Origin of the sequence: Rathayibacter sp. SW19 (assembly GCF_030866825.1) — a bacterium.
GTDB lineage: Bacteria > Actinomycetota > Actinomycetes > Actinomycetales > Microbacteriaceae > Rathayibacter_A > Rathayibacter_A soli.
In genome coordinates this window covers 4,416,804-4,474,150 of record NZ_CP133020.1, presented here as the reverse complement: position 1 = coordinate 4,474,150, position 57,347 = coordinate 4,416,804, and the positions used below count along the sequence as shown (strand labels likewise).

Below are 57,347 nucleotides of genomic sequence, written 5' to 3'. Positions count from 1 at the left end.
CACCAGTCGCTGTGCTTGACTGACGTTGCGAGAGCGCATCGACGCGAGAATGGCGCGGTGCTCGCTTTGCCACTCGTGGTGCCGACCGACGCTCGTGCGCAATCCACTCGACAATCCGCGCCAGGCATCACGGAGCATCAACTCCACGTCATACAGCCAACTGTTCCCGGTAAGTTCGACAATCGTGATTTCAAAGCCCAATGGCTCCCAGCTGAAATCGGGGTTTTCTGCCAGCTCGCGCTCCTGATCGTCGAGGAACCGTTCCAAGCCGGCAAGGTCCTCATCCGAGGCACGCTGGACGGCGGCGGTCACCGCAGCGAGTTCGATTCCAGTGCGTGTTTCGATCAGATTCCGAAGCGCGTGCTCTTCAGTGGCATCGAAGATCGCCGCCTGCGACGGATGCGCCGCGGCGCTGGCGGCTGCCACATACATGCCGTCGCCGTGGCGTACGTCCACGACCCCGATGGTGGACAGGATGCGCAGGGCCTCGCGCAGCGAAGATCGACTGACGTTCAACTGCTCGATGAAAACCCGTTCTGGCGGGAGCTTGTCGCCGGGCTTCAGTTCGTTCGTTTCAATGTATGACGTCAGTTCGTCTACCACGCGCTCGGTCACCCGGGGAGCTCGGCCGGTGTTCCGACGGCTCGCCGCTTGAAAGTTCGCTGCGGCACGTGTCCGGGCCGGCATGGCGGTGCTGATCACGGCGGCGGTTGGGGTCGGCGTCGCCTGTGGTGTCACGTCCGTTGGATTTGTCATAACGGCATCAGAATAGTTTTAGATGTCTGATGAGTCAACCCTTGACATTGATCAAAATGCGGAGTTATCTGATGTCAGATCGATGTAGTGAGCAAGGAAGCGCATTGTGTTCAGAATCTCCGCAAAGCCGAGCGGCTCCCGCTGGCAGACTCGGCCAATAGGTTTGACTACCCCGTCATTGCAAGCTTTTCGATACCGCATGACGTCGCACGCCCTCCGAATCTCACGGCGCGAAGCTCGCGTTCAGTTATCAGATGACTTGCTGGCGGGCAGCCGAATCGGCGCAGAAAGGGTGCTTCTATGGGTACGACTTCCATGAACACAGAATCTTCCACGAGCACAGCACCGTCCACGAACACAGCACCGTCCACGAACACAGCACCGTCCACGAACACCAAGCTCGGCGTTCAACTGACTCCGTGGAGCAACTCGCGCGAACTGGTGAAGTTCGGCCGCAGACTGAGCGACGTGTTCGACATCATCTGGGTGCAAGACCAGGTACTGGCACGCAATGTGTATGCTCTACTCGGCGCACTGGCACAGGCCGATTGCGGAGTCGGCACGAACGTGACCTATCCGATCGGACGTAATCCGATCGAAATGGCATCTGCGGTCGCCACCGTCGCCGAACTGGTTTCGGATGACAACGAACTCGTGGTCGGAATGGGCACGGGCGGCGCACTGGTCAACAGCCTGTTCAGCAAGAACAAACCGGTCACCGTCGTCCGGGAAGCGATCACGCTGATGCGGCGGTTGTGGGACGGAGACGCGGTCGAGCTCGACGAGTTCCCGGTGCTTGGCGCCGCAATGAGCTATCGGCCCGGAGCAGTTGCGAAACTGACCTACGAGGCGATACGCCACCCCGACATCCTGCTGGCCGGCGTCGGTCCGCTGATCCTCGGTGTTGCGGCGACGCATGCCGACGGTCTGATCTCGGCTAGTAACCTACCCACGCTTTCACGCGCCGCATTCGACACAGGTCGGTACGACGAGATCTCCGGGCTCGACATCGTCAAGAAGAACAGGCCCGCCGGCGCAGCGCCGATGCGCATGGTCTATGGAATCAACGTGTCGATCTCCGCCGACCGCGAGCGAGCCCGTGCGCATGCGCGGCGGCAAGTCACTCTCGTCGCGGGTAATCCGAGACTGTGGCCGGCGTTGCAGGAGGTCGGTCTCGACGTCGGCTCGGCCGAGGAAGTCAAGAAGGCTTTCGACGACGGCCTGGGCATTGAGGGCGCGAGCGCCCGATGCTCCGAGGCGCTCGCCGACGCGTTGATCGTGTCCGGCACGCCCGAGGAATGCATCGGGCCCATGATCGAATTGCGCGATCGGGCGCTGGCACACGGCTACAACGAGTTCTACGTCGGCGCTCCACTCGGTCCGGACCCGCTGGAGGCCGCCGAGCTGCTGATGCGTGTCGTGATCCCCGAAGTGTGGCCGGACCACCGCGGTGGACAGCGATGACACCCGCAGACGGGCCCGCGGGAGGGCCCAAGAGCGTCGGCGACGGGTTGGAGCGCAGCGACCAAAACGGAGTGGTCTGGTTGGAGCTTTCTCGGCCGCAGAGCCGCAACGCCCTGACGACCGCGCTCCTGCTGTCGCTGCGGGAACAGCTGACGCTGATCGGAGACGACCCGGAGGCGCGGGTGCTGGTGATCTCCGGCACGGGCGCTGCGTTCTGCGCTGGAGCCGACATCACCGAATTCGCGCCGGGTTCGCCGCCCCGGCTGAGCCTGGCGCGTGTGCGGCTGGTATCGGAGGTACTCACGCGGATCCGTGCGTTGGAGCAGCCGACGATCGCCGCGGTGACGGGCCCGGCCATCGGCGCCGGCTGGGGCCTCTCTCTGGCGTGCGACCTGTGCTTCTGCGCAGCGGATGCCACGTTCCGCCTACCCGAGATCAGCAACGGCTTCCGGCTGCCCGGCGTGATCGTCCATCGCCTGATCAACGTCGTTGGCCCGGTCAGGGCAGCCGAGATCGCCCTCGGTGGAGAGAAGTTCGATGCACAACAGGCTCTGGCATGGGGGTGGGCCACCCGTGTTTTCGACGACGAGGAAACCCTGCGTGCACGGACAGAGGAGTTGGCCGTCCACCTCGCCGCACGCCCTCGGCGCTCTCTGGCGACCGCAACAGCGCCACTGCGACACGACACAAACCCGGAATTGACGCCGCCATCCGACTATGGATGGCCAGAGGAGTAGTAAATGCCACACACATCGACAGGGACGGCCAAACCGACGGAGACGGACGATACGTTGGATTCAATTCGCGCTGCCGTTCGAGGCTTCGTGCAGAAAGAGTGCGACGAATGGCGTTGCCTGGTCTGGGATCGGGAACGGGTCTACCCCAAGCCGATCTTCGATCGCATCGCGCAGCTGGGTTGGTACGGCATTGGAATACCCGAGCAAGACGGCGGTTCAGGCGGAAGCCAAAGCGACCTGCTGGTCGTCGCTGAAGAACTCGGGCGAGGCAGCACCGACCTGGTCGCCTGTTTCAGCCTGACAGCATCCGGACTGCGCACGATCATCCGCAACGGATCCGCCGAGCAGAAGTCGCAATTGGTTCCCGCGCTGATGAACGGCAGCAGACGGCTCTCCATCGCAGTGACTGAGCCGGAATCCGGTTCCGATGCCGCCGCACTTCTGGCCAACGCAACACGTGATGGCGAGAACTATGTCGTCAACGGGCAGAAGACATTCTGCGAGGCCGCAGGGCTGCCGGACACGCTGATCCAGCTGTACGTCAGAACGGACCCCATGGCGAAGAAGAAGCAACATGGCATCAGCATGCTGCTGCTGGATCCGACGGCCGCGGGAGTCACACTCCGGCGGCTGCCGATGATGGGGCGCAACATCACCGGGGTGTACGAGGTGTTCCTCGACGATGTGAAAGTGCCGGTTGCCGATCGCGTCGGTGTCGAAAACGAGGGCTGGCGGGAGCTCGGCGCGGAGTTGCCGTTGGAGCGGTTGATCATCAGCGCCGGCTTCGTCGGCGCGACAATGCAGGTGCTTGACGACACCCTGCGCTACGTGAAGGAGCGGGAACAGTTCGGCAGGCCGATCGGCACGTTCCAATCCGTAGCCCACCTTCTGGTGGACCTGTTCACGCGCGCCGAGTCGACTCGGCTACTCGTGCGGCACGGCGGCGAACTCGCCGACGCGAACGTGCCGTTCGTGAAAGAGGCGTCGATGGCCAAGACGGCCTCGTCCGAACTGTATGCAGATGCCGCCCGGTATTGCATGCAACTGCACGGCAGCTACGGCTACATAGAGGAGCATCCGCTGAGCATGCACTACACGGACTCTGTGATCGCCACAGTCGCGGGCGGCTCATCACAGGTGCAGCGCAATATCGTGGCCGCGCAACTCGGGCTCCGGGTGTAGGCGGCAGAATGACAGCGCTCGAAGGCATCCATGTGCTAGACGCCGCGTCGATGATGGCAGGCCCGTATTGCGCGACGCTCCTGGGCGACATGGGGGCGGATGTGATCAAGCTCGAACCACCGAACGGTGACGAAACGAGACGAATCGGCCCGCGGAAAGGCACAGAGAGCGGCGTCTTCGTCGGCGTCAACCGCAACAAGCGCAGTGTTGCCCTCGACCTGCGCAGCGACCAGGGCAAAGACGTGCTGGCCGCGCTCGTGCAGTGGGCGGATGTCGTCGTGGACAACCTGCGGCCGGCCGCGCGGGCGAAACTCGGCCTCGACCACGAGACGCTCAGCGCACAGAACCCACGGATCGTCTCTGTGTCGCTCTCGTCGTTCGGTGCAGACGGGCCATACGCCGGTCGGCCCGGCATTGACCCCGTTGCTCAGGCGCTCAGCGGCCTGATGGCTGTCACAGGGTTGCCTGGCGGTGGCCCATTGAAGGCGGGACCACCAGTGGGCGACGCCGTGGCGTCCCTCCTGGCGGCATTCGGTGCGATGTCTGCGCTGTGGGCGCGTGAGCGTACCGGTGCCGGCCAGCAGGTCGATGTCTCTTTGATCGACGGACTCATCCACATCCAGGCTCCATATACGGGTCAATACTTCCTGCTCGGAACGCAACAACCGCGCACAGGCAACAGCATCGGCTGGTACGCACCGTACAACGCGTTCGAATGCTCCGACGGGCGCTGGGTGCATGTCGCGTGCTACAACGACAAGTTCTTCCGCAACCTCTGCGCGGCGCTCGCCCGGCCCGATCTCGTCGCCGATCCACGCTTCGTAACGAATGATGACCGCGTTGCCCATCGTGGCGAGCTGGATGCGATCATCGCCGCATTCCTGATCGCGTTGCCGCGCGACGAGGCGCTGGAGCGGCTGTGGGCGCACGATGTGATCGTCGGCCCGGTGAACGACTACGACGACGTTTTCGCCGACCCCCAGGTGATTCACAATCGGATGGTCGTCGAGGTCGAGCACCATACGGGGCCGCTGAAGGTCACCGGTGTTCCCGTGCACCTTTCGGGCACTCCAGGAGAGGTGCGGCTGCCGCCGCCTGGGCTGGGCGAGCATACCTCTCAAGTGCTCGAAGAGTTGGGTTTCTCCGCCGAGTTCATTGCTCGGCTTCACGAAGGGCAGCGGTCACGATGATCGGGTTGACGGAGTTGGCTCATCCGGAGACGATGTCGTGGGAGCAGGCGCAGAGTGCGTTCGCCTTGCCCGTCGTCACCGACTACAACATCGCAGCAGACTGCCTTCGGGCTGATCCGGCGAAGACGGCGCTGATCACGATCGACGGTGAGAGCCGAAGTGAGTTGAGCTTCGGCGACCTGAACGCACTTTCGGCTCGGTTTGGAGCCGCGTTGCAGGGTCTCGGGGTTAGCGACGGCGACCGGGTCGCGGTCAAGCTCTCGCAAAGTGCTCAGATGGCGATCGCCGTGCTGGCGGTGTTGCGGATCGGGGCCATCGTCGTGCCGATCTCCAATGCACTCGGTGAAGACGCGTTGCGCCATCGCTTGGAAGACAGCACGCCGCGGGTCGTCGTCTGTGCGGGCACCGCAGTCGAGCTCACGATGGTCCAAGCAGCCGGCGCGGTCGCGATCTCGACCCAGATGACCTCGACAGAGGTCATGTCGGCACAGGGAACCGCTGAGATCCCGTCCATGGACGGGCTGATCGCATCCGTGTCGGGCGGAGTGAGCGGCTTCGCGGCGACCGGGCCCGACACGCCGGGCCTCCTCTTGTACACCTCGGGCACGACCGGCAGCTCGAAGGGTGTTCTGCACGGTCACCGCGTTCTGCTCGGCCACCACGCCATCGATCTTGCGCTTGACCATGTGCGTTCGGAAGACGTTGCGTACAGCCCGGTCGACTGGGCATGGGCCGGTGGTCTACTGCTCGGACTCCTGGTGCCCTTAGCCCGCGGGCTCACGGTCGTCGCATTCCGAGACACGCATTTCGACCCGGAGCGACTGATCGGCATTCTCCGCGAGGCCGGAGTGTCTGTCGGACTCTTCCCGCCGACCGCGTTGCGAATGCTGCGCCGCTCAGGGCTGTTGACCAGGCAAGTCGCGACAACGCTTCGACTGCGCAGCCTCGTACTGGGCGCGGAAGCGGTGGAGCCGGAACTGATGGATTGGGCGACGGCGGAACTGGGCATCAGCGTCAACAATGCTTTCGGCCAGACCGAAGCGAACTCCCTGATCGGGCACTCGGCCGTGCTGGGCGCTCTCGAACGCGGATGCCTCGGCCGCGCGTATCCGGGTCACCGGGTTGCGATCCTCGATTCGGACTTGAACGAGTGCCCACCCGGGGTGGCGGGGCAGATCGCAGTGCGCGCCGATGACCCCGTGTGCATGCTGCGTTACTGGAACGCGCCGGAAGCGACGGCGAAGAAGATCCAGCGTGGCTGGCTTCTGACCGGGGACGTGGGCCGCATCGACGAGCGTCAGCAGATCTATTTCGACGGGCGAAGCGATGACCTGATCAAGAGCGGAGGCTATCGGATCGGCCCGGCCGAGGTCGAAGCGGCCGTCCTGTTGAACCCGGCCGTCACCGAGTGCGCGGCGATCGGGGTGCCCGATCCCATCCGCGGCCAGGCCGTCAAGGTCTACGTCACGCTCGCCGCAGGTCAAGACGGCTCGGATGCGCTCACCGCGCAGTTGCAGGGCCAGGTGAGAGCGAAAGTCGGCGCATACGCATACCCTCGCACCGTGTCCTACGTCACCGCACTGCCCAGAACGTCCACCGGCAAGGTCAACCGCAACGCGCTACGCCAGGAGTATGCCCAGGAGTATGCCCAGGAGTATGCGCAGGAACGCGACTCGTGAGCGCGCCAGACGAAGCGGGTACAGACGAAGCGGGTACCCTCGTCGAGGGTACGGTCGTCGTCATCGGCGGCGGCACCATGGGCCAGGGGATCGCAACGGCCACGCTGACAGCCGGCCGGGCGACAACCGTCGTCGACGTCGATGCGGGCGCGCTCGAGCGGGCACGCGCCACCATCGCCCGCCGGATGCAGCGAATCAGTGGCACCGCTGCAGCCATGCCGCGCGGCCTGACGCTGACCTCCGACCTCGAATCCGCCGTTGCCGTCGCCGACGTGGTGATAGAAGCTGTACCGGAGATCGCAGAACTCAAGCTCGACATCTACCGGCGGCTGGCATCCGCGGTGCGATCGAACACCCTGATCCTCAGCAACACGTCGACCATGAGCGTCTCACAGTTGGCGCAGGCCTGCGGCGGGTCCGAGCGTGTGATCGGCATGCACTTCTTCAATCCGGCCCATCGGATGGCGCTTGTCGAGATCGTGGTGGCAGACAGTTCCAGTTCCACGACGCTGAACGACGCGGTCGAGTTCGCCGCGGCGTTAGGCAAAGACCCGGTCGTCGTGCGCGACGTGCCCGGATTCATCACGTCTCGCCTGGGCTTGCTGCTCGGAACGGAGGCAATGCACATGGTCGAAGACGGCGTCGCGTCGGCTGCAGACATCGACAAAGCGATGCGGCTGGGCTATGGGCATCCGATGGGTCCGCTTGAGCTGGCGGATCTGGTTGGGCTGGACGCACGGTTGAACAACCTACGCAGCATGCGCGAACGATCGGACCTGCCGCAGTACGCTGCGCCGAAAATACTCGAAAAACTGGTGGCGGAGGGCCGTCTCGGCAAGAAGACCGGTCACGGCTTCTACGATTACAGTGCGGACGGCGCGATCATCCCCGGGGAGAGCCGGCGATGACCGAGGTGTTGCAGTCGGAACGTTACGGTGGATTCGACGCGCTCGTGCTGGCGTCCGACGCGAATCGGAACGCCCTGTCGCTGCAGCTTCTCTCACAAATTGCGCAGAGTGTCGAAGTCAGTGCTGCAGGGGATTCCCGAGGAATCGTGCTCAGCCACACCGGAACGACGTTCTGCTCAGGCGTCGACCTGCGGGAACGTCGTGCACTCGGCCCCGATGACGATTCGCATTCGCGCCTTCTCGGCGAACTATTCTTGGCGCTCTGGAACTATCCGAAGCCGCTCGTCATCGCGGTCGACGGTGCCGTTCGCGGAGGCGGCATGGGCATGCTGGCGTGCGCCGACGTCGTCATCGCCTCCGCCGACTCGACCTTCGCATACTCGGAGGTGAGGGTCGGGGTGGCGCCCGCCCTGGTCATGGCGGTCACGCTGCCGGTGATAGCGCAACCGGGAATCCTGCCGTTGTTGCTTTCCGGTGACACCTTCGGAACCGACGTCGCGCATCGGCTCGGGCTCGTCACAGCGATCGACGATGCACCGAGGAGCACAGGGATGCGGGAAGCGGTGGCACGGTTGACCGCGGCCGCGCCACGAGCACAGGCGCGCACCAAACAGCTGTTCCGGGCCGCACATGAGATCGACATGGCGGCGGCAATCCGGGCGTCGACGCGGGAATCGGCAGCGTTGTTCACCAGCGCGGAGGCGGTCGAGGGGATGGCGTCGTTCGCGGATCGACGTCCGCCTTCGTGGTCGGTGACAAGCCGGAGCTCGACCGGCAGCACCGCGACGGGTAACGATTGAAAGGCGGGACGAACATGCTCAGATTCGGTTACAAGGCTTCGGCGGAGCAGTTCGGGCCGACCGAACTCCTGAAGTACTCGGTGCTCGCGGAGAAGATCGGCTTCGATTCGGTGTTCACCAGCGACCATCTGCAACCATGGCGGCACGACGGCGGGCATGCACCTGCCGCGCTGCCCTGGCTCGGCGTGCTCGGCGCGTCGACTGAGCACATCGTGATCGGTACCAGCGTGCTGACGCCGACGTTCCGATATCATCCCGCGGTCATCGCGCAGGCATTCGCCACCCTCGGGTGCCTCTTTCCTGGGCGCGTGATTCTCGGCATCGGTTCCGGAGAGTCGATGAACGAGTCGCCGCTGAACATCGCTTGGCCCGAGCCCAAGGAACGATTTGCCCGGCTGAAGGAAGCGATCGAACTGATCAGACAGCTGTGGACTGAGGATCGCGTGGACTTCGACGGAGCCTATTACTCCACTCAGCGGGCTACGATCTACGACCGCCCGGAATCGCCGGTGCCGCTGTACATAGCCGGGTCCGGTCCTTCGGCGACCCGGCTCGCGGGCCGGCGCGGCGATGGCTTCATCACCACCAGTGGCAAGGCCCCCAGCCTGTACTCTGACACGCTGCTGCCCGCGGTGCGCGAAGGCATTGAGAAGGCAGGCCGCGACAGTGCGGACGTCGACATGCTCATGGAGGTCAAGGTCTCCTTCGACCACGACGCTGAGCGTGCGCTTCACGACACGCACTTCTGGGGTGCGTTGGCGCTCACGCCCGAGGAGAAGACCGGCATCGAGGATCCCGTTCAGCTGCAGCGGCTCGCCGACGCGTTACCGATCGAGCGCGCGGCGAGCCGCTTCATCGTCTCCAGCGATCCCGATGAGCACGTCGCCGCCATTTCGCGGTATATCGATCTCGGCTTCACCCACCTCGTTTTCCACGCGCCCGGGCCGGACCAAGAGCGGTTCCTGCGCCTATACGGTGAGGAGATTTTGCCGCGCCTGCGTGGGCTGGCAACCTGACCCTCGACCCAGGTGGGGCATGCTGGCAGAATGTGCGGATGAAAGACGACGTGCAGGTCGAGGTTGTTCGGGTGTTCACGACGGCAGAAGGCCAGCTCGGGAACGAGCTCGGGATCGTGTCGGCGAGCGAGCAGACCGAGGGCCGAGAGCAGAGTGTGGCGGCCGCGCTCGGATTCAGCGAGACGGTCTTCATCGACGACGTGGAACGCGGCGTCGCTCGCATTCGCATCTTCACTCCGGCCACCGAGCTGCCGTTCGCCGGCCACCCGAGCGTCGGCACGGCGTGGTGGCTGCGCGAACAGGGCACACCCGTCAACGTGCTCGCCGAGGCGGCGGGCGAGGTCGCCGTGCAGTACGACGGGGACCTCACCTGGATCTCGGGGCGAGCATCCTGGGCGCCGGAGTTCGAATGGATCGAATGCGCGACAGTGGACGAAGTCAACGCACTCGACCCGGCCCGCTATGTTCAAGGCCATCATTACGCGTACGCGTGGGTCAATGAGGATGCCGGCCACCTTCGATCGCGCATGTTCGCGCCCGGGATGGGCATCGTCGAAGACGAGGCAACGGGCGCAGCTGCGGTGCGCATCACAGAGCGGCTCGGTCGCAACCTCGAGATCACGCAGGGTCGCGGGTCGCGGATCAGCACGCGGCTCGGGCCGGATGGGATCGTGCAGGTCGGCGGCCGCACCGTCTTCGACCGCACCGTTTTCAGTCGCACCGAGTAATACGACTGCTCGACCTTCGGCTCCGCTCAGGGACCGAAAACTCCGCGGTCCCTGAGCTTGCCGAAGGGCGGCGGTCGCGAAGGGCAGGGACCGGGGGTGGGGGTGGGGTCAGCTGTCGATCATCCGCACGAGTTCGTCAATGAATGACGGGAAGTCCACGGAGCGGGTGATCAGCTGCCCAACGGCATCCCGGTCGCTGAACACCTCGACGAACTGTTCGAAGACCGCCTGAAAGCTGTGGCGCTCCTCCGCGTTGAACGCCACGAAAGCGATCACATTCACCCGGGACTCGCCCCAGTCCATGGCGCGCTCGTTGAGCACGATCGCAATCGCCGTCTCGTTAGCCGTCATCGCCATCGCGTGCGGAACGGCCAGGCTGTCCGTGAACGCCGTGGAAGACATCCGCTCGCGTTCGACAGCGCCATCGACGTAGACCGAATCGATCAGCCCGGCGTCGATCATGCGATCACCGAGCGTGCGGATCATCGCGAACTCGTCGCTTGCGTAGAAGTTGCGCAGAAAGCGCGACGCATCGAAGAAGCGCAGAAGTTCACGCTTGATCGCTCCGCGTCGACGCCCGCGACGGATGCGCGCGATCGCGGCTCGCACCCGCTCGACATCGCCATCCGTCAGAAATGGCTGGATGACCAGGATGTTCTCCCGTGGCGCAGCGGGCGGGATGGTCGTGAGAACCAGATCTGTGTCCGACCGGGCCCAGTCGGTGTCCGGGTCGGTGATCACGGTTGTCACCTCGAGATCCTGGCCGAACACGTTCAGGATGCGGTCCCGCAGCAGCCGGTGCATATCGTAATAGCCGGGGCAGACCAGAGTGCACGTTGCGGCATCCGCGCGGCGGGACTGCTGCTCGAGATACGCTCCGACGTGCATGGCAATGTAGGCGATCTCGTCGTCCGTGACGATAATCCCTGCAGCGCGTTGCAAACGTGAAGCGATATACACCGCCAATTCGTAGATCAGCGGATACGACGTCTTGATCGACCGTGTCAGCGGGTTGCGTGAATAGTTGTTCTCTCCCGCGCGGGTGAGCAGGTTCTGCACGTGCAGCGCAAGCCGAACCGTGAAGGCGGTGTCGCGCAGGTCGACCAAATATTCATCGGATGCGTCCGCGACGATCCCGCGAACGGTCGCCATGACCTCGGGGGCAAGGTAGTTCTCGATTGGATCGCCGCCGTCCTCCTTGCCTGGCGTCACGACACGCGTCGCGAGCAGGATGGCGAGGTACTGCAGTTCGGCTTCATCGAGGGTCGCGTCGAAGTGCCGCGGGATCAGCGCATCCAAGGTTGCGACGGTTCGGGCGACAGCGTCGATGACTGGGGCAGTCGGTGCGGCCAGGTGTTGACCTCTGCCGACCCGGTCGAGGGCGATCGCCACGTGCAGCAGAACATCGTTGATGCCGTACTCGTTGACGAAATAGCCGCGGGCATCCAGTGCTGCCAGGAGCTCGGATTTGAACTCGGTCAAGCCGGTGAGCCCGAATTCGTTCTGTACCCGGGTGAGCACAATGAGGCCGCGTTCCGCGTCTTCCCGGTAGAGCTGACTCAGCAGCCGGCGCCGGTCGAGTTCGCTTCCCTCGAGCGAGATCTCGCTCCCACGTCGCACGATCGTCAGGCCAGTGCCGGTCAACCGGGTGCGCGCTCGTGTCAGGTCGGACTCGATCGTCGATTCACTGAGGAACGCTGCGTCTGCTTCCGCGTAGATATCCAGCGGCGTCGGTTCATCCAGAAGCCGACGCAGCAACTGTGACAGGCGTTCCGCGGGCGTCAGGGCGACGCCGTCGCCCACCCGTTCGCGCTCGAGGAACTGCGCGTACGCGTCGGGGTGGAGCCGGTAGCCGCTGCTGGAGGATTCGATGAGATCGAGGGGAGCCGATGCCTCCTTCAACTCACCGACATAGCTGCGGATGCTGCGCGGCGTCACCCCGACCTGGTCCGCCAAGTCGGCGGCGGTGGTCCAGTCGCGGGCGTGCGAAAGCATGTCGAGCATCTTGGCCTGCCTGCCCCGAATCACTTCGCCTCCCTGCAGCCATGACGGGTCACGCCACCGCACGGGCGGGAGCGTGCTTGTAGTCAAGCATCGACGCGGCAAAGCTGCCAGGGGTTCCGGCTGGTCTTCCTGGGGGCCGGAAGAAACCCTGCTGGCGGCACGAAGCGTCGTGGCCGAGTATGGGGTAACGCTCGAGAAAGGCCTCGAACGGGATCCAGTCGGAGGGCAAGACCATGCGAGTGCTCGTTGTGTGCGGTGCTGGCGCATCAAGCTCATTCGTCGCTTTGTGGCTTCGTAAGGCGGCGGCGGCACGCGGAATCACGGCGTCAGCTGCGGCTTCTAGCACAACGGAACTCGACGCCCTGGCAGCCGATGCCGATGTCGTGCTGGTCGGCCCACACCTGGCCACTGAATTCGACGCGCTCGCAGACCGAGTCCGCCGCGCGGGTGCTGCCGCGGTGCTACTCCCCGAACAGGTCATCACCTCGCGCGACGGTGACACGGCACTCGACCTCGCCCTGGCCGCGGCCGGCGCTCCCACCAGCTGACCACATTCGACCGACATTCGACCGACATCCACACGACCGACATCCAGACGCAGAGCCTGACCACCCAGCACCGAGGAGAACACAATGATCGAACGCACCATCCGAATCGGGTCCAGCCACGGGCTGCACGCCCGGCCGGCCAAACTGTTCGTGCAAGCCGTCGCGGCTGCCGGCATCCCTGTCACCATCGCGAAGGGTTCAGGCAAGCCGGTGAGCGCGTCGAGCATTCTCGGCGTCATTTCGCTCGGAATCGATCACGGCGACTACGTCACGCTCACCTCGGATGCAGAGGGAGCGGCATCCGTTCTCGACGATCTCACAGAAGTGCTCGTCACGGATCATGACAATGTCTGACGTGACAACCGAACTGCCCCTCGACACGCACACGCTGATCGGCTCCGGCGTCGGGCAGGGTATCGCTATCGGCCCGGTGTTGCGCGGCGCCGATCCGCTGCCCGAGCCCGTCGACGAACGCTCGACCCGCACCGCCGATGAGGAGCGCGCACGCGTGCTCGCTGCGACCGCGGTCGTCGCCGCAGTGCTGAACGAGCGTGCCGAGCGAGTTTCCGGAGTCGCCGCCGATGTGCTCGAAGCGCAGGCGATGATCGTCGAAGACGAGATGCTCGCGAGCGAGGTCAACACTCGGCTTGACGACGGCAAAACGGCCGAGCGTGCGGTCTTCGAGGCGTTCGCGGCGTTCCGCGAGACACTCACCGGCTTTGGTGGTTACCTGGCCGAACGCGCAGGCGACCTCGACGACCTCTCACAACGCGTGGTGGCTGAACTCACTGGAGTGGCTGCGCCTGGTCTTCCTGCCTCTGAAACACCGTTCATTCTCGTCGCCCGAGATCTCGCTCCGGCCGAAACCGTTCTCCTCGATCTCAGCAAGGTGCTCGCCGTCGTCACCACCGAGGGTGGGCCGACGTCCCACACGGCCATCCTCGCCCGCGAGAAGTCCATCGTCGCGATCGTCGCAGCGATCGGGGCCGACAGCATCCGTACTGGAGATCAACTGATCGTGGATGCCGCATCCGGCACCGTGACGATTGCTCCGGATGCCGCGCAGCTCGCGACCGCGCAGCGTCGCATCGATGAGCGTGCAGCACTGCTCGCCGCGCCCGCCGACCCGGGCGCGCTGGCCGATGGCACGCGGGTTCCTCTGCTCGCCAACCTCGGATCGGCAACGGGCGCCGAGGCAGCGCTCGCCGCTGGGGCCGAGGGCGTAGGCCTCTTCCGCACCGAGTTCCTCTTCCTTGATGCGCGACTCGCGCCGACTGTCGATGAACAGCAAGAGCACTACCGCAGGCTTCTTGCCGCGTTTGGCGGCAAGAAGGTCGTCGTGCGGGTGCTGGATGCCGGGGCGGACAAGCCGCTCGAATTCTTGAACGACACCCACGAGGAGAACCCCGCGCTCGGTGTTCGCGGGTTGCGGGCGTTGCGCGACAGTGAAGACATTCTGCGCGAGCAACTGACTGCGCTCGCGGCAGCCGACGCTGCGACGGACGCAGACCTGTGGGTCATGGCCCCGATGGTTGCGACCGTCGATGAAGCCTCGTACTTCACCGCGCTCGCCCGCGAATATGGAATCAAGACCGCCGGCGTCATGATCGAGGTGCCCTCCGCCGCTTTGATCGCAGATCGCATCCTCGCCCAGACCGATTTTGCATCGATCGGCACGAACGACCTGACCCAGTACACGCTTGCCGCTGACCGATTGCTCGGCTCGGTGGCGCACTATCAGGACCCGTGGCATCCGGCGGTCCTGCGACTGATCCAGGAGGTCGGCGCCGCCGGAGCCGCGAGTGGCAAGCCCGTGGGTGTCTGCGGCGAGGCGGCAGCAGATCCGCTCCTGGCTGTCGTGCTCGTGGGTCTTGGCGTGCAGACGTTGTCGATGTCGCCCGCGGCGTTGGCGGATGTTCGCGCCATCCTGAAGAAGTTCACCATTGCCGACGCCCGCGCGCTGGCGTCGGCGGCCCTCGCCGCGGACGGTGGCGCTGAGGCGAGGGCGGCAGCCCAGACCCTCGCCGATCAACACGCGACGGCGAGCGCAACAACGGCAGCCACTACAACAGCCACCGCAATCACAGCATCTTCATCAATCACAGCAACTACCTCCAACACAGCAACTACCCCTCACACAGCACAGAATGGAGCAGTCTCATGACGACGACGTCTACCGTGAAACAGCAGGGAAGTGCCCGGCTTCGCGTTCAACGCTTCGGCACCTTCCTCAGCGGCATGGTCATGCCCAACATCCCCGCATTCATTGCGTGGGGGTTGATCACGGCGTTCTTCATCGCCACCGGATGGTTGCCCAGCGGCATCCTCGGCGGTTTCGGCGATGTCAGCCAGATCGGCTGGCACGGCGCGGCGACGGTCTTGGCGCAGGACCCGAGCGGTCACACGTTCACCCAGTACGTCGGTCTTGTCGGCCCGATGATCACCTACCTGTTGCCGTTGCTCATCGCCAATACCGGCGGCCGCATGATCTACGGCGTGCGAGGCGGCGTCGTCGCCACGATCGCGACCATGGGTGTGATCGTCGGCAGTGACATCCCGATGTTCATCGGCGCCATGATCCTCGGCCCGCTCAGTGCCTGGCTGATGAAGAAGGTCGACAGCATCTGGGACGGCAAGATCAAGCCCGGATTCGAGATGCTCGTCGACAACTTCTCGGCAGGAATCCTGGGCGGTCTGCTTTCGATCGGCGCGTTCTTCGGAATCGCCCCGCTGGTCGAATGGATCAGCGCAGGCCTCGGCAACGCCGTGAACTGGCTCGTCATCAACCACTTGCTGCCCCTGGCCAGTATTCTGATCGAGCCCGGCAAGGTGCTGTTCCTCAATAACGCCATCAACCACGGCGTCTTGACGCCGCTCGGCGTTGAGCAGGCGCAGCAAACGGGCAAGTCGATCCTGTTCCTGCTCGAAGCGAACCCCGGCCCCGGCCTCGGCATCCTGGTCGCATACTCCCTGTTCGGCATCGGCATCGCCAAGGCGAGCGCACCCGGCGCGATCATCATCGAGTTCCTCGGCGGCATCCACGAAATCTACTTCCCGTTCGTGCTGATGAAGCCGATCATGGTGCTGGCCGCGATCGGCGGCGGCATGACCGGTGTTGCGATCAACGTCGCGTTCGCGACCGGACTGCGGGCACCGGCGTCGCCGGGAAGTATCTTCGCGATTCTGGCCATGACCGCTCCAGGCAGTTACGTCGGGGTGATCCTTTCGGTGCTCGGCGCTGCGACAGTCTCATTCCTCATCGGCTCCGTGATCCTGCGCGCCAGCCGCAGGCGCGACCTGGCCAAGGGCGAGACCGGCGACCTGGCCGCCGCCGTCGCGCAAACCGAGGCGAACAAGGGCAAGGAGAGCTCGGTGCTCGGCGGTCTCGTGCATGAGGGACTCTCCGGCGAAAGCGACGCGCAAGGCGATGGGACCAGGCGACTGGTGCGCAACATCGTGTTCGCCTGCGATGCCGGAATGGGTTCCAGCGCAATGGGCGCATCCGTTCTTCGCAACAAGATCAAGAAGGCAGGCATCGAAGGCGTTACCGTCACGAACAAGGCGATCGCTAATCTGGAGGACAACGTCGACCTGGTCATCACGCAGCGTGAGCTGACCGACCGGGCGCGCGCGAAGACGCCGTCGGCCCAACATGTGTCTGTCGACAACTTCATGAACAGTCCGCGCTACGACGAGGTCGTCGACCTCGTCTCGGCAAAAGAGGAAGAGACAGCAGGGTAACAATGACCGAGATTCTGAGTGAATCGAGCGTGGTGGCGGCGGGGTCCGCCACCACGCGGGACGACGCCATCCGCGAGGCGGGCCAGCTACTCGTCGACGCGGGGGCTGTGCGGCCCGACTACCTCGACGCGATGCTGGCCCGCGAAGCCACGGTGTCGACGTACATGGGCAACTTCCTCGCGATCCCGCACGGCACGAACGACGCAAAGGACTCGATCGTGCGCTCCGCCTTGTCGCTTGTGCGCTACGAGAATCCGATCGATTGGGGCGGGGAAGAGGTGCGCTTCGCGGTCGGCATCGCAGGCCTCAACAACGAGCACCTCGACATCCTGTCGAAGATCGCGATCGTCTTCTCCGACGAGGACGACGTGGCTCGGCTGATCGATGCCCCCGATGCCGCAGCGTTGTACCGGCAGCTCTCGGAGGTCAACGCAGAATGAAGGCCGTTCACTTCGGCGCAGGCAATATCGGCCGGGGGTTCGTCGGCTTGTTGCTGCACGAATCAGGGTACGAAATCGTCTTCGCCGATGTGAACGCCGAACTCATCGACTCGTTGGCGGCGGCTGACAGTTACGTCGTGCGCTCAGTCGGCGAACGAACCAGCGAGCAGGTCGTCACGAATTTTCGGGCGATCAACAGCCAAACGGATGCCGACGCGCTCGTCGCTGAGATCGCGACCGCTGACATCGTGACGACGGCGGTCGGCGTGCGCATCCTGCCATTCGTCGCCCCTGCGATCGCGGCGGCGCTCGTGCGGCGCCCTGCCGACGCCGCGCCGCTGGCCGTGATGGCGTGCGAAAACGCCGTCGGCGCGACCAACACCCTGGCGGCGGCCGTGCGCAGTGCGAGCACACCGGACGAGTGGGCGGCCATCGCCCCCCGCGCCGTGTTCGCGAACACGGCCGTCGACCGGATCGTGCCTGCGCAACCGGCGGGTGGCGGTATCGACGTGATGGTCGAGGAATTCTTTGAATGGGTCGTGGATCGCACGCCGTTTGCCGGGCATCCGCCTGCCATCGAGGGCGTGACCTTCGTGGATGATCTGGTGCCGTACGTCGAGCGCAAGCTCTACACCGTGAACACCGGGCACGCGACGGTGGCGTACACCGGGTTTCTGGCCGGTGCGCCGACGATCGCCGACGCGATGGCGATCGACACCGTGCGAGATGTCGCATCCCGAGTTCTGAAGGAAACCTCACTCGCGCTCGTCACCAAGCACGGACTCGATCCTGCGGAGCTGGCTGCATACCGGGAAAAGATCCTCGCCCGGTTCGAGAACGTGCATCTGCACGACGCCGTCGAACGCGTCGGGCGCGAGCCGTTGCGCAAACTCGGGCGCTATGACCGGTTCATCGGTCCCGCCGCCGAACTCGCGGAGCACGGCTCGACGCCGGTTGCGCTGTTGGAGGCGATCGCGGCCGTGTTGCGCTTCGACGTGCCGGATGACGCGCAGAGCCAGGAACTCGGCACACTGCTACGCACGAAGCAGGCGGCAGACTTCGTGAGCGAAGTCACGGCGCTGGAGGCGGAGCATCCGCTGTTCGCACCGCTCGTCGAGGTCGTGCGCTCGGCTCAGGCCGCGCGCGCGACCATCGCTGGTCGAGTAGCGCAGGAGCGCAGCGAGTACGCGTATCGAGACCCCGACCTACCGGTGGTTGAGTAGGCCGCGACGAAGGAGCTGCCGTATCGAGACCCGTTGGTCGAGTAGCGAGGAACGAGCGTATCGAGACCCCCGCCGCGAGGTCTCGATACACTCGCTGGCGCTCGTTACTCGACCAACGGCGCTCGACCAACAGACCACGCTACACGCTCAGGAGCACCAACTCCGACAGCGGCAGGCGAGTGCGCGGCGCATTCTCACGCTCGCGTAGCGGCTCGGGCAACGCGTCTGCGGACGCGAGCACGCCGATCGCAGCGACCGAGACGGGTTCGAAGCGCTCGTCGATCGCGAAGGCGGCGCGCACGCCTTCCGCGTCGAATCCGCCCATCTGGTGCACGTGCAAGCCGTCGTGATGCGCCTGCACCGACAGGTGGGCGAGAGCCTGGCCCAGGTCGTACTTGGCCCACGGGCGGGGCTTGCCATCGGCATCCGTCACCTCGGCAACGCCGACGATCAAAGCGCCGGCGGAGGTCGTCCACACCTGGTTGAAGCCCATCAGGTTCGCGACGATGGTGTCGAACGCGCTGCTGCCGCGACGCGCGACGATGAATCGAGACGGCTGCGAGTTGCCGGCGGACGGCGCCCAGCGCGCAGCTTCGAGCGCGGCGAGCAGCTTCTTCTCGTCCAGCGGTGCCGACGCATCGTAGGAGCGCGGGCTCCAGCGTTCGGCCAGCACCTCGTCGATCGGGGTGCTGGTCTGTGCGGTCTTGGATGGGGCGGTCAGGGCGGTCTTGGACGGTGCGGTCTTGGACGGCGCGGTCGTGAGCGCCGTGAATGGAGCGGTAGCAAGCGACATTCGCTGCCTCCTTGTTGAATTAGAACTGTTTGGTCGGAACTTTCGGTGGCGGCGCCGTTGCCACTACATGCAAACGCATGCAAGCTGAATCTATTCCGACCTGACGAAATCCTTTCCAGGACTTTCTCGCTCGCGACCGCGCGTACCGCTACGCGGCGAAGTGCGCACGCACGTCCGCCGCCATTGCCTCGGGGGACAGGTCGATCATGGCTTCTGCGTGGAGGCGCTCGAAGTAGGTGACATCGCTGCGATACATGGGTTCTGCGTTTGACCGGCTGACGACGCGTAACAGCAGTGAGTAGCGATCAGACGGGGTGGGTCCGCCGCCGTACATCGCCCAGTTGAACGAGGTGAGGTTCAGCGAGTAGTAGGTCTGGAACACGCTCGACAGCGCGAATCCGAGATCCGCACAGTCGTCCGCGGTGAGGTCGGTGATGTCGTGAGCGCCGTCGACGACGGCCCAAACCTCGTGGAAGCCGATCGGCGCCCACGGTGTCAGGACGGAAACTCTGCCTCGCCGACCGATCCAGCGGTCGCCGCCGTCTTCCTGCGCGAGCAGGGAATCCCAATACGATCCGGAGCCCTGCCAGGCCGCCGAAAGCTGAACCAGGTTGCGCTGGGTGGTCGTGCCGATGTCATCGTGGGCCGACTGGCCGTGCGGGTGGATCAGCGAGCTGCCCGCCGGCGGCAGGTAGTTTGCGTTGACCGACGACCACATCGGCCGCAGCCCGTGCAACCCTGCGGTGTAGACGGTGAAGGCTTCCAGCAAATCGCCGACCCGCCCGGGCGTGAGTTCGGGCAGATCAAGAAAGTGCGACGCGGTGTCGTAGAGGCCGACGGACGAGAACTCTGAGTACGCCATCACGTTGGGCACGACAACGGCTGTGCCTCGCCGAATGCGGCCTTCGTCGGTGATTGATCGGTCGAACGTGCCGGTTGCCGTCTCGATCCTGTCCGCACAGAACGGGCAGAACGCAGGCGCGGCGGTCAGACTCGACAGGTCCGGGCGCGTCTCTGGTGCAAGCTTGGTGCCGGTGATGATCCGGGACGTGTGGCCCGTCAACGGGTCGACGCGCACCGTCAGCGGGACCTCGATGATCGACGTCGGGTTGGTCAATTCCGGCACCCGGGCGACTATGTCATGCTGAACGAACGTAATGGCGGCCATACGCACAGCCTACAAAGCACGCTGCCCTACGCGGCAAGCTCCCGCTGAATCGCGGCGACGAACGCGTCGATGTCGGCTTCCGTGGTGTCCCACGAGCACATCCAGCGCACTTCGTTTCGTGCGGCATCCCAGTCGTAGAAGCGGAAGCTTTCGCGCAGCGTGTCTGCGACGCCATCCGGCAGCATGGCGAACACCCCGTTGGCTTGCGTCGCCTGGCTGAAGCCGAGACCGACGACCGATCCGGATGCGACGGATGCTTCGAGCGCGCCCCTCAGGCGGCTCGCCATTGCGTTCGCATGCTGTGCGCTGCGAAGCCACAGGTCGCCTTCGAGGAGGGCGATCAACTGCGCGGAGACGAAGCGCATCTTCGAGGCCAGCTGCATGTTCAGCTTGCGCAGATAGGGCAAGCCCTCCGCGGCATCCGGGTTGAGAATGAGCACTACTTCGCCGAACAGCAGTCCATTCTTCGTGCCGCCGAAGCTGAGAACATCGACACCGGCATCCGTCGTGAACTCGCGCAGCGGAGCACCAAGCGTCGCGGCTGCGTTGGCGATGCGGGCGCCGTCGACATGCAGTTTCATGCCGAGAGAGTGCGCGTGATCGGCGATCGCCCCGATCTCGGCTGTTGTGTAGCAGGTGCCGAGCTCGGTGGTCTGCGTGATCGAAACGGCCAGCGGCTGCGCGCGGTGCTCATCGCCCCAGCCCCACGCCTGTCGGTCGATCAGTTCGGGCGTGAGCTTGCCGTCCGGAGCATCGACGGTGAGCAGTTTCAGCCCGCCGACCCGCTCGGGCGCAGCGTTCTCATCCGTGTTGATGTGAGCCGTGGACGCGCACACGACGGCTCCCCAGCGCGGCAGCATCGACTGCAGGCCGACCACGTTCGCGCCGGTGCCGTTGAACACCGGGAACGCCTGAATGCCCTCGCCGAAGTGCTCGGCGAACACCCGCTGTAAGTGCTGCGTGTAGACGTCCTCCCCGTACGCGATCTGGTGGCCGCCGTTGGCGGCAGCGATCGCGGCGAGCACCTCAGGGTGCACACCCGCGTAATTGTCAGAAGCGAATCCGCGGTGCTCTTTGTCATGCAGAATCCGCGTGTCATGAAGTGTTTCGGTCACACTCTCTATCTTTGCGCACTGCGTCGCGCACTGTCGCACTGCGTCTTGCGCACTACGCCTTGCGCACTGCGCCTTCGACAACCGCGGGCGGCCGGTGCGCGATGTCCGCAAGAAGAAACCAAGAGGCGACCTAGGTCTATTTTTGCGAGGTCCAAGCCAGGCTTACGCTGCAAAGGAATATCAATATTGAGGATGGCTCAGCAGATGGAAGTGTTGCAGCGGTGAAAAACAGGACAATCTGGGGTGCTACGGCCCTGATCGGCGCCCTATCTCTGTTCGGGGCGGTGATCGTCCCCTCCGCGGCGGATGCAGCCACGTCGAGTGCTACCCCTGCGGCGACTGCTGCGGCGTCCACGAGCCAGGACGGCGGTGCGCAGGCTGTGACGGCACCGACACCGAGCGCATCCCCGACGGCGACGGGCACTCCGACGCCGACGCCCACGCTGACCGCGGTCCCGGCACCGACCGCAACCCCGGCGCCGACCGCAACAACTATCCCTGCGGGCGGGGCTACTTCGAGCCGGAACGAGTCGCAGCAGCGCATGTCGGCGGCTGAGTCGCAGCTTGTGGCCAACCCGTCCGCCCCTTTGACGGTTCAAGGGACGATCGGCTCGAACAAGCTCGAGCTACGAGATGGAATGTACGCTTTCGACCCGAACCACCCCGCTCCTGACGTGTTAGGGACAAGCACGGTGCCCTACAGCGCTACAACGACCTACGTTTGGGGGGATGCGCGGACTACACCGAGCATAAGCGTGAGCTATCGGATCGCTCTGATGGATGGCCAGCCCACCAACTATTGGGTGCAATTGTATGCCGGTGTGGAGTTCCATAACCAGGTGCCTTCTCCGTATACATTCTGCCAGCTCACTACGGGTGGCATGCATGACCATGGCGGACAGCCAGTAACAGGGACCGTGCCGTACAGCTGCCACACGGACGCGCAAATGGTTGATCCACCAAACCGGCAGGGGTATCCGACGGCCAAGGTGGACTTCACGGTGAGCAACAACATCGTCGCCGAGGCGCAAAGCACGGTGAAGACCACCGGTCGCGTGTCTCTGGACAACGGGTACTGGGAGGTGAATGCAGGCAACAAAGTCGGCGGGAGCACCGCAGTTGCTGCCAACAGCAGCGTTCACATGGATGCACTCCTGCGGTCCGGTGAGGGCGACGACGTGGTCGACAAGGGCAGGGCGCGCGTAATCTTCGTCTACCGCATCCTGCTCGACGGAGTGGCGACACCATTCTGGGTGGAGGGGACCACTCAAGTGTTTGCGGATACCTGGCATAATGCCTGGTGCGATTTCTACGACCAGAACCCAGTCCCGGCCAACGGGCAGGCCGCGCCGAGTCCGGCCAAATTCTCGCCGTTCAAATGCCCTATGGACCAATACAGACCGGGCCCAAGGCCCGAAAACTGGCAGACTACTTACACGATCTCGGCGGCACCGATCACGACCGTCACCGCACCGATCCAGCTCAGCGAACTGCTCCAGCACTGCGGTGATGCACCCGATGATTGCGACACGAGCCTCTCCACAGTGACACGTGTGCCCGGACCGGTCAGCCCCAACGATCAAAAAAGCATACTCAACAACCAGACAGATCACGACCAGACACAGAAGCTGACGGTGTCATCAACACACTCGGTCACCAACACCCTCGGCATCAAGCTGGCTTCAAAGGTATTGATCGAGGTGTTCGAGTTTTCTGTGGAATTGAACTATTCGATCGCGATCACCGACTCGACGACCTACACGAGCGAGACGGATGTCACGGCCCCACCATGGACCCGCGTCTGGCTGGAACAGACACCGATTCTGGTGCATGTCGTCGGTAACGTTCTGATGCAAAAGGACGGCAGATATTATCTCCTGCCCAACATTGCAGCGAACTTCCCTGAAAAGGACGGGCAGTCCGAGAAGACGATAAAGTCGCAGCCTCTGCCGCATTCAGGCGCGCAGCTGCTCACGGCATCCGGTATCAATGCGGTCGTCTCGACCACGGACAGCGCCGTTTCCGGCCAGTCGGTGGGACTGGCAGACGGAGCCTTCGACATGCCGGCAGATGCCAGCGGGCCGATCACACAGGCCTCTACACCGGCGGCACGCACACTCGCTCCGAATGGTTCGACCTCCTGGTCCACGATCGAGCATCAGGCCGATCCCGCGGTGTCGGGCGGCGCGATCTCGCAGGGTTCCTTCAGCTACCGGATCACCCAGAACAAGGTGCCCAGCCCGTACTGGATCAAAGGCGCCGCAGTCAACGGATACAACGCTGACGGAACGCGCAACACCTCCGCCACCTGCCAGGTTTACCTGGGTAACCCGAACACCGACGGGGTGCCGGCTGCGGCCGACGCGCCTTACCAGTGTCTGACCACGGTGACAGCGCCCAACGTGCAGAACATCATGGATGTTGCATTCAGTGTCGGGCCACGACTGGCCCCATTGACACCGGCCAACCCTGTGACGATGCCACCGGCCGTCGGTGTGCCGTCGTCGGCGGTTGCCCCCGCAACCACCGTGGCGAAGGCGTCCGGCCTGGCAGACACCGGCTCATCGGTGGATGCGACTCCGTTCCTCTTCGGAATCCTTGCTTTGCTCGCCGGAGCGGGAATCCTGATCACCCGCCGACGTCGCACCCGCCGAGGCTGAGGAGGTCACCGCTCCGGCGCTTGGCGCCTCCGCGCTTGACGCCCCAACGCTCTATGCTGCTTACGTCTGAGCAGCATAGAGCGTGGATCGAGGGCGGCATGACCAAGAACAGACTCGAAGCGTTCAGCGATGGCGTGCTGGCCATCATCATCACGATCATGGTCTTGGAGTTGCGCGTTCCAAACGGAGCGACGTGGGAGGCGCTGTCGCAGAGCCTGCCTACGCTTCTGAGCTACCTTCTCAGCTTCGTCTACATCGGCATCTATTGGAACAACCACCACCACATGATGCAGCTGGTCGGCACGGTGAACGGGGCCGTGCTCTGGGCCAACCTGCACCTGCTGTTCTGGCTCTCGTTGGTGCCGTTCAGCACGCGCTGGATGGATGAGACAGGATTCGTGCAGGTGCCCGTCGTCGTATACGGAATCAATCTCGTCTGCGCGGCAATCGCCTACTGGGTGCTCCAGCACACCCTGATTCGGCAGCAGGGAAAGGGTGGCGCGCTCGCCGAAGCAGTGGGTCGCGATTGGAAAGGCAGACTTTCACCGGTGATCTATCTGGTCGGCATCGGTGCCGCGTTGCTCGGCATCCCGGCGATCGCGCTCGCCGCCTACACCGTGGTGGCGCTGATCTGGCTGGTGCCCGATCGCAGAACCGAGCGGTACCTGGCCAGCCACGATCGGTCGTCGCCGTCCTCCCCGGATGCCTGACCGGCGCCGCGGCGCGTCAGCCCTTCAGCGCCTCCTTGATCGAGATCTTCGCCCCTGTGCGCAGCAGCGAGTTCTCGTAGATGCGCGAACCGACGAGGATCGCCAGCCAGGTCGTTGCCAGCAGAATCAGCAGCGATAGCAGCGGCTCCCACCACTGGGCGGTCCCCAAGAACAGGCGCATCGGCATCCCGACCGGGGCGGAGAACGGAACGTACGACATCACCGCGAGCACCGTCGGGTTGTTGTTGAACACCAAGACCAGGATGTAGGGCAGCAGGATGATCATCATGACGGGCGCGGTGGCGCTGCCGACATCCTCCTGCCGAGACACGAGTGCAGCTGTGCCGGAATACAGTGCCGCGATCATCACGAAGCCGACGACGAAGAACACGACGAACCAGATCACACTCGGCCCGACGCTGGCCAGGAGTGAATGCTGCCCTGTTACCAAGAGCCCCAGGCTTGCGAGCAGCGCGATGATCGCGATCTGCGCGAACGCCAGGATGCTGTTGCCCAGCACTTTGCCCGCCATCAGCGTGCGGGCGCTGATCGTCGAAAGCAACACCTCGACCACTCGTGTCTGCTTCTCTTCGACCACGCTCTGGGCGATCGTCTGGCCGAACGTCATGGCCGACATGAAGAAGACGAGCCCGAACGCGAGCGCGACGAAGTACACGAGCAGCGGATTCTGCGCGGATGTCTTCAGCAGCGTCACCGACGGAGCGACACTGAGCGACTGAATCACGGCCGCCGGGGGCGAATCCAGTGCGATGATCTTGACACCGGTGACCTTATTCGTCGCGTCTGGCACGATCGCGGCATCGACGGACCCGTCGCGCACCATCTTCTCGGCGGTCGCGACGCTGTCGGCCGGCATGGCTTTCAGCCCCTGAACATGCTCGACGACCGTTGTCGCGCTCCCCACGACCGCCACCTTGCTCGACTGATCGATGCCGCCAATCAGCCCGCCGATCAGAATGGACAGGAGCACCGCCAGCAGCAGAATGCCCGTCGAGATCAGGAACACCTTGCTGCGCAGCCGGGACATGATTTCGCGTTGTGCGACCAGCCAGACTGCACCGCGCGGTGCACCGACGCCGGCGTTTTGCTCGCCGGAGTCTCCCCCGCCGAAGCGGCGACCACCGGATGCCGGCCCGCCGCCCGGCTGTTCCGCTGCGGTTGTCGAGGTGGTGCTCATTTGATGACCTCCCGAAAGATCTGGGCGAGCGATGGGCTGTGCGGTGCGAAGCTCGTGACCGACCCGCGGCCGACGGCTTGCTGGAGAACGCGCTGGGCGGCATCCGGGGTCGCGTCGAAGAGCGCGTAGCCGCCGTCGAAGTCGAGCACGGTGATGTCCGGCTGGTCACGGAGCCAGCCGGCGTCGCCGGCGAGTTGCACCTCGAAGCGTGGCTCGGAGTGCTCGGCTCGAAGCTTCTCGCGGGAGCCCGCCGCGCGGATAGCTCCGTCGGCGATGATCACGAGGTCGTCGCAGAGCCGCTCGACAATGTCGAGCTGGTGGGAGGAGAACAGCACGGGCACTCCGCGAGCGGCATACTCCTTCAGCACCGTCTGAACGGTTTCCACAGCGATCGGGTCGAGTCCGGAGAACGGTTCGTCGAGCACGAGCACTTCTGGGTCGTGCACGAGTGCGGCAGCGATCTGCGCACGTTGCTGGTTGCCGAGTGACAGCTTCTCAACCGGGTCGTTCGCCCGCTCACCGAGCCCCAGCCGCTCCAGCAGTGTGCTCGTGTTGTGCTTGGCCGTGGTGGCCGTGAGCCCATGCAGGCGGGCCAGATAGACGAGCTGTTCGCCGGTCTTCATCTTCGGATACAGCCCGCGCTCCTCCGGCATATAGCCGAATCGGCGACGGTCCGCTGCACCGATGACGGTGCCATTCAGAGTCACCGTGCCGCTGTCGGACGACAGCACACCGAGGATGATCCGCATGCTGGTGGTCTTGCCGGCCCCGTTCGCGCCGACAAATCCGGTCAATCGCCCGGGTAATACATCGAAATTGATGTCTTTGAGCACCTGACGACCCGAGAACGATCGATTGATGTCATGGAGTTCGAGCACACTGCCTCCTCTTTGTTAGCATCAACCGTAGGGCGAATGCATCGGATGCGCATCCGGCGCAGGCCCATCTGCGGGACGGGGCGGAGTCGACCGCCTGACGAGCGCGGCGGTCATTCCGAACTCGCGAACTGCGGCGCGTCGACCTGGAATTGGATGTCAGGCGTATCCGCGCTTGAGCATCATCTCAGCAGACTTGTCAAACTCGGCGGCGGTCGGGATGGCAAATTTCAGGGAATCGGCGTACCGGGTCGTGATGTTGAACAGGGCGGCGACGGCAGCGGCATCCATGAGTTGCGCGCGGGAGGTACCTGCGCGCAGCGCGTCCTCGGCATCGGCAGTGTTCAGTTCGCGCGGGTATTTGGTCATTTTCTCCAGGAAGGTCAGCGTCGCGCGCAGCCGCTCAGGTATCGGCGCCGTGAGTGGGTCGGCGAGACACGCGTCGACAACTTCCTGGGTCATGCCTCGGATGGCGATGGCTCGGTGCGCGCCGATGCAGAACTCACACGAGTTCCAGCGGGCGACCATCGCGGCCATCAACTCGCGTTCTCCCACGCTCCAGTCGCTGGGGCCGCGCATCACCGCCTGCGTCCAGGCGCCGAGGGCAGAGCCGACAAACTCCTTGTGGTAAAAGGCGACCCGGGCAGCATCGGGCAGGCGCATGCCCGATGCCGTCGAGATCAACCGAATCTGTGTGCGTGCGCGAACAGTGTCGCCGCGTTCGACCTCACGGAGTCGCATCGTCCACCTCCTCGATGGCTCGGGTCGCTGCATCCCAGCGGGAGAGCCCCGCCCCGATGCACGCCGACATGATGATCTCGAATGCGCTCTTGTCGCTGCCTGTGACGGCACGGACGTCGGCCACCTGTGCGTCGGTGACGCGGTACGCAGCCTCACTGATCTGCTGGACCAGCGCGTCGTATGGCTGGGCGATCGTGGTTCCTTCGCCGGCTCGTGCCAGCACGGCGGCCCGCAATGACACGTCTGTCACGCCACCGCCGCCGGTTACGGCCGCGCGCACGGCCTCGGCATAGCGATGGTGCGCTGTGACGTCGTCCATCTTCAACTCCTCTCTTCGATCACGGTCTCTTCGATCACGGTCTCCTCGGCCACGGTCTTTTCGGCCACGGTCTCTTCGACCACCGTCTTGAACATCGTGAGGGTCAGTGCCCAGTAGGAATCCAATTCTTGGCGCAGCTGATGCAGACCGTCTGGCCGGGGGCGATAGATGCGCTCCCTGCCCCGTCGGCGCACGTCGACCAAGCCCGCGTCGAGAAGCACCCGGAGGTGCTGGGACACCGCCGGGCGAGTCACCGGAAGCTCCCCTGCGATCTCCGTCACTGAACACGGCCCGGTGGCCACGCGGTTGAATACACGTCGCCGAGTCGGATCGGCCAACGCATACCAAGGATCGACAATTGTCGCTGTGGACACAATACGTAAGCTACTACTTACGCATCGAGAACTCCAGTGGTCTCGCATTGCTGTTAAGCCGCGGTGCTGGAGCAATGCCTCACTGTGAACTTCACTGTGAACCTCACTGTGAACCTCACTGTGAAGGAGATAGTCGCCTTCGCAGGAGGCTTTGCGCAAAAGACTCCTTCGAACCGGACTATCTCCTTCAATCGATGGGGCATTACCGGCGCGCTGGTACGCAAACGCGGGACGATAGAGAGGACGGAATCGAGGAGGACTATGACGGTGGCAGTGGTCGGTGGTACAGGCACGCTCGGGCGGCAGGTTGTCGCAGGCCTGCGTTCGCGTGGGGCCGATGTGCGAGTGCTGAGCCGCAAATCGCCAGACTATCCAGTGGATCTGCGCTCCGGCGGAGGTCTCGCTGAAGCGCTCAGCGGATGCGACACGGTCGTCGACGCCAGCAACGGCGCGACGTCGACCCTCGTCGATGGGTCCGGGCGACTCCTCGCTGCCGAGCAATCCGCCGGCGTCGGCCACCATGTCGCGATCTCAATCGTCGGCTGCGACAGGGCCCCGATGAGTTACTACAAGATCAAAGTGCGTCAAGAGCAGGTTGTCGAGGCCGGCCCGGTGCCGTGGACCATTGTGCGGGCGACCCAATTCCATAACCTGATCGACACCATGTTCACCAGCTCGGCGCGCGTCGGGGTGCTGCCGAAAGTGCGTGCGCTGGTGCAGTCCGTCGACGTGAGCGAAGCCGCAGCATTCATCGCAGACACGGCAACAGGCGGTCCATTGCGGGCCCGCGTGCAGATCGCCGGCCCGCAGCTCAACGATGCGCGGGAACTCGCCCAGCTGTGGCGTCTGGCGACGCATTCGCGCGCTGTCTCCGTGCCGATTCACGTGCCGGGCAAGCTGGGGCGCGCGCTGCGCGAAGGGGCGCTGACCAACGAACATCCGGATGCCCGCGGCACCATCCGCTTCGCCGATTGGCTCGAGAGCCGCGCTTCCTGACGGTGCCTGGGCGCGAGGTTGCGCAGAATGTGAACGTTCCGGGCCGCGGAGCCGTGTCTATAACGAGCGACGCGCCCTAGGTACCGGCACGGACCTGAGCACCGGCACCGCCGCCAGCACCGCAAAAGGCGACACGAAACAGCGACGGCTGCACAATACGCGCTGGATCGCCTCGCCGGTCCTCTGCATTTAATTCTCCCGAAAGAGGGCTTTCCAGGAGTATCGTGCCATTGCTCCAACCGGAGGAGTGAGGATGAAGCTGAACGCCCGAAGTGTCGGACTGCCACGGGTCGCATGGCTGCCCGTCGGTGCCGCGCTGGTCACCGTGGGCGGAGCGTTGGCGTTCACGATCGGGCAGTACGGCTATCACCGCGACGAGCTGTACTTTCGGATGCTGCCCCTGCAGTGGGGCTACACGGACCAGCCTCCGCTGACGCCGTTTATCGCGAATTTGATGTCGACCCTCGCCGACCAGGTGTCGGCGTTGCGGATTCCGGCACTGATCTTCGCGCTCGTGTCAACGGTGATTGTCGCCCTCATCGCTCGCGAGGTCGGCGGAGGTGCCGGAGCGCAGGCGCTTGCCGCGTGGGGCTACGCGTTCGGCGCGCTGACCCTGGTCGGCGGCCACGTGTTGCTTACCGCGAGCTTCGATTTGATGGTGTGGCCGGCGGTCATGCTGGCGATCATCCGTGCGCAACTGCGCGGAAAGCCCGTGTGGTGGTTGGTCGCGGGCGCGATCGCCGGCATCAGCATGTACAACAAACTCCTGATCGCCTTCCTGCTGGTCGCGCTGCTCGTCGGCATCGTCGCCGTCGGGCCGCGTTCATTGTTTCGGTCGCCGTGGCTCTATGGCGCAGTCGGGGTGATGCTGGTGATCGGCTCGCCGAATCTGATCTATCAGGCCGTCAACGGATGGCCGCAACTGTCTGTGGGTGCAGCTCTGGCGTCGGACAACGGTGGAAACGTGCGTGTGCTCCTCCTGCCTTACCTTGCACTCCTGCTGGGTCCGACCCTGGTACCGTTCTGGATCGCCGGCCTTGTGGCTGTGTTTCGGCGGCCGGGGTGGCGCGCCATCCGTTTCATCGGGGTCGCGTTTCCAGTGCTTGTGCTGCTGGTCTTTGTTGCGGGGAGTCAGTTCTACTACCCGTTCGGCCTGGAGTCGGTCGTCTTCGCCATCGGCTGTGTTCCTGTCGCGGAGTTCGCCCGGCGATCACGGGTGCGAGCTGCCGCCGTGGTGACAGCGGTTGCACTCAACGTGATCGTCGTGTCGGTGATCTCACTACCGCTGATACCCGTAACGCTGGTCGGTGCGACCCCGATCCCCGCTATCAATCAAACGCAGCGCGATCAGGTGGGATGGCCGCGGTACGTGCACCAGGTGGATGCTGTTGCAGCCTCGGTCGCGCAAGGCGACGTGGTCGTGCTCGCAAGCAACTACGGCGAAGCCGGTGCCCTGGAGCGATATGGAAGCCGCGGCCAACCGCCGGTTTACAGCGGCCACAACGCGCTCTGGGACCTCGGGCCGCCCCCGCAGACGACGACGACAGTCGTGGTCGTCGGCGGTCAATACGACTCGGTGAAACCGTTCTTCAGCACGTGTGCGGTGCGGGGCCACCTCGACAACGGCGTGGGTGTAGACAACGAAGAACAGGGCCAGCCGATCGCCGTCTGCAACGGGCCAAAGCTGAGTTGGAGCAACCTCTGGCCCAAACTTCGACACCTGGGCTGAGCCACACCACTCACAGGTTCAGCGCAGGTTTTGTGCACCTTTCGTCCAGAAACCGCCGGTAGCGTGGCGAACCTTGCCATGGATGGCGGGTCTGTCATCGTGCGAATGCACGCGTCGGCCCGCGCACCCCACCTGTGGGGCGGCATCCGACACCGACTGTCAGCAAGCCCTCGATCATCGAGACCGCCCGGCGGCCCCGGTTCTGTTCGTGTCGGCAGAGGCCGACTCATCGAGCGCACTCGTGTGCGTGCCGTGAGCCTGCCTGTGCCAGCGTCGGCGAGGGAGCCAGCCTGCACAGGTCGCGCCCGAACGCGAGCCTGCTCCATCCGTGCACCACCTTCGGATGGCGATGCGCAGGGCAACCGCACACATTGGACCCTAGTGACCTTACGTTCCATCCTGACCCCCACCCGCGAATTTTCCAGCCGGTTGTTCGGCAACCGAAGCGACATCATCGGCACGTTCGTCGGAATCGTCATGACCGGATCGCTTCTGCTGCCCGTCGCGATCCAGCAGAGCGCCCAGCAAGCCGAACACGAAGCCGCACAGGTGAAAGCCACGACGCAACTGAGCGAGTCGACCGGCTTGCACCACGAGCAGCTGAAGGTTTATGCAGACCAGGTGCAGCAGCGTATCGATGATGCTGCAGCGACAGCGCTCGCACAGGGCAAAACGGTCGCCGAACAAGCCAAAGCGAAGACCGATGTCACCGCGCTCACCAATGCCATTGCGGCGCTGAGCGACTACGACTCTCTTTCGCAGCGCACGGTGCTTCGTCGAACGGATGCTGTGAAGACGGTCATCCAAACGACGTCTGCGGCCGCAGCCGAGGCGGATCGCGTCGCTGCCGCTCAGGCAGCGGCGGCGCTTGCGGCAGCGAACACGCCGGACGGTGCCCGTACCACCGCGCGGAGCCTCGCCGCGAGCACATACGGTTGGGGGGACGACCAGTTCCAGTGCCTCAGCAATCTGTGGCAGAAGGAATCCGGCTGGTCCTACACCGCATCGAACGGATCGAGCGGGGCCGCGGGCATCCCGCAGGCGCTGCCCGGTTCCAAGATGGCAACAGCCGGTGCCGACTGGGCAAGCAACGCCACCACCCAGATCAAGTGGGGCCTCGACTACATCGCGCGTGGCTATGGCACCCCGTGCTCGGCCTGGTCGCACTCCCAATCGATGAACTGGTACTGATCGCGCCGGACCCGTCGGTCGAGTAGCGCTCGCGGCCCTATCGAGACCCGCAGCGAGGAAAAGATGGTGGTCGAGTAGATGGTGGTCGAGTAGCGAGGAAATGATGGTCGTCGAGTAGATGGTGGTCGAGTAGCGAGGAACGAGCGTATCGAGACCGGTAACGACGCTTTTGGGTCTCGATACACTCGCTGGCGCTCGTTACTCGACCACCGGCGCGCTACTCGACCACCGGAATGGTGATCGTGCGGCCGTTGATAGATGCCGCCCCTTGCGACCACAGGCCGACGACGGATGCCGCGAGCGACTCTTCGAGGCCGGCCAACGACTTCACACGGAAGATCGTCGCTGCGGCGCTGGATTCCGCGCTCGCCGCCTTGGCGAAGCCTTGCGCCACCGCCAGGGTCCAGGCCTCTGCAGCCGCCTTGAGTGCGACATAGTTGGCACCGCCGGCGGTCGGATGCTCAACTGCCGTCGATGAGACGATCGCCAGTCGACCCGCCGTCGAGGCGACCAGGTCATCGTAAAAGGTGCGGCTGATGTTGCGCAGCGACGTCAGTGAGCCTTCCAGAAAGCGCCAGTCTTCGTCGCTCTGGCCGGCCAGACCGCCGCCACCGCGCCATCCGCCGACCAGGTTGACGAGACCGTCGATGCTTCCGAACTTGACGTGGATGCGCATTGCGAGCTCGGCCACGGCGGAAGGGTCGGTCAGGTCGCAGACGCGCGTGTCGGCATCCGGAACCTGCTCGGCGAGTGCGTCGAGATGCTCTTGACCGCGGCCGACCGCGAGCACCCGCGCGCCGGCCGCTGCGAGAGCGCGCGCGATCGCGATGCCGGACGCGCCGGACGCGCCCGCGATGAGCACGGTGCGTCCGGCGACCCCGGTGTCAACCATGCGCGGTAATGCCCGCGGTCGACTCGATCACGGTGCGCATCTTCTTGCCGAGTGCCTCGTAGAACATCGAGAGCGGGAACTCGTCGTCCAGCACGGCATCGGTGTAACCCTTCGGTGGCCCGGCAAGAATCTCGTCCGGTAGCCCCCGCGACCAGAGCGATGCCGGGTTCGGCGTGAGCACACTCGACACCAGCTCGTACGCGGCGAGCCAGTGCGCGGTCTTCGGCCGGTCGATCGAACGCCAGTACAAGTCGTTGATCGCATCGCTCAGGGCGACGACGACATCGGCGACCTCGTCCCAGTCGATGGCCAGCCGCGTGTCTGTCCAGTGCAGCACGTTGTGCTGGTGCAGCCAGGCGAACAGCAACTGGCCGCCGAGGCCGTCATAGTTGCGCATGCGGCTGCCTGTGAGCGGGAAGCGGAAGATCCGATCGAACAAGATCGTGTACTGCACGAGCTTCGCGTGTTCGAGGATGTCCTTACCCGACGGCGTGACCTCGTCCGCGGGAAGCGCGCTCAGCGTTCTCTCCAGCTTCACCGACTCGCGAAACGCGGTGAGATCGCAACGCAGTTCTTCGAGCGAGTACAGGAAGAACGGCATCCGCTGCTTGATCATGAACGGGTCGAACGGCAGGTCGCCGCGCATGTGCGTGCGGTCGTGGATGAGATCCCACATGACGAAGGTCTCCTCCGTCAGCGCCTGGTCGTCCAGTAGCCGGGCTGCGCCTTCCGGCAATTCGAGTTTGGTGATCTCGGATGCCGCGCGCACGACCCTGCGATAGCGTGCGGCTTCGCGATCCTGGAAGATCGCACCCCACGTGAACGACGGGATCTCGCGCATCGCGACGGTCTCCGGGAACAATACGGCCGAGTTGGTGTCGTAGCCGGGCGTGAAGTCGAGGAAGCGGATCGGCATAAACAGCTTGTTGCCGTAGTCGCCTGCCTCCAGCGCCGCGATGAACTCGGGCCAGATCACCTCGATCAACACGGCTTCCACGTGCCGGTTGGTCGACCCGTTCTGCGTGTACATGGGGAATACCACCAGGTGGCGCAGGCCGTCCACACGGTGCTGCTGCGGCTGGAACGCGTTCAACGCGTCGAGAAAGTCCGGCTCGGCGAAGTCACTGTCGACCCAGCGCGCGAAGTCTGTGCGCACGGCGTCCAAGTAGGCGGCGTCGTGCGGAAAGAGCGGAGCCAACTCGGCGATCGACGCGACGATCGTGGCGACGGATGCTCGCGCATCCGCGTGCCGCGTCGCATCCGGAATCGACCCGTCCTTCACCTGGTCGGCCTGCAGCGCGATCGCCGCGTTCTTCAGGGCCAGCCAGGCCGGATGCGTGGCGACATCTGCGGTCGCTGAGTTCGTTCCGGTCGCTGAGCTTGTTTCGGTCCCTGAGCTCGTTGAAGGGCGGCGGTCTTCGACAACCTCGGGCTCTCCGACAATGGTGTCTGCACTGAACTGTGATCCAGTGAACTGTGAGACGAATTGAGACATGGCGAACCTCCCGTCGTTGATCCGGCCGCGGGCGCGGACGTATAGCGCTGGAACCGCGCTTCTTTAAGCGTATCGGCCGGATCGGGGCGTTTTCTTGCCCATTGCGGTGATCCGTTGCGCGCGGAGTGGCCGCCACGCAGTTCCGTGCGGCCGTGCGGTGGTGTGGCCGTGTGCAGGTGCGCCCGCCATCGTAGCCCGCGACCCGTCACGTTTGGTCGCGAGAGGCGCCGAATCTGCGCCAAACGTGACGGGTCACGGCGCTGGAGCGCACCGCCGAAGGCGTGAAGGCAATAGGCTCGCAGCGTGGCAACTGCAGAGGATGTGATGGCGGCGCTCGCGGCCGTCGCAGACGCCGATGACGCTGTCTTCCTGCAACGCTTCTTCAAGACCGGCCCCGGTCAGTACGGCGAGGGTGACGTGTTCATCGGCGTGCGCGTGCCGAAAACGCGTGCCGTGGTCAAGCAGTTCGCCGACCTGCCGCTCGAAGAAATCGACGTGTTGATCGACAGCCCGGTTCACGAGCACCGGCTGGCTGGGTTGGTCACGCTGAACACGCAATTCGCGCGGGCGAGTGCGACGCGGCGGCGTGACGAGGGTCAGCGCGAACGCATCGCCGCGTACTACCTCGCCGCGGTGCGGCGCGGGCGGGTGAACAACTGGGATCTCGTCGACGCCTCCGCCGAATTCATCCTCGGCGAATACCTGGTCGACCGGCCGCACACCATCCTGATCGAGCTGGCCGAAAGCGAGAACCTGTGGTGGCGGCGCGTAGCCGTGCTATCAACATTCGCCTTCATCAAGCGGGGCGACGCATCCACAACGCTCGAATTGGCTGAGCTGCTGCTGAACGATCGCGAAGATCTCATGCACAAAGCAGTCGGCTGGATGCTCCGCGAAGTGGGCAAACGCGTCGATCCGACCCTGCTCATCGGCTTTCTCGACGCGCATGCGGCACAGATGCCGCGCACGATGCTGTCGTACGCCACCGAGCATCTGGATGCCGCGGTGCGGGCGGGGTATCGCGCGCGCCGGTGACGTGGATGCGCCGCGTGAAGTGGAGCGGGCGCGGTGCGGGGCCGTGCGCCGGTTTGTGTGGTGTGCGCCAGTTGAAGTGGCGCAGGATGCCGGAAGTGGCGCATGGCGGGCGCGCGCGGCGCATGGCGGGCGCGCGCTGCGCACGGCGAGAGGTCGCGGCATCCGGCGATCCTGGGATGATGGAGGGATGAGCAGAACCGTGCGCGGAGCCCGCGTCTTGATCACAGGAGCAGCCAGCGGCATGGGGCGTCTGTATGCGCAGCGTGCAGTGCTCGAAGGCGCTCGTGCGGTCGTGCTCTGGGACAAGAACGGCAAAGCACTCGGCGAGGCGGCGGATGAGCTCGCTGCGCTCGCATCGCCCGGCACCTCCGTGCACGCTTTCACGGTGGACATCGCCGAGCTCGGCGCAATCGCGCAGACCGCGCAGAAGGTGCGCAAGATCGCCGGCAACCCCGATGTGCTGATCAACAACGCCGGAATCGTGCGCAGCGCGTTGTTCTGGGAGCACGACAGCGGCGACGACACCCGCGCGACGATGCAGATCAATGCGCTGGCACCGATGTACATCACGCGCGAGTTCCTGCCCGGCATGATCGACAACCCTTATCGCGCGGCCCGGATCGTCAACGTCGCCTCTGCGGCCGGCCTTGTCGCGAACCCGCGGATGAGTGTTTACGCCGCCTCCAAGTGGGCGTTGATCGGCTGGAGCGAGTCGCTGCGGATCGAGCTCGAACAGCAGGATCACGGCAATGTGAAGGTGACCACCGTGGCTCCGACGTTCGTAGCGACCGGCATGTTCGACGGGGCACGCGGCCCGTTGCTCGCACCGGTGATGACGCCGGAGTATGTCGTCGAGCGGGTCTGGCGAGCGATGCTCGCGGGCAAGCCGATGCTGATGCTGCCTGGTTCCGTCGCGATCGCGAAGCTGCTGAAAGGCGTGCTGCCCACGCGGGCCTGGGATGTGGTGGCCGAACGAATGGGTATCTATAACACCATGGATGCCTTCACAGGGCGAAACGTCGGCCGCTGACAGCAGCGGCCGACTACAGGCCGTTGCGCTCAAGCCACGCGGTCAGCACTTCGAGGAACTCCGATGGGTTCTCCACGCTCGGAATGTGGGCGGTGTCGCTGAAAATGTAGCCGGCGGCATCCGGAATGGTGTTGAGCAGGTACGCCTGCTTGGTCAACGCTTCCGAGAGGTCGAACTCACCAACTGTGACGAGTGCGGGCACCTGAATATCGACCACGCGATCGTAGGCCGGCGGTTCGAGTGGCTCCGCGATCGGCGCCTCGGTGCAATGCGCGAGGTTGGGCCGGTTCAACTCGTACGCCGTCCGCACGAAGTCGGGATCGAGGACATCCGCCTGACGGTTCACGCCGAGGCACCAGAGTTCGACGTCGAGTCTGTTGAGTGCCGGCCAGTCTTGCGCCTGGAACGCGGCGTCGAGGCGGTCGACGAACGCATCCTCTTCGTCGGTGAGTTCCAGGTCGGGAAAGCCGCTCGGCCCGGCGCCGATCGTCACCAACCCGGCCACGCGCTCCGGTGTCTCAACCGCAAGGTCGATGCCGATCCGACCGCCGCGCGAAGCTCCGACCACGACGGCCTGCTCAACACCCAGGTGGTCAAGGACGTGCCGAGCATCCTCACGGTCGCGGTACGGCAAGTTTTCCGTTGCGCTCTGGCCGAAACCGCGTGCGTCGTAACGAACGACGTAGTGATCGACGGCGAGGGTCGAGATCAACGGGTCCCACATCCGCAGGTTTGCGATGCTGGCGTGCAACAACAACAGGGCGGGGGCGGACGCATGCCCGTCTGTCTCGTAGTACAGTCGTGCGCCCGGCACGTCGACGTGTGGCATAGGGCGAGCCTATGCTTGCGACGGGCACCTGGGCAATGCGCAGTGGGGTATCCCATCGTGAGACCGGCCAGTGTGAGACCGGCCACGATGTGAGACGAGCATCGAGCAGCCCGCCGTAGCTTGCGTTCGCCCGCGCCCGGCGATCGCCGGGACGCGTCACCGCAACCAGTGAGGAGGGAATGAATGCGTAAAAACATGCTGAGGAACGGACTTCGACTGTCTGCGCTCGGGCTCGGTGTCGCCCAGTTCGGCAACCTGTATCGCAAGACCACCGAAGAGGAAGCGGCCGGAGCGTTCGACGCTGCCTGGGAGGGCGGCATCCGCTACTTCGACACGGCGCCGCACTACGGCCTTGGCCTGTCTGAGCGACGTATCGGCGCGCTGTTGCTGCAGAAGCCCCGCGAGCAGTTCGTGCTTTCCACGAAAGTCGGTCGACTGCTCGAGCCGAATCCTGGTGGTGAGAACGAACGCGACGACGACATGTTCGATGTGCCAGCCACGCATCGGCGCAGGTGGGACTTCAGCGCCGATGGCGTCCGGCGCTCGATCGAGGAGAGTCTGCACCGACTCGGCTTGGACCGCATCGACATCGCCTACCTGCACGACCCGGACGATTTCGGCGAGCAGGCCATCAACGAGGCCATCCCGGCGCTCATCGAACTGCGCGAGCAAGGCGTGATCAGTGCCGTCGGCGCGGGGATGAACCAGTCCGCGTTGCCAGCCGAGTTCATTCGGCGCACCGACATCGACGTGATCATGCTTGCGGGCCGCTTCACGCTTCTCGAGCAGGGAGCTCTCGCCGAGCTGCTTCCACTTGCTGAGCAGGAGCATGTCGGGATCGTCATCGCAGGGGTCTACAACTCGGGACTGCTCGCAACCGCGCGCCCGAACGCCCGCTCCACCTACAATTACGCTGCGGCACCCACCGAACTGATCAGGCGTGCGACGGCCATTGCAGATGCGTGTCAGCGGCACGGCGTCGACCTGCCGTCAGCGGCGCTCGCCTACGTGTCCAGGCATCCTGCCGTTGTATCGGTTGTCGTCGGCGCTCGCACGCGAGATCAGGTGCGCGGCAATCTCGATCGGTTCGCGACTGTTGTACCGGATGAGCTGTGGCGCGACCTTGAGTCTCAGGGCCTGATCACTTCGGGTGTCTGAGCGCCGTGCTGGTGAGAGAACTCCTCAACCGCCAGAAGGTGAGTGCCCATGCGCAACCGGGCAGCATCCGGATCGTGCGCGGCAAGCGCGTGCTGGATCGCACGGTGCTCGGCGTGTGTGGCCTGCACGGCACCGGTTTCACTGATCGCACGCCACATGCGCGTGCGGATCGTGCGGCTGGCAAGAGCTTCGATCAGGGCTTCCAGCGCGGGATTCTCCGAGGCACGCGCAATAACCCGGTGGAAGGCGATATCGACCTCCATGATCGCGTTGTGATCGAGGTTTTCGCTGCGGAACACCATCGGTTCGATCGAGGTCAGCAGCTCGCCGAGTTTGGTGATTGCGGCGTCACCGATGAATCGGGCCGCAAGGCCGGCGGCCTCGGTCTCCAACACGCGCCGCACGGATTGCAGATATGGGCCATGGTCTGGGGAGTGCAGGTCGACCATGAAGCTCATCGGAGCCAGCAGAAGGCTCGGTTCCAGCGAGGTGACGTAGGTGCCGTCGCCTTGGCGAGTCTCGAGCACACCCATGATGCAGAGGGCGCGAACGCCTTCGCGTAGCGACCCGCGGGAGACACCGAGGCTCACGGCGAGCTCTTTCTCGACCGGGAGCCGGGAGCCTGCCTTGAGCGAGCCGTTCGTGATCATCCGCTTGATCTCTTCGACGACCACGTCGGTCTGCGATCGAGCGTTGCTCGCTGCGGCATCACCATCATGGTCGCTAGGCTTGCTATTCATCAGACCATTCTACGAACGGATGTCGTGACAGTCATCGATGCGCACCAGCACGTCTGGGATCCCGGCCGGGCACGGTACGACTGGCTCACTGCGGAGCTCGCACCGATCAACCGGGCGATCGATTTCGACGAACTGCGCCCGTCGCTGCGCCGCGCAGGCGTTCAAGCCACCGTGCTCGTGCAGGCGGCAGACAACAATGACGACACAGAACTGATGTTGGCAACTGCCGCAGCCAACCCCGGAGTCGTCGCGATCGTCGCGTATGTGCCGCTTGATCGCCCCGCCGAAGCTGCCACGCGGTTGCAGGAGCTGCGCCGAAACCCGCTTGTCGCGGGGGTGCGCAACCTGATTCACGACATTCCGGATCCCGATTGGCTGCTACGCCCGGATGTCGATGAAGGGCTGGGAGTGCTCGAAGACGCGGATGTGACATTCGATCTGGTCTCCGTGCTCCCTCGCCACCTGGAGTTGGTGCCGATCGTCGCTGAGCGGCATCCGCGGCTGCGAATCGTGATCGATCACCTGTCCAAACCGCCGATCGGCCTGCATGAATGGGAACCATGGTGGACCCTCATCGCCGAGGCCGCGCAGGTGCCGCATGTTCACGCGAAGGTCTCGGGCCTCTACGGCGCAACCGCGAACGGCGCCAGCTGGACGCCCGAAACCATCCGGCCGTTCTTCGAGCGGGCGGTGGAGGTTTTCGGAGCAGAACGCCTGATGTATGGCGGAGACTGGCCGATCTCACTCCGGTCAGGAGGGTATCAGCAGGTATGGGCGGGTCTGAACGAACTTTTCGCGACGCTCGACCCGGCGGACCGCCATTCCATTCTCGGCGAGACGGCGGCCCGCTTCTATCGAATCCCCGCGGCCCGGCTGGCGGCTGTCGACATCCTTTCGCGCGTTGACAGATAATTCATCAGATCTATAGGATTGCTTTGCGGTCGCGCGTCAACCGCCCGCTGAAAAGCCATCGACGAAGTTCGGCCGACGATCAGCAGTTAGCATTCACGGCGCGAAAGCGGAAGGAGCGTACATGGCATTCGCACGCCTCGGTGAGTTCGGCAGTGAGATTCCGGTCATCCAGGTGGACGGCACGAGCTACGACTTGCGCTCCGTGACTTCGCGCATCGATGGTGGCTTTCTGGCCGGCGGCGGAATCGAGAAGGCGCGCGCGGCGCTCTCGGCGGGGTCGCTGCCCGAGCTGGCTGGCGCATCCGGGTTGCGCATCGGCGCGCCGATTCAGTCGCCGGGCAAGATCGTCTGCATTGGCGTCAACTACGCCAATCATGCGGCCGAGAGTGGCATGGCCGTGCCCAGTGAGCCAGTGGTCTTCATGAAGGATCCGTCGACGATCGCAGGGCCGAACGACACCGTGCTCATTCCCGTCGGGTCGGTCAAGACCGACTGGGAGGTCGAACTCGGCGTCGTAATCGGCGCACCCGCTCGCTACCTGTCTTCGCCGGAAGATGTGGATGCCTGCATCGCTGGGTATGTGCTCTCGCACGACGTCTCGGAGCGGGAATTCCAGCTCGAACGCGGGGGCCAGTGGGACAAGGGCAAGAGTTGTGAAACGTTCAACCCGCTCGGCCCGGTGCTGGTTCCCGCAAATGAGATTGCCGATCCGCAGAGTCTCGGGTTGCGCCTGTGGGTCAATGGCGAACTGCGTCAGAATGGCACGACAGCCGACATGATCTTCGACGTGCGACAGATCATCGTGTACCTGAGCCAGTTCATGGTGCTTCGGCCCGGCGACCTGATCAACACCGGAACGCCTGCGGGTGTCGCTCTCGGCATGCCCGATCAACCATATCTGCGGCCCGGCGATGTCGTCGAGCTCGAGGTCGACGGACTCGGCCGTGCACGCAACACGTTCGAACAGGCCGTCGCGGGCGCGTGACCGTGACCAGGCACGCAGGCGACTAACACGCGGGCGAACAGCGCGCTGCCGAACAAGATGCAGGCGAACGACGCAGTGGCGAGATATCAGACGGCGAGACAGACAGGGAGAAAAGCGATGGCGGAATTCAGTGGGCTGACGGCGGCGGTCACGGGAGGAGCTTCCGGCATCGGCTTGGCTACGGCTCGGTTGCTCGCCGAGCGCGGCGCAACGGTGGTCGTACTCGACCTGGCGCCCGACGGCCTTCCCGAGCCTCTGGTGGGCATCCGAGCCGATGTCGCGTCCCGGCCCACGCTCGTCGCGGCCATCGCCGAGATCGAACGACGTTTCGGCGGCCTCGACATCCTCATCAACAACGCCGGCATCAGCGCGATCGGCACGGTCGAAGAGAATGATGACGATGAATGGGCGCACGTTCTCGACATCAACGTCGTCGGCATGGCGCGCATGAGCGCGGCGGCACTCCGCCTGCTGAGGCGCTCATCCGCGGCGGCCATCGTCAACGTCTGTTCCATCGCGGCGCTGAACGGGTTGCCGCAGCGAGCCGTCTATGGGGCATCGAAGGGCGCCGTGCTTGCGCTCACCTTCGCGATGGCGACCGATCACATTCGAGAGGGGATTCGCGTCAACTGTGTCAGCCCTGGCACCGTAAGCACTCCGTTCGTCGACCGCATGCTTGCCAAATTCGACGACCCCGTTGCCGAGCGCGCGGCACTGGACGCTCGTCAAGCGACCGGCCGCATGGTCTCTCCCGAAGAGGTGGCCGGTGCGATCGCCTACCTTGCCAGCCCACTGTCGGCATCCACTGCCGGGTCCGCCCTCGAAGTCGACGGCGGTGTGCACAACCTGCGGCTGCGAGCGCGGTGACACGGCAGCAGTGACACCCCAGCAGTGACACATCCGCACGCCCACGAACAATAAGAAAAGAGGCCACTGTGCCACGCATAACGTCCATCGTCACCGAAGACATCCGCTTTCCCACCTCGCTCGAGCTGGACGGCTCCGACGCGGTCAACGTCGACCCCGATTACTCCACCGCCTATGTCATGATCCGAACGGATGCCGGTGAGGTCGGTCACGCCTTCGTCTTCACCGGTGGGCGCGGCAACGAGATCATCACCGCGGCGATCGATTCCTTCGCGGCGCTGCTCATCGGCGCGGATGTCGATGCTCTCCTGAGCGACATGGGCGGCGCGTCCAGGCGACTGGTGCACGACTCGCAGTTGCGCTGGCTCGGCCCGGAAAAGGGCGTCACGCAGATGGCATGCGGTGCTCTCGTCAACGCGCTGTGGGACATCCGCGCCCGCCGCGACGGCAAGCCGCTCTGGCTATTGCTGAGCGAACTGCCGGTCGACGAACTCGTCGACATCGTCGACTTCACGCACATTCGGGACGCACTCAGCCCGGATGCCGCGCGCGACATCCTCGTGCGCGGCCAGGCCGGCAAGGCCGAGCGGATCGCCTCGCTCAAGGCCGACGGCTTCCCCGCCTACACCACCTCGCCCGGCTGGCTCGGGTACAGCGACGAGAAACTGGTGCGATTGAGCAAACAGGCGCTCGCCGACGGCTTCTCGATGGTCAAACTCAAGGTTGGCGGCGACATCGATGACGACCGGCGGCGGATGGCGCTGGCTCGGCAGGCGGTCGGCTCACTGCCCCTGGGCATCGACGCCAATCAGCGCTGGGGGGTCTCAGAAGCGATCGACTGGGTCAATCGGCTGGCAGAGTTCGACCCGTACTGGATCGAGGAACCGACGAGCACCGATGACATCCTCGGTTTTGCGCAGATCCACCGTGGTGTCGCACCGATCAAGGTTGCAACGGGCGAGGCCGTCGCCAATCGGATCATCTTCAAGCAGCTGTTGCAAGCGCAGGGCATCGACGTTCTGCAGCTGGACGCCACCCGGGTGGCCGGTGTCAACGAGAATGTGGCCATCCTGCTGCTCGCCGCCCAGTTCGGTGTTCCCGTCTGCCCGCACGCCGGCGGTGTCGGGCTGTGCGAAGTGGTGCAACATTTCTCATTCTTCGACTATGCGGCCGTATCCGGAAGTCAGGATGGGCGCATGATCGAATACGTCGACCACTTGCACGAGCACTTCGCCGAGCCGGTACGCATCGTGAACGGGCGTTACGCAGCACCGGCGCTGCCCGGCATCGGATCCGAGATGCTGGCGGCATCCCGGGAGCGGTGGGCCTTCCCCTCCGGCCCGGGCTGGCAGGAGGTCGGCGCGCGGGCGGCAGTGACGGGTGCGGCGATCACGCGGGATACCGTCGCCTGAGCGCCGGTTCGTGCTGCCAGGTTCAGCCGAAGATCATCGGCCGGTCGTCGTCTTCTTCGTCACCGGTGTCGGTATCGGTGTCCAGGTCGACGAGCACGGGCACATGGTCGCTCGGGCTGTCGCCCTTGCGTTCGTTGCGATGAATGGATGCTCCGCTCACCAATTCGGCGAACGCGTGCGATCCCATGATGAAGTCGATGCGCATGCCCTCGTTGCGAGGAAAGCGCAGCTGCTTGTAGTCCCAGAACGTGTAGCCGTCGGGCACGAGTGGGCGCACGACATCTGTCAGCCCGAGCTTTTCGAAAGCGCTGAACGCACTGCGCTCCGGCGGCGAAATATGCGTCGATTCGCCCGGCACAAAGCTCGGGTCACCCATGTCTGAATCCAGCGGTGCGACGTTCCAATCACCCATCAACGCAAGCGGCAGGTCTGGGGCCGCGGTCAGCCAATCGCGCGCGTCGGCTGCGAGCGTGGCAAGCCAGTCCAGCTTGTAGTCCAGATGCGGGTCGCCGAGCGCGCGCCCGTTCGGCACATACAGACTCCACAGGCGGATGCCGTCGACCGTGACCCCGAGCGCGCGCGCTTCGAGCGGTTGGTCTGGCCCGTCCTGACCCTTTGCGAAACCGGGCATGCCCTGGAACGCAGTTTCGACATCCGTCATCGGGCGCCGGCTGGCGAAGGCGACGCCGTTCCACTGGTTCAGCCCGTGGATTTCAAGGTCGTACCCGGCCTCTTCGAACGGTTCGCGCGGGAATTGTTCCGGCTTGCATTTGATCTCTTGCATGCCGAGCACATCGACATCTTCACGGACGAGCCAGTCGACGACTCTGCCGACACGAGCTCTAATGGAGTTGACGTTCCAGGTAGCGACGCGCATGGTTCAACGGTAGCGGAGGCCGCCGACAAGCGGCACCCGCCCGCATTGAAGGAGATAGTCGAGTTCCAAGGATCATTTGGGCGCAACAGGCCTCGCAACCCGACTATCTCCTTTCAACCGGCCAGAGCAGTCAGCTTCCCGGCGAGACCGTTAAGAGTCCTTCCTGAGCGGCCGCTTCCAACTGCCGCAAATCGTAACTGACGAGTGCGCCCGCTCCGATGCTCAAGGCCGTCGCGATGTGGATCGCGTCGAGCGTGCCGAGATGCGCCTGCGGCAGTCGGCCTGCCAGCTGCAAAATGGCCTCAGTCAAGCGAATCGTCCGGAACGGCCGAACGACCGGCTCAACGCGTAGGGCATCGATTCCGAGTCGGATTGCGAGTCGGCGCAACTCAGTCACGGCAATCGTCGAGATGGTGAATTCGTCACCGTCGCCGGCATGTTGTGCGAGTTGCTCGCGAAAGGGGCCCGACTCATCCTCTTCGACGAGTAACTTGCCCAAAGCCGACGTGTCGACCGCGACGATCATCCTTCAGCGCGCAGTTCTGCCAGGGCATCGTCCGTGCGCTCAGATACGCGCACGCCTTCAGGGAAAACCATGTCGCCCTTCGGCGCGCGTAGCGTCAACTCGTCGAGTGCGGAATGCTCCGACGGACTGAGGATTCCGACTGGTATGCCCCTGCTCGCGACGCGATACGACTCCCCACGGGCCAGTCCGCGCATGATCTCGCCCGAGTTGTTGCGGAGTTCGCGCTGGCTGATGGTCTTCACACGTCTATCGTAGCACTGATGTAGCACAAGGGTCGCCTTGCAGTGGAGGCTGGGCAAAGGCAGCCAGCACCCTCATCACATCACCAGCCCCCGCCCCCGCCGCCTCCGCCGCCTCCGCCGGAGAATCCGCCTCCACCGGAACCGCCGGAGAAGCTGCCACCGCCGTATGAGCCGGAACCGCTCGAGGCTGACGGTGTGGTGGCGAAATTGCCGCTGCCGACGACGCTGGTCAGAATGGCGATGTTCGCCAGATTGCCGGTGCCGGCGTACCAATCCGGTTCCTGCGTGACGGCATAGTTCTGTTCGAGCTCGCCGATCCATTGCTTCTCCAAGCCGAAGATCATGGCATACGGCAGGAGCTTCTCGTACAGCCGAATCACGGCCGAGCGGTCGGTGACATCGATGCGTTCTGCGGTGCCAGGCGCTTGCAACACTCGGATGCGATCGGCCTCCGCCAGTTGAATGTAGAGCCGGAGCCCGCGGAGGTGATCGCGCAACTCGGCGCCGGTCGCGGTGAGCCGGAAGGGCGGGATGGCAGCAATCCACGCGGTGATCGACAGAGCCAGCACCAGAACGAGGGCGAGCGATGTCCATCCGGAGTCGGCGTTCAGCTCCTTGCCCAGGATGAAGTGGGCGAAACTCAGCACCATCAGCGCCAAAGAACTCCAGGCGATCAGTCGCGGCCGCTTGGTGCGTGGTTTCGCCCGAAACTTCAGCGTGCGCACCTGGAGTTGTTGGTCGCTCCGGTGCTTGGCCAAGCGATCGCCAAGCGTGACGTCGGCACGATCGAGGCGGACGGTGCTTCCGATTGTCAGGTGGCCGAACAGGGTCGTGAGGATGACCGTTTCCGGCCCGGCCCGTGAGCTGACGTCGTCCTTCAGCAATTCCAGTTGGTAGCGGCGCTGTGCGGGCTCCATTGGAAATTCGCGGATGCGCACGATCTTGTTGACCGCGAAGCTCACGATTTGCGCCGACAATCCTGTCTTGCGCAGCCGCAGCAGCTCAGCCGCCAATGCGGGATACACATCTTTCGGCGGAGTGTACTCGGCGATGATCGTGGGGCGACCCGGCGCATCCCGCCACCGGAAGGTGCGCAACCACAGTGCCCACCCGGCCGCGAGAGCGGCGAGACCAACCAGCAGCCACGGCACGATGGTGAAGAACCAACTGTCTCGAAGCAGCGGTGGGGTGGCGAAGGTGAAGCGGTTGAAGCCGATTGCAACGGTCATGTTCTCGGACGGCCCTAGGTTGGTGCTCGTCGCCGTAATCGTCGTGCCGCTTCGGGCGATCGTGCAGCGGCGGGTGCTGCCTTCGATTCCTCGGTAGCAGGCCTGTTTGCCGGTGAGTTCTGAACTGAGCCCGGGTGCCAGATGCACACGCGCGGTGACCTGGTCGAATGGCTGCAGCCAGGCCGTGCCGTTGGTGTCCCAATAGAATTCGTCGGCGTTGGTGTCCGCGAACGAGCGGATCACGTTCCGCATCGTGTACGTGATGACATACGTCTGAGTGCCATGCACGAAGGTGCTGGCGTCGCCGATGCGCAGCGACGCGTAGCCGGCGTCCGCCTGGTCGCTCCGCACGTAGTGCAGGGGCCGGCCGGCGGCATCTGTCACCGAGACGACGTGAAGGCGCAAGTCGACTTCGTTGTAGGAGGTCGGGATATTGCGTTCGATGCCGTGGTTCTGGTCGGTGTTCGGAAAATTGGCCACGAGGGTTTCAACGGTGCGCAGGGTTGCATTGCGCCCGTCATCGCGGCCGAGGTAGTAATCGGCCGTGAACGAGTCGAAGCTGAAATCGTTGGCGGCGGTCGGCGCGTTCAGGTGAGCAGCGGGCGCCGGCGCTGCTGCCACGGGAGCGACCGCTGGCGCTGCCGTCGCCGCGCTCGCTGGCGTTGCGCTCGCAAGTGGGACCATGACGAGCGCGAATGCAGCGGCGGCGAGACGGAGGCGCATCCGCTCAGCGTAGCCAACCGGGCGGACGTTCTGTGCGAGCAACCTGCTCACATGCGCAGGTCGTCCGGCTCGGCTTGCCATGCACTGCATTGGCAGTAAGGATGAGTTGCAAGCATGTCGTGCGAGTCGGGCCGGTTCTCGGTACTTCAGTTCGACCAGCTCGATCGACGAAGATTGAGGAGCCAAGCAATGTCTATCAGCACACCGTCTAGCAGCACACCATCTGACAGCACACCCTCTAACAGCACGCCGCCAGCTGTGGGTTCGAATGTTGTTCGTGCGGCGATTACGCAGACGCGGTGGACGGGTGATAAGGCGTCGATGTTGGATAAGCATGAAGGGTTTGCCCGGGAGGCGGCGGCTGCTGGTGCGCGGGTGATTTGTTTTCAGGAACTGTTTTACGGCCCGTATTTCGGGATTACGCAGGATAAGAAGTATTACGGGTATGCGGAGGCGGCGGATGGGCCGATCGTGCAGCGTTTCGCCGCCCTGGCCAAGGAACTGAATCTGGTGATGGTGTTGCCGATTTATGAGGAGGACCAGCCGGGGGTGTATTACAACACGGCGGTGGTGGTGGATGCGGACGGGACCATCCTGGGGAAGTACCGTAAGCATCACATTCCGCATTTGGAGAAGTTTTGGGAGAAGTTCTATTTCCGGCCGGGGAATTTGGGGTATCCGGTTTTCGCGACGGCTGTGGGGCCGGTGGGTGTGTATATCTGTTATGACCGGCATTTCCCGGAGGGCTGGCGGGAGTTGGGTTTGGGTGGGGCGCAGATTGTGTTTAATCCGAATGCGACCAAGCCGGGTTTGTCGAACAGGTTGTGGGAGTTGGAGCAGCCGGCGGCTGCGGCGGCGAATGGGTATTTTGTGGCGGCGGCGAACCGGGTGGGGCGTGAGGATAACGAGTACGGCGATGAGGCGGTGACGTTTTACGGGAATAGTCAGTTCGCGGATCCGCAGGGCAACATTGTCGGCGGGTACGGGTCGGGGGAGGATGAGGAGGTCGTGATCCGGGATCTGGACTTGGACATGGTGCGGGCGGTGCGTGATGACTGGCAGTTCTACCGTGACCGCCGCCCCGATTCCTACACCCGCATCACCCAACCATAACGAGCGCTGGTTCAAGAGCGCCGCGAGGAACGAGCGACGCGTCTCGAAACCAGACCCTGCACCGCACAAGACACGGGTTTCGAGACGCGGCCTCCTTCGTCGGCTGCTCCTCAACCACCGGGTAACAGTAAGAGGATGACATGAAGACACTGATCAAGAACGGGACGGTCGTGAACGCGACCGGAACGGCATCCGCCGATGTGTTGATCGACGGTGAGACGATCGCCGCGGTGCTGGCACCCGGGTCGACGCTGCTCGGCTTCGACGTGGAACACAACGTTGACACCGTGATCGACGCGGCCGGCAAGTACGTGATCCCCGGCGGCATCGATGCGCACACACACATGGAGATGCCGTTCGGCGGCACGAACGCCTCCGACACGTTCGAGACGGGTACCCGCGCGGCTGCGTGGGGCGGCACGACGAGCATCGTCGACTTCATCGTGCAGTATCCCGACCAGAACGTCGTCGACCAGTACCACCTGTGGCACGAGAAGGCCGCGGGCAACTGCGCGATCGACTACGGCTTTCACCAGATCCTCTCCGATGTGCAGGATTCGTCGCTGACCGCGATGGACGAACTCGTCGCAGAGGGCGTCACCAGCTTCAAGCTGTTCATGGCATACAAGGGTGTGTTCCTGTCTGATGACGGGCAGATCCTGCGGGCATTCCAGAAGGGCGCCGAGAATGGCGCCATGATGATGATGCACGCTGAGAACGGTGCGGTCATCGACGTTCTCGTGAAGCAGGCGCTTGAGGCGGGCAACACTTCGCCATATTTCCATGGCACGACGCGGCCCTGGCAGGCGGAGGAAGAGGCCACGCACCGGGCGATCATGATCGCAGACATCACCGGTGCGCCGCTGTACATCGTGCACGTGTCCGCGAAGCAGGCCGTCGAGCAGATCGCGGCCGCGCGTGCGAGGGGCAGGAATGTGTTCGGCGAGACCTGCCCGCAGTACCTCTACCTGTCGCTCGAGGAGCAGCTCGGCGCCTCCAGCGAGGAATGGGGGAGTTTCGAGGGCGCCAAGTGGGTGTGCTCGACCCCGTTGCGCTCGCGCGAAGAGGGTCATCAGCATCACATGTGGCAGGCGCTGCGCAAGAACGATCTGCAGATGGTCTCGACCGATCACTGCCCGTTCTGCATGAAGGGCCAGAAGGACATGGGGATCGGCGATTTCTCGAAGATCCCGAACGGCATCGGGTCGGTCGAACACCGGATGGACTTGCTCTACCAGGGCGTCGTCGAGGGCAACATCTCACTGCCGCGCTGGGTGGAGGTCACCTCGACAACGCCGGCGCGCATGTTCGGGATGTACGGCAAGAAGGGTGTCGTCCAGCCGGGCGCAGACGGGGACGTGGTGATCTACAACCCGAACGGCCATACGTCGATCGGTGTGGGCAAGACCCATCACATGAACATGGACTACAGCGCGTGGGAAGGCTTCGAGATCGACGGTCACGTCGACACGGTGCTCTCGCGTGGCCGGGTCATCATCGACGACAACCAGTATCTCGGGCACGCCGGCGATGGCGCCTTCATCAAGCGTGGCCTGACCCAATACCTGACCTAAAGACCTGTTGATCGAGTAACGCGCGACGCAGGAGCACGTGTATCGAGATCTCCAGACCAATGCCTTGGTCTCGATACGCGGCGCTCGTGCCTCGCGTCGCTACTCGACCAGCGGAAACGTAAGGACGAAAAAAGATGGATTTCGGAGTCGTACTTCAAACCAACCCGCCGGCCTCGCGCACGGTGTATCTCGCGAAGCTCGCCGAGCAATACGGTTTCACGCACGCGTGGACGTTCGACTCACACCTGCTCTGGCAAGAGCCGTATGTGATCTACAGCCGCATCCTCGCCGAGACCAGCCGCATCATCGTCGGCCCCATGGTCACCAATCCGGCGACGCGAGACTGGACGGTCACTGCGTCAACGTACGCGACGCTCAACGAGATGTACGGCAACCGCACAGTCTGCGGCATCGGCCGCGGCGACTCGGCCGTGCGGGTCACCAACGGTGCACCGACGACGCTGAAGACACTACGCGAATCGATCCATGTGATTCGCGAACTCGCGAACTCCCGCCCGGTCGAATACAACGGTGCGACGCTGCAATTCCCGTGGAGCCACGGCTCGTCTCTCGAGATGTGGGTCGCGGCATACGGGCCGCTCGCGCTCAAACTCGCCGGTGAGGTCGGCGACGGCTTCATCCTGCAGCTGGCGGATGTCGACATTGCCGCGTGGATGATCAAGACCGTGCGGGATGCCGCGTCCAACGCCGGCCGGGATCCCATGTCCGTCAAGTTCTGCGTTGCGGCTCCGATGTACATCGGTGACGGCTCCGAAGAATCGCGAGCGCACATGCGCGAGGAGTGCCGCTGGTTCGGTGGGATGGTCGGCAACCACGTGGCCGACATCGTGGCGAAATACGGCACCGGCGGCGCGATTCCGCAGGCGCTCACCGACTACATCGCCGGCCGTGAGGGCTACGACTACAACGAGCACGGCCGCGCCGGCAACACCCACACCCAGTTCGTGCCCGATGAGATCGTCGACCGATTCTGCGTGCTCGGCACTGCGGATGACCACATCGAGAAACTCACGCGGCTGAAAGAACTCGGGGTGCACCAGTTCGCAGGCTACCTGCAGCACGACAACAAGGAAGAGACGTTGCGCGTCTATGGGGAGACTGTGATCCCGGCGCTCTCGCAGCACGTGGTGGCAAAGTCATGAACAACGATGTGAACACAGCCACGAACACCGCCACGAATCACAACAACGCAAGCCGCAACAACGCGGGCCCCAACAACGCAAGGGAGCAGTCATGAACGACCTGAATCCGGCCGACGGGCAACGCGCCCATGACCTGGACGTCGCCCATGTCTTCCACTCCTGGTCCGCACAGGCGGGGCGCAATCCGCTGGTGATTGCCGGCGGCAGCGGATGCCGCGCGTGGGACTTCGACGGCAAGCAGTATCTCGACTTCTCGAGTCAGTTGGTGAACCTGAATATCGGGCACCAGCATCCGGCCGTCATCGAAGGCATCAAGCGCCAGGCCGAGCAGTTGGCCACCATTGCGCCAGCGACGGCCAACCTCTCACGCGGCGAAGCCGCGCAACGGATCGTCGATCTCGCGCCCGACGGCTTCAATAAGGTCTTCTTCACCAATGGCGGCGCGGATGCGAATGAGAACGCAATCCGGCTCGCTCGCCTGCACACGGGGCGCGACACCATCTTGTCCAGTTACCGCTCATACCACGGCAACACGGGTGCAGCCATCGTTGCGACGGGCGACTGGCGGCGCGTGCAGAACCAATACGCGCGCGGGCACGCACACTTCTTCGGGCCGTACCTGTATCGCAGCGAGTTCTGGGCGTCAACACCGGAACAGGAGAGCGAGCGGGCCCTGCGCCACCTGGAGCGCGTGATCCAGTCTGAGGGGCCGGCGTCGATCGCCGGCATCCTGCTCGAATCGATCCCCGGCACGGCCGGTGTGCTCATTCCGCCGCCCGGCTATCTGGCCGGTGTTCGCGCACTTGCCGACCGCTATGACCTGGTGCTGATCCTCGACGAGGTGATGGCGGGCTTCGGCCGGTCCGGCCGCTGGTTCAGCTTCCAGGGCTACGACGTAACCCCCGACCTGATCACGTTCGCCAAGGGTGTGAACTCGGGCTACGTGCCCGCCGGCGGTGTCATCATTTCGGATGCGATCGCTCACGACTTCGACAGCACCGTCTTCCCCGGCGGCCTCACCTACAGCGGGCATCCGCTTGCGATGGGCTCGATTATTGCAACCCTGGACGCCATGAAGGCCGAGGGCATCGTCGAGAACGCCGCTCGGGTCGGCGCCGACGCGATCGGTCCGGGTCTTGCGGAACTGGCCGACAAGCATCCGTCAATCGGTGAGGTGCGCGGCGAAGGCGTGTTCTGGGCGGTCGAACTGGTCGCCGATCGCGACACCCGCGAGCCGCTCGCGGCCGCGAAGATGGGCGCGCTGAAGGCTGGGCTGCTCGAGCGCGGCATGCTTCCGTTCATTCAAGACAACAGGGTGCACGTCGTGCCGCCGTGCATTGTCACAGACGCCGAGGTCGCAGAGGCCATGGCGATCTATGACGACGCGCTGACCTCGATCGAATAGCAAACAAGGGATCCTCTCATGACCGACTTCATCAACCACTGGATCGACGGCACCTCCGTCGAAGGCGAATCGACTCGCTCTGCACCCGTTTACGACCCCGCAAAGGGCGTCGCCGAGAAGCAGGTGCGCCTGGGCAGCGCAGCGGATGTCGACACCGCGGTCGCTGCCGCACGCGCGGCTTTTCCCGCTTGGAGCGACACCTCCTGGGCGAAACGCCTGCAGGTGATGTTCAACTTTCGTGAACTGCTGAACGCGCGGCGTCAGGAGCTTGCGGAGATCCTCACCTCGGAGCACGGCAAAGTGCTCTCCGACGCGTTCGGTGAGATCACTCGCGGACTCGAGGTCGTCGAATTCGCGCTCGGCCTGCCGCATCTGGCCAAGGGCGAGTACACGGAGAACGCGTCGACCGGCGTCGACGTCTATTCGACCAGGCAGCCGCTCGGCGTGGTCGGCATCATCACGCCGTTCAACTTTCCGGCGATGGTGCCGCTGTGGTTTTTCCCGATCGCGATCGCGGCGGGCAACACGGTGGTGTTGAAGCCGAGCGAGAAGGACCCGTCTTCGTCGGTGTGGCTGGCAAAACTCATGCAGGAGGCCGGGCTGCCGGACGGTGTGATGAACGTGGTGCACGGAGACAAGGAATCAGTGGATGCGTTGCTTGAGCATCCGGATGTCGCCTCGATCTCCTTCGTCGGCTCGACGCCGATCGCGAAATACATTTACGAGACCGCATCGAAGAACGGCAAGCGCGTGCAGGCGCTGGGCGGCGCGAAGAACCACATGCTCGTGCTGCCGGATGCCGACCTCGACGTGACCGCGGATGCTGCCGTCAATGCAGGCTTCGGCTCGGCCGGCGAGCGTTGCATGGCTATCAGCGTGCTGCTGGTCGTCGACACTGTGGCCGACGAGCTCATCGCGAAGATCACCGAGCGGATGTCCGGACTCACGACCGGAGACGGACGTCGCGGCTGCGACATGGGGCCGCTGATCACCGCAGTGCATCGTGACAAGGTCGCGTCGTACATCGATTTGGCGACCGAGGACGGCGCATCCGTTGTGGTGGACGGTCGTGACGTGAAGGCAGACGGCGACGCCGACGGCTTCTGGCTCGGCCCGACACTGATCGACCGTGTGCCGGTGACCTCGAAGGTATACACCGACGAGATCTTTGGCCCGGTGCTCTCTGTTGTGCGAGTGTCCGGCTATGAAGAGGGCCTGAACATCATCAACAACGTGCACTACGGCAATGGCACGGCGATCTTCACCAACGACGGGGGTGCCGCACGGCGCTTCCAACGTGAGGTGCAGGTCGGCATGATCGGCATCAACGTGCCGATCCCTGTGCCGGTTGCATACTTCTCGTTCGGCGGCTGGAACGATTCGATGTTCGGCGACACCACCGCGTATGGCACCGAGGGCGTGCGGTTCTTCACACGCGCCAAGGCTGTGACCAGTCGGTGGCTCGACCCGAGCCACGGCGGGATCAACCTGGGGTTCCCGCAGAACGCGTGACGGCGGGGTCCTACCCCTTACGCTGATTCAGGTGCACGACTTCGCGCTGGCCCGGACTTTTGACGACAAACCGGATGGGCAATCGGTTGCAGGTCCGGTCTTGCGCGAAGTCCCCGGTTTTGCGTGAATGGGTGGTGTTGCTATTCCGCTGAGTGAGGAGCAGCGGGTGTCAGCCCGCTGCATAGGTGAGATGGAGCGAAGCGAGAGTCGGTCGGGCCGTGCGAGCGTCTCGAAATCAAGGCCGAAAGAGGAGCGTCTCCGGTCGCGATCTGCGCGAGGCATGTCGCTGGCATTGCGGGCCGTGGTGTTCGCTTCGATCGCAGCCGGTGTCGCACTCGTAGGCGGATGCGCCGCTCACGCACCTGACCAGGGTGGCACGGGAGTGTCTTTCACCGCGGCGCCGAGCGCCTCGCCCGGCACGGACTTCGCGCGCCCGGTCGACATCCCAGGCGGGCGCCGGCTCTATCTTGAATGCCGAGGATCCGGCTCCCCGACGGTGGTCTTGATCTCGGGCACCGGCGGCGCCGCCGACGAGTGGATGAGCGCGGTCGCGACCGCGGACCCGGCCGCGCCGCCGACGCCCAGCACTCAGTCGGTGTTCGACACCCTTGCTCGCACTGGCCGGGTCTGCGCCTACGACCGGCCAGGGACGACCCTGATGTCTGGCGCACCGGATCGGTCGACCTCCGTAGCACAGCCGACAACGGCACTGCAGGACGTCGTCGACCTCCAGGCGCTCCTGACCGCGGCGGGCGAGCCCGGCCCGTACGTGCTGGTCGGCGCCTCGTGGGGCGGGATGATCGCACAACAGTTCGCGCGGCAACACCCGGGCGAGACGAAAGGCATTGTGTTGGTGGATGCGGCATCCGTGTATCTGAAGAGCACCCTCACACCCATGCAATGGTCCAACTGGATGGCAACGAACGCGACCGCACACGCGAAGTCACCCGACGCCGAATCGCCTGATTATGAAACGAGCGTCGCAGAACTCCAGGCAGGCGCGGTGGCTCCTCGTATTCCGGCCGCCGTGCTCTCGTCCGACCGGCCATGGGATCTCGGCGTGACACCCGGTGCGTCGACCTGGCCGGCGTGGACCCAGGCGCAGGAACTCCTCGCCCATTCGTTGGATGCCACGCACATCACGGACACCCATAGCGGTCACGGCATTGCGGTCGAGCAGCCGGCACTCGTCGCGACTGCGATCCGCCAGGTCGTCGAACGGGTTCGATAGCGGGGCGGGTCCGATAGCGCGGCGGGCCCGACAGTCCAGCGGATCAGGGGAAGTCGGCAATGGTGCCGTAGAGCGGATAAGCCATGCGGGCCTTGTGCGATGCTGGCGAGATCACGAGCTCATCGCCGGTCGATGCCGCGAAGTCCACGGTGCCGGTGACGGTGAGACTTTTGAACACGAACGGCAGACTGCGCCCCACGAAGAGGTCGGGCCTGTCCAGTAGGCCGAAGTGCAGGTGCGGGCCTTGGGAGGGCCCGGTGTTCCCGAGCTTGGCAATGACTTCTCCGGTCTTGACGGTGTCGCCGACGCGCACCGTGAGGTTGCCCGGCTGCAAGTGACCGTAGGCCGCATACACGCCAGGGGCGATCTTCAGGATCACCTGATTGCCGCCGAAGCCCTCCTTGGTCTCTGCCGGTTTGGAATTGAACGGGATCGACTCCGGCGCGCCGTCGGTGGCTGCGACGACCGTTCCGTCGGCGACAGCAAGCACGTCGGCCCCGAAGCCGTAGAACTGCTCGTTGCTGCTCCCGGTGCCGTCGTAGACTCGGTCGCCCTTCACTCGCGCCCAGTCGACGGCGAAGGTCTCAGCCGTCGCAATGCGGAGCCCGTCAGCCGCGAGCCGAAGATCCCGGTGGACGTTGGGTGCACAGCACGCGGAGGTGGCGAGCCAGCCGTCGCCCGCCAACGGAGATGCGATCGTGATGGCCTTGCTGCGGTCGATGGCAAGCTCAGGGCCGTGAACGCTACGGTCATCGATGATCGCGGCGCCCGGTAGTCCTTTCGGGAGTGTGTAGTCGATGCGATGTGTCACCTGCTCCGGCACCTGGCCCGGCGGCAGTACGAGGTCGATTTCCACCGCCACGGCCGCCGACACGGCGACGACGGGTGACGGCGCGTGAGTGTATAGCGACTGGGTCGCGACCGCGAGCTTGTCTCCTTCGATCCGCGTGAGCTTCTTGCCGCCCGGCCCGACGACCGTCACACCGGTCAGCGTCACCGGGTCGCTGAATACGTTGACGACGAGGAGTCCGTATTCGACGTGGTCCATTCCGTCGCTGCCGCGGACGACTTGGGCATTGTCGACCGGCTGCACCAGGATCGCGCTGACCTGCCCTGGCCACGACCCCGAAGGCTCCGTGGGCCCGCCCGTGGTGTGAGACATTGCAGGTGCTACTGGCGCGACGGCGCCGCAGCCGGCGCTCACCATTACCACCGCGGCGAGAACTGCCGTGATCAGAACGAACCGGGTTCGCATCCGGTCAACTCCCCTGTTGGCTGGCCTGTCTTGTGCCGTCCGCTCGGCCAATCGACCGAACGCGGAGCCTGCTCCGCGACCTGGTGGCCTGCCTCTGACTTGATTGGTGCCACGCTACGCGTTCCTCGAGAATACCGTGATCCACTGCCATTGTCCGGCCAGCCGGCGAACCCGGCCCCGTTCATGGCGCTGGCAGCAGCGGTGCGTGCGGGCTGCCGTGTGCGTGGAGGCCGAATCGGCAACCCGGCGGGTGTCAAACAGTAAGGTTATTCTCGTGACGGACGCGCGACAGCAGCTCATCGACTATATTTCGGCGGAGGCCGTGTTTCACGGTGACTTCACGCTGACCAGCGGCAAGAAGGCCACCTACTACGTTGACCTGCGCAAGGTCAGCCTCGACCATCGGGTTGCCCCCCTGATCGGGCAGGTCATGATCGACCTCATCGCCGACGTGCCAGACGTCTTCGCGGTCGGCGGCATGACGATGGGTGCCGACCCGGTCGCAGCCGCCGTACTGCACCAGGGAGCTGCACGCGGGTTGGCGTACGACGCCTTCGTCGTGCGCAAAGAGCCGAAGGACCACGGCCGCGGCAAGCAGGTCGAAGGCCCGGATCTCGAAGGCAAGCGGGTGATCGTGCTGGAAGACACCTCGACGACCGGCGGCTCTCCGCTGCAGGCGATCGAGGCGTTGAAGAAGGTCGGTGCCGTCATCGCCGGAGTCGCGGTCGTCGTCGATCGCGCGACCGGTGCAAAAGAAGTGATCGAGGGCGCAGGTTACCCCTACTTCGCTGCGATCGGGCTCACCGATCTGGGGCTCGCATAGGCCGTGGCACAACACAGCGGAGGGGACCCGGCAG

54 protein-coding genes (2 of these 54 cut by a window edge) are annotated in these 57,347 nt (G+C 64.5%); 35 read left to right on the top strand and 19 right to left on the bottom strand.

The genetic code is table 11. From position 1 onward, the window contains the following. Positions 1-756, bottom strand: partial view of a FadR/GntR family transcriptional regulator gene (locus QU604_RS20790; RefSeq protein WP_308466507.1) — the 5' portion only. It extends 84 nt beyond the left edge of the window; the window shows 756 of its 840 coding nt (coding positions 1-756); its start codon is at positions 754-756; its stop codon lies off the left edge, out of view. A 315-nt stretch (positions 757-1,071) separates the two neighbouring features. Here QU604_RS20790 and QU604_RS20785 point away from each other — a divergent pair, with 315 nt between their 5' ends. From QU604_RS20785 to QU604_RS20745, 9 genes are read left to right on the top strand one after another with little or no spacing between them, the layout of a single operon-like run. Beyond that, entirely contained in the window at positions 1,072-2,220 is a 1,149-nt protein-coding gene (locus QU604_RS20785; protein ID WP_308466506.1) for an LLM class flavin-dependent oxidoreductase, read from the top strand. Beyond that, entirely contained in the window at positions 2,217-2,957 is a 741-nt protein-coding gene (locus tag QU604_RS20780; RefSeq protein ID WP_308466505.1) for an enoyl-CoA hydratase/isomerase family protein, read from the top strand. Before QU604_RS20785 ends, QU604_RS20780 begins: the two co-directional genes overlap by 4 nt. Before the next feature lie 3 nt (positions 2,958-2,960). Further along, positions 2,961-4,139, top strand: a complete 1,179-nt coding sequence (locus tag QU604_RS20775) for an acyl-CoA dehydrogenase family protein (RefSeq protein WP_308466504.1) — start codon at positions 2,961-2,963, stop codon at positions 4,137-4,139. Positions 4,140-4,147: 8 nt separating this feature from the next. After that, positions 4,148-5,329, top strand: a complete 1,182-nt coding sequence (locus QU604_RS20770; protein ID WP_308466503.1) for a CaiB/BaiF CoA transferase family protein — start codon at positions 4,148-4,150, stop codon at positions 5,327-5,329. A 5-nt stretch (positions 5,330-5,334) separates the two neighbouring features. Continuing rightward, the gene (locus QU604_RS20765) at positions 5,335-7,008 is read left to right on the top strand and encodes an acetate--CoA ligase (RefSeq protein ID WP_308466502.1); all 1,674 of its coding nucleotides are present in this window, start codon (positions 5,335-5,337) and stop codon (positions 7,006-7,008) included. Beyond that, entirely contained in the window at positions 7,005-7,916 is a 912-nt protein-coding gene (locus QU604_RS20760; RefSeq protein ID WP_308466501.1) for a 3-hydroxyacyl-CoA dehydrogenase family protein, read from the top strand. Before QU604_RS20765 ends, QU604_RS20760 begins: the two co-directional genes overlap by 4 nt. After that, on the top strand, positions 7,913-8,716 hold the full coding sequence (locus QU604_RS20755; protein ID WP_308466500.1) for an enoyl-CoA hydratase-related protein: 804 nt from the start codon (positions 7,913-7,915) through the stop codon (positions 8,714-8,716). Before QU604_RS20760 ends, QU604_RS20755 begins: the two co-directional genes overlap by 4 nt. Before the next feature lie 14 nt (positions 8,717-8,730). Continuing rightward, positions 8,731-9,732 carry a glucose-6-phosphate dehydrogenase (coenzyme-F420) gene (gene fgd / locus QU604_RS20750; RefSeq protein WP_308466499.1) on the top strand — a complete coding sequence of 334 codons (1,002 nt, stop codon included), beginning with the start codon at positions 8,731-8,733 and terminating at the stop codon, positions 9,730-9,732. Positions 9,733-9,770: 38 nt separating this feature from the next. Continuing rightward, on the top strand, positions 9,771-10,460 hold the full coding sequence (locus QU604_RS20745; RefSeq protein WP_308466498.1) for a PhzF family protein: 690 nt from the start codon (positions 9,771-9,773) through the stop codon (positions 10,458-10,460). Between the two features lie 108 nt (positions 10,461-10,568). Here the strand turns inward: QU604_RS20745 and QU604_RS20740 are convergent, their stop codons facing one another. Beyond that, positions 10,569-12,488, bottom strand: a complete 1,920-nt coding sequence (locus QU604_RS20740; RefSeq protein ID WP_308466497.1) for a BglG family transcription antiterminator — start codon at positions 12,486-12,488, stop codon at positions 10,569-10,571. 209 nt (positions 12,489-12,697) lie between these two features. Between QU604_RS20740 and QU604_RS20735 the strand changes: the two genes are divergently transcribed. The 6 genes from QU604_RS20735 (at position 12,698) to QU604_RS20710 (ending at position 18,416) form a co-directional block, all read left to right on the top strand. Further along, positions 12,698-13,012 (top strand): PTS sugar transporter subunit IIB, encoded by a 315-nt coding sequence (locus QU604_RS20735; RefSeq protein WP_308466496.1) that lies wholly within the window; start codon positions 12,698-12,700, stop codon positions 13,010-13,012. Positions 13,013-13,096: 84 nt separating this feature from the next. Continuing rightward, positions 13,097-13,366, top strand: coding sequence for an HPr family phosphocarrier protein (locus tag QU604_RS20730; RefSeq protein WP_308466495.1), 270 nt, complete (start codon positions 13,097-13,099; stop codon positions 13,364-13,366). Continuing rightward, a complete protein-coding gene (gene ptsP / locus QU604_RS20725; protein WP_308466494.1) occupies positions 13,359-15,176 on the top strand; it encodes a phosphoenolpyruvate--protein phosphotransferase in 1,818 nt (605 codons plus the stop codon). Before QU604_RS20730 ends, ptsP begins: the two co-directional genes overlap by 8 nt. Next, positions 15,173-16,753, top strand: coding sequence for a PTS mannitol transporter subunit IIBC (locus QU604_RS20720; protein WP_308466493.1), 1,581 nt, complete (start codon positions 15,173-15,175; stop codon positions 16,751-16,753). Before ptsP ends, QU604_RS20720 begins: the two co-directional genes overlap by 4 nt. Positions 16,754-16,755: 2 nt before the next feature. Then, on the top strand, positions 16,756-17,193 hold the full coding sequence (locus QU604_RS20715; RefSeq protein ID WP_308466492.1) for a PTS mannitol transporter subunit IIA: 438 nt from the start codon (positions 16,756-16,758) through the stop codon (positions 17,191-17,193). Further along, a complete protein-coding gene (locus QU604_RS20710; protein WP_308466491.1) occupies positions 17,190-18,416 on the top strand; it encodes a mannitol-1-phosphate 5-dehydrogenase in 1,227 nt (408 codons plus the stop codon). Before QU604_RS20715 ends, QU604_RS20710 begins: the two co-directional genes overlap by 4 nt. A gap of 139 nt (positions 18,417-18,555) precedes the next feature. Here QU604_RS20710 and QU604_RS20705 read toward each other — a convergent pair whose 3' ends face one another. From QU604_RS20705 to QU604_RS20695, 3 genes are all read right to left on the bottom strand, one after another. Next, positions 18,556-19,209, bottom strand: a complete 654-nt coding sequence (locus QU604_RS20705) for a nitroreductase family protein (protein WP_308466490.1) — start codon at positions 19,207-19,209, stop codon at positions 18,556-18,558. A 148-nt stretch (positions 19,210-19,357) separates the two neighbouring features. Beyond that, positions 19,358-20,377: a hypothetical protein gene (locus tag QU604_RS20700; RefSeq protein WP_308466489.1), complete on the bottom strand. Its 1,020-nt coding sequence runs from the start codon at positions 20,375-20,377 to the stop codon at positions 19,358-19,360. A 26-nt stretch (positions 20,378-20,403) separates the two neighbouring features. Then, on the bottom strand, positions 20,404-21,492 hold the full coding sequence (locus tag QU604_RS20695) for a threonine aldolase family protein (protein WP_308466488.1): 1,089 nt from the start codon (positions 21,490-21,492) through the stop codon (positions 20,404-20,406). 221 nt (positions 21,493-21,713) lie between these two features. Between QU604_RS20695 and QU604_RS20690 the strand changes: the two genes are divergently transcribed. Both QU604_RS20690 and QU604_RS20685 read left to right on the top strand, forming a co-directional pair. Continuing rightward, the gene (locus QU604_RS20690; protein ID WP_308466487.1) at positions 21,714-24,152 is read left to right on the top strand and encodes an LPXTG cell wall anchor domain-containing protein; all 2,439 of its coding nucleotides are present in this window, start codon (positions 21,714-21,716) and stop codon (positions 24,150-24,152) included. Positions 24,153-24,250: 98 nt separating this feature from the next. Then, a complete protein-coding gene (locus QU604_RS20685) occupies positions 24,251-24,862 on the top strand; it encodes a TMEM175 family protein (protein ID WP_308466486.1) in 612 nt (203 codons plus the stop codon). Positions 24,863-24,878: 16 nt separating this feature from the next. Here QU604_RS20685 and QU604_RS20680 read toward each other — a convergent pair whose 3' ends face one another. From QU604_RS20680 to QU604_RS20660, 5 genes are all read right to left on the bottom strand, one after another. Next, a complete protein-coding gene (locus tag QU604_RS20680) occupies positions 24,879-26,060 on the bottom strand; it encodes an ABC transporter permease (RefSeq protein ID WP_308466485.1) in 1,182 nt (393 codons plus the stop codon). Beyond that, a complete protein-coding gene (locus QU604_RS20675; RefSeq protein WP_308466484.1) occupies positions 26,057-26,938 on the bottom strand; it encodes an ABC transporter ATP-binding protein in 882 nt (293 codons plus the stop codon). Before QU604_RS20675 ends, QU604_RS20680 begins: the two co-directional genes overlap by 4 nt. A gap of 156 nt (positions 26,939-27,094) precedes the next feature. Beyond that, positions 27,095-27,619, bottom strand: a complete 525-nt coding sequence (locus tag QU604_RS20670; RefSeq protein WP_308466483.1) for a carboxymuconolactone decarboxylase family protein — start codon at positions 27,617-27,619, stop codon at positions 27,095-27,097. Positions 27,620-27,662: 43 nt separating this feature from the next. After that, a complete protein-coding gene (locus tag QU604_RS20665; protein WP_308466482.1) occupies positions 27,663-27,995 on the bottom strand; it encodes a hypothetical protein in 333 nt (110 codons plus the stop codon). A gap of 2 nt (positions 27,996-27,997) precedes the next feature. Further along, the gene (locus QU604_RS20660; protein WP_308466481.1) at positions 27,998-28,369 is read right to left on the bottom strand and encodes an ArsR/SmtB family transcription factor; all 372 of its coding nucleotides are present in this window, start codon (positions 28,367-28,369) and stop codon (positions 27,998-28,000) included. 261 nt (positions 28,370-28,630) lie between these two features. Here QU604_RS20660 and QU604_RS20655 point away from each other — a divergent pair, with 261 nt between their 5' ends. The 3 genes from QU604_RS20655 (at position 28,631) to QU604_RS20645 (ending at position 32,285) form a co-directional block, all read left to right on the top strand. Continuing rightward, the gene (locus QU604_RS20655) at positions 28,631-29,365 is read left to right on the top strand and encodes an SDR family oxidoreductase (RefSeq protein ID WP_308466480.1); all 735 of its coding nucleotides are present in this window, start codon (positions 28,631-28,633) and stop codon (positions 29,363-29,365) included. Between the two features lie 253 nt (positions 29,366-29,618). Next, complete coding sequence (locus tag QU604_RS20650; protein ID WP_308466479.1) at positions 29,619-31,094, top strand: glycosyltransferase family 39 protein; 1,476 nt, start codon at positions 29,619-29,621, stop codon at positions 31,092-31,094. Between the two features lie 381 nt (positions 31,095-31,475). Further along, positions 31,476-32,285 carry an aggregation-promoting factor C-terminal-like domain-containing protein gene (locus QU604_RS20645; RefSeq protein ID WP_308466478.1) on the top strand — a complete coding sequence of 270 codons (810 nt, stop codon included), beginning with the start codon at positions 31,476-31,478 and terminating at the stop codon, positions 32,283-32,285. A 217-nt stretch (positions 32,286-32,502) separates the two neighbouring features. On the opposite strand, the gene QU604_RS20640 is transcribed toward QU604_RS20645, so the two are convergent. Together QU604_RS20640 and QU604_RS20635 are read right to left on the bottom strand one after the other, a co-directional pair. Beyond that, positions 32,503-33,177 (bottom strand): SDR family NAD(P)-dependent oxidoreductase, encoded by a 675-nt coding sequence (locus QU604_RS20640; RefSeq protein ID WP_308466477.1) that lies wholly within the window; start codon positions 33,175-33,177, stop codon positions 32,503-32,505. Further along, positions 33,170-34,672 (bottom strand): DUF6421 family protein, encoded by a 1,503-nt coding sequence (locus QU604_RS20635; RefSeq protein WP_308466476.1) that lies wholly within the window; start codon positions 34,670-34,672, stop codon positions 33,170-33,172. Before QU604_RS20635 ends, QU604_RS20640 begins: the two co-directional genes overlap by 8 nt. Positions 34,673-34,975: 303 nt before the next feature. Between QU604_RS20635 and QU604_RS20630 the strand changes: the two genes are divergently transcribed. Further along, positions 34,976-35,707 carry a DNA alkylation repair protein gene (locus tag QU604_RS20630; RefSeq protein WP_308466475.1) on the top strand — a complete coding sequence of 244 codons (732 nt, stop codon included), beginning with the start codon at positions 34,976-34,978 and terminating at the stop codon, positions 35,705-35,707. A 187-nt stretch (positions 35,708-35,894) separates the two neighbouring features. Continuing rightward, positions 35,895-36,737: an SDR family oxidoreductase gene (locus QU604_RS20625; RefSeq protein WP_308466474.1), complete on the top strand. Its 843-nt coding sequence runs from the start codon at positions 35,895-35,897 to the stop codon at positions 36,735-36,737. A 13-nt stretch (positions 36,738-36,750) separates the two neighbouring features. Here the strand turns inward: QU604_RS20625 and QU604_RS20620 are convergent, their stop codons facing one another. After that, positions 36,751-37,566 carry an alpha/beta fold hydrolase gene (locus tag QU604_RS20620; protein WP_308466473.1) on the bottom strand — a complete coding sequence of 272 codons (816 nt, stop codon included), beginning with the start codon at positions 37,564-37,566 and terminating at the stop codon, positions 36,751-36,753. 183 nt (positions 37,567-37,749) lie between these two features. Between QU604_RS20620 and QU604_RS20615 the strand changes: the two genes are divergently transcribed. Further along, positions 37,750-38,724: an aldo/keto reductase gene (locus QU604_RS20615; protein ID WP_308466472.1), complete on the top strand. Its 975-nt coding sequence runs from the start codon at positions 37,750-37,752 to the stop codon at positions 38,722-38,724. On the opposite strand, the gene QU604_RS20610 is transcribed toward QU604_RS20615, so the two are convergent. Then, positions 38,697-39,464, bottom strand: coding sequence for a FadR/GntR family transcriptional regulator (locus tag QU604_RS20610; protein WP_308466471.1), 768 nt, complete (start codon positions 39,462-39,464; stop codon positions 38,697-38,699). The genes QU604_RS20615 and QU604_RS20610 overlap by 28 nt on opposite strands. Positions 39,465-39,488: 24 nt before the next feature. Here QU604_RS20610 and QU604_RS20605 point away from each other — a divergent pair, with 24 nt between their 5' ends. The 4 genes from QU604_RS20605 to QU604_RS20590 all read left to right on the top strand — a co-directional run bounded on the left by QU604_RS20605 (position 39,489) and on the right by QU604_RS20590 (position 43,640). Beyond that, a complete protein-coding gene (locus QU604_RS20605) occupies positions 39,489-40,376 on the top strand; it encodes an amidohydrolase family protein (RefSeq protein ID WP_308466470.1) in 888 nt (295 codons plus the stop codon). A gap of 121 nt (positions 40,377-40,497) precedes the next feature. Further along, entirely contained in the window at positions 40,498-41,361 is an 864-nt protein-coding gene (locus tag QU604_RS20600) for a fumarylacetoacetate hydrolase family protein (protein WP_308466469.1), read from the top strand. 117 nt (positions 41,362-41,478) lie between these two features. Continuing rightward, positions 41,479-42,228, top strand: a complete 750-nt coding sequence (locus QU604_RS20595; protein ID WP_308466468.1) for an SDR family NAD(P)-dependent oxidoreductase — start codon at positions 41,479-41,481, stop codon at positions 42,226-42,228. Positions 42,229-42,296: 68 nt separating this feature from the next. Continuing rightward, a complete protein-coding gene (locus QU604_RS20590; RefSeq protein WP_308466467.1) occupies positions 42,297-43,640 on the top strand; it encodes an enolase C-terminal domain-like protein in 1,344 nt (447 codons plus the stop codon). Between the two features lie 22 nt (positions 43,641-43,662). On the opposite strand, the gene QU604_RS20585 is transcribed toward QU604_RS20590, so the two are convergent. The 4 genes from QU604_RS20585 to QU604_RS20570 form a co-directional block, all read right to left on the bottom strand. Beyond that, on the bottom strand, positions 43,663-44,517 hold the full coding sequence (locus QU604_RS20585) for an exodeoxyribonuclease III (protein ID WP_308466466.1): 855 nt from the start codon (positions 44,515-44,517) through the stop codon (positions 43,663-43,665). Between the two features lie 130 nt (positions 44,518-44,647). Continuing rightward, entirely contained in the window at positions 44,648-45,043 is a 396-nt protein-coding gene (locus QU604_RS20580) for a type II toxin-antitoxin system VapC family toxin (RefSeq protein WP_308466465.1), read from the bottom strand. Then, on the bottom strand, positions 45,040-45,285 hold the full coding sequence (locus tag QU604_RS20575; protein WP_308466464.1) for a type II toxin-antitoxin system Phd/YefM family antitoxin: 246 nt from the start codon (positions 45,283-45,285) through the stop codon (positions 45,040-45,042). Before QU604_RS20575 ends, QU604_RS20580 begins: the two co-directional genes overlap by 4 nt. Before the next feature lie 80 nt (positions 45,286-45,365). Then, on the bottom strand, positions 45,366-47,237 hold the full coding sequence (locus QU604_RS20570; RefSeq protein ID WP_308466463.1) for a DUF2207 domain-containing protein: 1,872 nt from the start codon (positions 47,235-47,237) through the stop codon (positions 45,366-45,368). A 189-nt stretch (positions 47,238-47,426) separates the two neighbouring features. On the opposite strand from QU604_RS20570, the gene QU604_RS20565 reads away from it, so the two are divergent. The 6 genes from QU604_RS20565 (at position 47,427) to QU604_RS20540 (ending at position 55,235) form a co-directional block, all read left to right on the top strand. Further along, positions 47,427-48,350, top strand: a complete 924-nt coding sequence (locus tag QU604_RS20565) for a nitrilase-related carbon-nitrogen hydrolase (protein ID WP_308466462.1) — start codon at positions 47,427-47,429, stop codon at positions 48,348-48,350. A 140-nt stretch (positions 48,351-48,490) separates the two neighbouring features. Continuing rightward, positions 48,491-49,924 carry a dihydropyrimidinase gene (hydA, locus tag QU604_RS20560; protein WP_308466461.1) on the top strand — a complete coding sequence of 478 codons (1,434 nt, stop codon included), beginning with the start codon at positions 48,491-48,493 and terminating at the stop codon, positions 49,922-49,924. Positions 49,925-50,058: 134 nt separating this feature from the next. Next, a complete protein-coding gene (locus QU604_RS20555; RefSeq protein ID WP_308466460.1) occupies positions 50,059-51,087 on the top strand; it encodes a TIGR03842 family LLM class F420-dependent oxidoreductase in 1,029 nt (342 codons plus the stop codon). A 91-nt stretch (positions 51,088-51,178) separates the two neighbouring features. After that, complete coding sequence (locus QU604_RS20550; RefSeq protein WP_308466459.1) at positions 51,179-52,492, top strand: aspartate aminotransferase family protein; 1,314 nt, start codon at positions 51,179-51,181, stop codon at positions 52,490-52,492. A gap of 18 nt (positions 52,493-52,510) precedes the next feature. After that, positions 52,511-54,004, top strand: a complete 1,494-nt coding sequence (locus QU604_RS20545; RefSeq protein WP_308466458.1) for a CoA-acylating methylmalonate-semialdehyde dehydrogenase — start codon at positions 52,511-52,513, stop codon at positions 54,002-54,004. Between the two features lie 280 nt (positions 54,005-54,284). Then, on the top strand, positions 54,285-55,235 hold the full coding sequence (locus tag QU604_RS20540) for an alpha/beta fold hydrolase (RefSeq protein ID WP_308466457.1): 951 nt from the start codon (positions 54,285-54,287) through the stop codon (positions 55,233-55,235). 43 nt (positions 55,236-55,278) lie between these two features. On the opposite strand, the gene QU604_RS20535 is transcribed toward QU604_RS20540, so the two are convergent. Further along, complete coding sequence (locus QU604_RS20535) at positions 55,279-56,397, bottom strand: M23 family metallopeptidase (RefSeq protein ID WP_308466456.1); 1,119 nt, start codon at positions 56,395-56,397, stop codon at positions 55,279-55,281. A gap of 361 nt (positions 56,398-56,758) precedes the next feature. Here QU604_RS20535 and pyrE point away from each other — a divergent pair, with 361 nt between their 5' ends. Both pyrE and QU604_RS20525 read left to right on the top strand, forming a co-directional pair. Further along, on the top strand, positions 56,759-57,313 hold the full coding sequence (gene pyrE, locus QU604_RS20530; protein WP_308468991.1) for an orotate phosphoribosyltransferase: 555 nt from the start codon (positions 56,759-56,761) through the stop codon (positions 57,311-57,313). A 3-nt stretch (positions 57,314-57,316) separates the two neighbouring features. Next, positions 57,317-57,347, top strand: partial view of a septum formation family protein gene (locus QU604_RS20525; RefSeq protein WP_308466455.1) — the beginning only. 1,742 nt of this gene lie beyond the right edge of the window; 31 of the gene's 1,773 nt are visible here — the first part of the coding sequence; it begins with the start codon at positions 57,317-57,319; the stop codon falls past the right edge of the window.

What these genes read in the sequence shown, in the direction of transcription:
- hydA (WP_308466461.1), top strand. Translation starts at nt 48,491, where the DNA reads ATGAAGACACTGATCAAGAACGGGACGGTCGTGAACGCGACCGGAACG.
- QU604_RS20620 (WP_308466473.1), bottom strand. Translation starts at nt 37,566, where the DNA reads ATGCCACACGTCGACGTGCCGGGCGCACGACTGTACTACGAGACAGAC.
- QU604_RS20710 (WP_308466491.1), top strand. Translation starts at nt 17,190, where the DNA reads ATGAAGGCCGTTCACTTCGGCGCAGGCAATATCGGCCGGGGGTTCGTC.
- QU604_RS20610 (WP_308466471.1), bottom strand. Translation starts at nt 39,464, where the DNA reads ATGAATAGCAAGCCTAGCGACCATGATGGTGATGCCGCAGCGAGCAAC.
- QU604_RS20755 (WP_308466500.1), top strand. Translation starts at nt 7,913, where the DNA reads ATGACCGAGGTGTTGCAGTCGGAACGTTACGGTGGATTCGACGCGCTC.
- QU604_RS20580 (WP_308466465.1), bottom strand. Translation starts at nt 45,043, where the DNA reads ATGATCGTCGCGGTCGACACGTCGGCTTTGGGCAAGTTACTCGTCGAA.
- QU604_RS20730 (WP_308466495.1), top strand. Translation starts at nt 13,097, where the DNA reads ATGATCGAACGCACCATCCGAATCGGGTCCAGCCACGGGCTGCACGCC.
- QU604_RS20640 (WP_308466477.1), bottom strand. Translation starts at nt 33,177, where the DNA reads ATGGTTGACACCGGGGTCGCCGGACGCACCGTGCTCATCGCGGGCGCG.
- QU604_RS20555 (WP_308466460.1), top strand. Translation starts at nt 50,059, where the DNA reads ATGGATTTCGGAGTCGTACTTCAAACCAACCCGCCGGCCTCGCGCACG.
- QU604_RS20600 (WP_308466469.1), top strand. Translation starts at nt 40,498, where the DNA reads ATGGCATTCGCACGCCTCGGTGAGTTCGGCAGTGAGATTCCGGTCATC.
- QU604_RS20770 (WP_308466503.1), top strand. Translation starts at nt 4,148, where the DNA reads ATGACAGCGCTCGAAGGCATCCATGTGCTAGACGCCGCGTCGATGATG.
- QU604_RS20705 (WP_308466490.1), bottom strand. Translation starts at nt 19,209, where the DNA reads ATGTCGCTTGCTACCGCTCCATTCACGGCGCTCACGACCGCGCCGTCC.
- QU604_RS20545 (WP_308466458.1), top strand. Translation starts at nt 52,511, where the DNA reads ATGACCGACTTCATCAACCACTGGATCGACGGCACCTCCGTCGAAGGC.
- QU604_RS20595 (WP_308466468.1), top strand. Translation starts at nt 41,479, where the DNA reads ATGGCGGAATTCAGTGGGCTGACGGCGGCGGTCACGGGAGGAGCTTCC.
- ptsP (WP_308466494.1), top strand. Translation starts at nt 13,359, where the DNA reads ATGTCTGACGTGACAACCGAACTGCCCCTCGACACGCACACGCTGATC.
- QU604_RS20665 (WP_308466482.1), bottom strand. Translation starts at nt 27,995, where the DNA reads ATGGACGACGTCACAGCGCACCATCGCTATGCCGAGGCCGTGCGCGCG.
- QU604_RS20540 (WP_308466457.1), top strand. Translation starts at nt 54,285, where the DNA reads ATGTCGCTGGCATTGCGGGCCGTGGTGTTCGCTTCGATCGCAGCCGGT.
- QU604_RS20565 (WP_308466462.1), top strand. Translation starts at nt 47,427, where the DNA reads ATGTCTATCAGCACACCGTCTAGCAGCACACCATCTGACAGCACACCC.
- QU604_RS20785 (WP_308466506.1), top strand. Translation starts at nt 1,072, where the DNA reads ATGAACACAGAATCTTCCACGAGCACAGCACCGTCCACGAACACAGCA.
- QU604_RS20615 (WP_308466472.1), top strand. Translation starts at nt 37,750, where the DNA reads ATGCGTAAAAACATGCTGAGGAACGGACTTCGACTGTCTGCGCTCGGG.
- QU604_RS20650 (WP_308466479.1), top strand. Translation starts at nt 29,619, where the DNA reads ATGAAGCTGAACGCCCGAAGTGTCGGACTGCCACGGGTCGCATGGCTG.
- QU604_RS20570 (WP_308466463.1), bottom strand. Translation starts at nt 47,237, where the DNA reads ATGCGCCTCCGTCTCGCCGCCGCTGCATTCGCGCTCGTCATGGTCCCA.
- QU604_RS20745 (WP_308466498.1), top strand. Translation starts at nt 9,771, where the DNA reads ATGAAAGACGACGTGCAGGTCGAGGTTGTTCGGGTGTTCACGACGGCA.
- QU604_RS20550 (WP_308466459.1), top strand. Translation starts at nt 51,179, where the DNA reads ATGAACGACCTGAATCCGGCCGACGGGCAACGCGCCCATGACCTGGAC.
- QU604_RS20735 (WP_308466496.1), top strand. Translation starts at nt 12,698, where the DNA reads ATGCGAGTGCTCGTTGTGTGCGGTGCTGGCGCATCAAGCTCATTCGTC.
- QU604_RS20625 (WP_308466474.1), top strand. Translation starts at nt 35,895, where the DNA reads ATGAGCAGAACCGTGCGCGGAGCCCGCGTCTTGATCACAGGAGCAGCC.
- QU604_RS20680 (WP_308466485.1), bottom strand. Translation starts at nt 26,060, where the DNA reads ATGAGCACCACCTCGACAACCGCAGCGGAACAGCCGGGCGGCGGGCCG.
- fgd (WP_308466499.1), top strand. Translation starts at nt 8,731, where the DNA reads ATGCTCAGATTCGGTTACAAGGCTTCGGCGGAGCAGTTCGGGCCGACC.
- QU604_RS20700 (WP_308466489.1), bottom strand. Translation starts at nt 20,377, where the DNA reads ATGGCCGCCATTACGTTCGTTCAGCATGACATAGTCGCCCGGGTGCCG.
- QU604_RS20585 (WP_308466466.1), bottom strand. Translation starts at nt 44,517, where the DNA reads ATGCGCGTCGCTACCTGGAACGTCAACTCCATTAGAGCTCGTGTCGGC.
- QU604_RS20535 (WP_308466456.1), bottom strand. Translation starts at nt 56,397, where the DNA reads ATGTCTCACACCACGGGCGGGCCCACGGAGCCTTCGGGGTCGTGGCCA.
- QU604_RS20655 (WP_308466480.1), top strand. Translation starts at nt 28,631, where the DNA reads ATGACGGTGGCAGTGGTCGGTGGTACAGGCACGCTCGGGCGGCAGGTT.
- QU604_RS20685 (WP_308466486.1), top strand. Translation starts at nt 24,251, where the DNA reads ATGACCAAGAACAGACTCGAAGCGTTCAGCGATGGCGTGCTGGCCATC.
- QU604_RS20775 (WP_308466504.1), top strand. Translation starts at nt 2,961, where the DNA reads ATGCCACACACATCGACAGGGACGGCCAAACCGACGGAGACGGACGAT.
- QU604_RS20720 (WP_308466493.1), top strand. Translation starts at nt 15,173, where the DNA reads ATGACGACGACGTCTACCGTGAAACAGCAGGGAAGTGCCCGGCTTCGC.
- QU604_RS20780 (WP_308466505.1), top strand. Translation starts at nt 2,217, where the DNA reads ATGACACCCGCAGACGGGCCCGCGGGAGGGCCCAAGAGCGTCGGCGAC.
- QU604_RS20715 (WP_308466492.1), top strand. Translation starts at nt 16,756, where the DNA reads ATGACCGAGATTCTGAGTGAATCGAGCGTGGTGGCGGCGGGGTCCGCC.
- QU604_RS20635 (WP_308466476.1), bottom strand. Translation starts at nt 34,672, where the DNA reads ATGTCTCAATTCGTCTCACAGTTCACTGGATCACAGTTCAGTGCAGAC.